Source organism: Rhodopseudomonas sp. BR0M22, from assembly GCF_010907035.1.
In the GTDB taxonomy this organism is placed as follows: domain Bacteria; phylum Pseudomonadota; class Alphaproteobacteria; order Rhizobiales; family Xanthobacteraceae; genus Rhodopseudomonas.
In genome coordinates this window covers 57091-100620 of sequence record NZ_QUMK01000007.1, presented here as the reverse complement: position 1 = coordinate 100620, position 43530 = coordinate 57091, and the positions used below count along the sequence as shown (strand labels likewise).

Genomic DNA, 43530 nt, shown 5'->3' with positions numbered 1-43530 from the left:
GCCATCGACATCGGGCGTCTGGAAATCGTCGCCTCCCAGGGAACGCGACCGCAACACGTTTGCGGGAGACGAGATCTTCCAGTACCAGCCTCGTCCCGGCCGGTCGAACGGTGGTCCATCGGCATTTCCAGCGATCATTAGTCGTCCATCTTTGCCGACTTGGAGCGTCGATGCGAGAAAGGCGATCTGCGCATCCAGCCTTTGATCGACCTGTCCTTGGACGAAACGGTGCAGAACGAAGGCTATCAGAATCGTCGCGATGATCAGCGCGGCGGCAATAAAGGCTCCGGCTGCGACCAGAAGACGCCGGCTCAGCGAGGCCGTCGCGCCTGCCATCACACGCCTGCGGTGAGTTTGTAGCCGCGGCCGCGCTCGGTCTCGATCATCGATTTTCCGATTTTCTTGCGTAGCCGCGCAACGATCACTTCGATTGAATTCGAGTCCGTTCCGACATCGCCTTCGTACACTTTCTCCGACAACAGACTGCGTTCGACCACGTTCTCCTTGCGCATCATCAAGCATTCCAGCACACGCCACTCCAGCGCAGTGAGCTTGAGCGGCAGCCCGCCCAGTTCGAATTGTCCGGTCGGCGCCTCGAATGTCAGTGGCCCGCAGGAAATCCGGGACGCCGCGTGTCCCGCCGAGCGGCGCACCAGCGCGCGCAGCCGCATTACGAGTTCTTCGACTCGGAACGGCTTGGTGAGATAGTCGTCTGCCCCGGCCTTGAAGCCGTCGACCTTGTCGGTCCAGCCGTCGCGTGCGGTGAGGATCAGCACCGGGAAATGCCGTTCCTGCTTGCGCCACCGCTGCAGGACCTCCACCCCGGGAACTTTGGGTAATCCGAGATCGAGTACTGCGGCGTCGTAGGATTCCGTTTCGCCGAGGTGCTGGCCGTCCTCACCCGTCACCGCGTGATCGACGGCAAAGTTCTGCTCGCGCAACGCGCGAGTGAGTTCTTTCGCCAGCATGCGATCGTCTTCGACAAGCAGGATCTTCATTTACGGCCTCGTAGCGGACCTACGTCGTTCAGATTAACCCAAACTGAACGAAACGGTTCAGGCTGGATTGGGCCGGCCCCGCTAACGTCGCGCCATCCTCACTGACGAGAGATGGACCATGAATGACACTGATACACACGATCCGAACTCCTCGCTGCCGGTACGTCGCTTCGCGCGTCATCGCAGCTTTCTCGGCGGCATCGCGCTGGCGGTTCTCGTCGTAGGGGCAGCGGCAGGCGCGGGGGGCGTGAAGCTCGCGCAGAACTGGCAACCGCAAAGCGTGATGCTGCTGCCGCCAACCGCCATCGATCAGATGCAGGCCGATCAACCCGTGGCGGTCAAGGGTAGCGTTGCGGAGATCTACGGTAACAAGTTTATTCTCGACGATGGACGCGGCCGCGCGCTGGTCGATCTCGGGCCGCGAGGCGAGGACGCCAACCCGGTGACGAAGGGCGAGACTGTGACCGTGCAGGGAATCTTCGATCGCGGTGTCGTGCGTGCCCAAATTGTCGCGCATGCGGATGGCCGCAACGAGGCCTTCGGTCCTCCGGGACCGCCGCCTCCGCCGCCCGGCCGAGCAGCTCCGCCGCCGCCTCCCGGCGCTCCGCCGCCGCGTGCGGAAGCGTGCCCGCCACCTCCGCCGCCGCCCGGAGAAAGGCCGCCTTACGCTGGTGGTCCGCCGCCGCGAGCGATGTGAGCTGACGACGGATTCGGCCGGCGCAACCAACACCCACGTTAGTCTCTCATCGGCTTCGGCGATGTGCGACTGACGTGCTGCTTTTCTGCACTCGGGCTGTCGCCACCGTCACTGCCGTCGGGGCAAAGCTGAGCAGTTTGCCGCCGTAAACGAAAACTGCCCGGCTGGGAGGCCGGGCAGTTCTCTTACGATTGATCGCGATGAGCTCAGTTGCCGCCGCCGAACCGGCGGGACCACCAGCCGACACGACGCGGGGCGGTCGGGGCGGGCTCTTGCGCCGGCTCCGCGGCTACTTGCGGCGAGGGGGGTACAGCCGGGCTCTCGACCGCAGGCTCGGACGCCATCGGTCGGTCGGTCTGAGCGGACGGCGCGTGCTCTGTCGCGGCAGCCGGCTCCACCGTCGTCTCCGACGCTGCGGCGGGGGTGCCGAAGCTCACCTTTTCGCGCACCGTGGAGCGCCGACGCGCGGCCTTCTTGGCTGCCGTGTCGTCTTCGTCCGAATGGTCGGCACCGTCTGACGCCGCAACCGGGGCGGCCGGCGGCTCAGAGTGCGCAACCTGCTGCGGCTGTTCAGTTTCGACAGCCGGTTCGAAGCTGGGCTGCACCGAAGGGCTGCCGCCGTCGATGTCGGCTACAGCCTCGGCGACCTCGGGCTCGTCGGTCGGCGCCAGCTCGTCGCTGATCGATTCGACCAGGCCATTCTCAGCTTCCGAACCTTCCTGACCGCCGCGACGGCGACGGCCTCCGCGTCGACCGCGACGGCGCGGACGGCGTTCGCCGTTCTCGCCCTGCTCGGCGCGGGCTTCGCCCTCGTTGTCGTCGTCACCGGCCTCGTCGCCCTCATCAGCTTCGCCGACCTGTTCGACGCCTTCGGCCGCGAACGGCTGTTCGCCGTCTTCCGCCGACGCGCCGAGTTCGGCGGTCTCGCGCGGTTCACCCGAACGCCGACGCCGACGCCGACGGCGGCGCTTGCGGCCTTCGCTCTCGGTATCGCCGGCTTCGCCGGCCTGATCCTCGGTGAGGCCGACAGTCTCCTCGGTCTCGATTTCCGCCTCGAAGTCGTAACCGTCCTCGTCGTCGGGCTCTTCGATCGGCGCCGGGGAGGCCGCGACCTGCGCTGCGAGCAGGGCCTTGGCGGTTTCCAGCGTGTGGATCTGTTCGCCGCGGTCGATCACGAACGACTGCTGACCGCTGACCGTGGGATCGGCCATCACCGACAGCGACACCTTGAAGCCGGTCTCGAGGTCGCGCAGGTGACCGCGCTTGTGGTTGAGCACATACAGCGCCACGTCGGTGCGGGTCCGCACGATCAGATTGTGCGTCGCGCCCTTCATCAGCACTTCTTCGAGGCCGCGCAGCAGCTGCAGCGCCACCGAAGACACCGAGCGGACGTGGCCCGAGCCGCCGCAATGCGGGCAGGGCTCGGTCGAGCTTTCCAGCACGCTGGCGCGGATGCGCTGGCGCGACATCTCAAGCAGGCCGAAATGCGAGATGCGGCCGACCTGGATGCGGGCGCGATCCTGCCGCAGGCAGTCGCTGAGCTTACGCTCGACCGCGCGGTTGTTGCGCTTCTCGTCCATGTCGATGAAGTCGATGACGATCAGGCCGGCGAGGTCGCGCAGCCGGAGCTGCCGGGCGACTTCCTCGGCGGCCTCCATGTTGGTCTTGAGCGCGGTGTCCTCGATGTGGTGCTCGCGGGTCGAGCGTCCGGAGTTGACGTCGATCGAGACCAGCGCTTCGGTCTGGTTGATGACGATGTAGCCGCCGGAGCGAAGCTGCACGGTCGGCGAGAACATCGCGTCGAGCTGGCTCTCGACGCCCATCCGCGAGAACAGCGGCTGGCCGTCGCGATACAGCTTCACCGCGCGGACCTGCGACGGCATCAGCATGTGCATGAAGTCGCGGGCCTCGCGATAGCCGGCTTCGCCGGCCACCAGCACCTCGTCGATCTCCTTGTTGTAGAGGTCGCGCAGCGAGCGCTTGATCAGCGAGCCTTCCTCGTAGACCAGCTTCGGCGCCTGCGAATTCAGCGTGACGTCGCGCACCGTCTCCCACATCCGGATCAGGTATTCGAAGTCGCGCTTGATCTCGGGCTTGGTCCGCGAGGCGCCGGCGGTGCGCAGGATCACGCCCATGCCTTCCGGCACGTCGAGGTCCTGCACCACTTCCTTCAGCCGCGAGCGGTCCTGCGCCGAGGTGATCTTGCGGCTGATGCCGCCGCCGCGGGCGGTGTTCGGCATCAGCACGGCGTAGCGGCCGGCCAGCGACAGGTAGGTGGTGAGCGCCGCGCCCTTGTTGCCGCGCTCTTCCTTGACCACCTGCACCAGCATCACCTGGCGGCGCTTGATGACTTCCTGGATTTTGTATTGCCGGCGCGGACGGAAGGCGCGTTCCGGCACTTCCTCGAGCACGTCGTCACCGCCGACGGACTCGACGACGTCCTCTTCGGCTTCCTCGTCGTCTTCTTCCTCGTCGTCCTCGGCTTCGGCGTCAGCCTCATGCTCGGCTTCAACGTGATCGTCGTGCGCCTCGTGGAGGTCTTCCGCCTCGTGATGTTCGTCGATCGGGAACGGCGCGTCCTCGGGGTAGCTGGCGCCGTCTTCGTCGTGGTCGTCGTCGTGCGCATCGGTTTCGTCGTGCGACGCTGCGATCTGCGCAGCTTCGACCGGCGCGTGAGCTTCGGGAGCCGCGGGCTGCTCAGCCGCGACTGGCTCGGCCGCAGCATTCACCTCAGGCTCGGACGGAGCAGGGGCTTCGGACGGCGCGGCTTCAGCCTGGATATGGTCGTGACCGGCGGCTGCGTGATCGGCGGCCGCGTGATCGGCGTCGTGCTGCTCGGCGGTCTCACCCTCCGGCAGCTCGTGCATCAGCGGCTCGTCGTGTGCGCCGGCTTCGGTGGCTCCGACCTCGTGCGTCTCGGCGTCCTGTGCTGACAGGTGAGGCTCGGCCTCATGGGCCTCCGACTGTTCGGCAATCGGATGCGGCTGCTCGGCGACGTCGGCCGCAGCTTCAACGATCTCGCTCTGCACCCGCTCGCCGTTGTTGCGGCGGCGATGGCTGCGATGCCGCGACCGGCGGCGGCTGGAGCGCTGCTCGCTTTCCTCTTCGGCTTCCCGGTGGGCGCGTTCGTCGGCTTCGATCAAGGCCTGCCGGTCGGCGACCGGAATTTGATAATAGTCGGGATGGATTTCGCTGAACGCGAGGAAGCCGTGACGATTGCCGCCGTATTCGATGAATGCGGCCTGCAGCGAGGGTTCGACCCGGGTGACTTTCGCGAGATAGATGTTGCCGCGGAGTTGTTTGCGCTGGGCGGTTTCGAAATCAAACTCTTCGACGCGGTTGCCACGGACCACGACCACCCGGGTCTCTTCCGGGTGGGTGGCGTCGATCAGCATCTTGTTGGCCATTTTTGAACTCATGTCGGCGAAGCGCGCGCGAAACGGCTCGCGCACGCAGCGCGGCCGGCAGACGCGACGGTCCACCTGATTCGGGGGTGAGGGGAAGGCCGAAACGCGTCGCGGTGTGCCGTGCCGGTTGGAGACCCGAGGCGACGCGCAAAGCGAAGCGAGAGCTTCGCCGCGGCGCGGCCTTTGCGTGGGTCGGTTTCGGCATCGCAGTCTGGCGCATTAAGCGTCGGCCCGTCTGAACAGGTGGCGGCTCGATCGGCCGCCGTGTCGTCTCGCTGATGGGCCGGCTCCGCGCCGAGGCGCTAAGCCGGAGTGAGGCATTCAGCCGGTGAGCCGAATGTGGTCGGTCATGAAGTGTTGAACCGTCCCTGGTACGAGAGAAGGCCCGGGGACGGACGCCGTTCGGGCTGGGCCGGCACTCCTTGACCTGCCGCGCAATGCGCTGGCTCGGAGGGGCCGGCAAAACGCAAAATCCGCCGGATTGGGTTCGGGGGACTTGGCGCTGCACCGAGTGGCTGAACGCGACACAACCGGTAGTATAGACCGTCAGCAGTAAATACATACGTGGATTGGGTGTCGGTTGCAAGGCAAGCGTCGCGGCCCGGCAACACTCCGCAGGTTTCATCCCGAGGTCATTTAAGCTCCAATTAACCGTGCGGTTCTATTGCGGTACAACGACTTCCGGGAGGAGTGGGATTCGTTTGGCACGCCGCGCAAATCATTTTGTTTTGTTCAATGCGCTTGTCGCGTGCGCTGCAGCATCTCTGTGTCTGACGCCGGCGGCGGCCAATCCAGCCATCGCCGAGCCTGCGGCGAGTGCAGCGGTGACGACGCCGGCCAGTTTCCCGACCGCATCCGACGCCCGTGTCGCCGGTGACGACAAGCAGACCCGCTTGATCGTCGATCTGGACGAGAAGGTGCCGCTGCGTGCGTTCGCGCTGGCCGATCCCTATCGGGTGGTGATCGATCTGCCGCAGATCAATTTCCGGCTTCCGAAAGGGACCGGTGAAGATGGGCGCGGCTTGATCAAGGCATTCCGCTATGGGCTGGTGATGCCAGGCGGGTCCCGGATCGTGCTCGACCTGACCGGGCCGGCGAAGATTGCCAAGACCGAAATGCTCGATCCCGCCAATGGTCAGCCCGCGCGCCTCGTGATCGACCTCGAATCGATCGACCGGGCCGCTTTCATGCAGGCTTTGCGGACAGCCGACAGTGTCGCCGAGCTGCGGCCGACCGTGGCGGGCGCCGAGACCACCGCGAGCGTGCCGCGCAGCGCGCCGATGCCCAAGGTGGAGCGCGACGACCCGCGGCCGGTGGGGGTGATCGATCCTGGTCATGGCGGGATCGACAATGGCACCCAATCGGCCGATGGCATTGCCGAGAAGAGCATCGTGCTGGACTTCGCCGTCGCGCTGCGCGACCGGCTCACGCAGCAAGGCAAATTCCGGGTGGTGCTGACCCGCGACGACGACACGTTCATTCCGCTCAACGACCGGGTGAAGATCGCCCGTGAACAGTCGGCTTCGCTGTTCGTATCGATCCACGCCGACGCGCTGCCGCGGCGCGAGGGCGACGCCCAAGGGGCGACGATTTACACCTTGTCGGACAAGGCGTCCGACGCCGAAGCGCAGCGGTTGGCTGATGCCGAAAACAAGGCCGACGCGATCGGCGGCGTCAATCTCACCGAAGAGCCGACCGACGTCGCCGACATTCTGATCGACCTCGCCCAGCGCGAGACCAAGACGTTCGCCAATCGATTCGCCCAGCAACTGATGAAGGACATGAAAACCGCGACTCGGATGCACAAACGTCCGTTGAAGTCGGCCGGATTCCGGGTGCTGAAGGCGCCCGACGTTCCGTCGGTGCTGATCGAGCTCGGTTACGTGTCCAACAAGGCCGATCTACTGCACCTGATGTCCGAGCAATGGCGCAGCAAAACCGTCGGGGCGGTCGCCCAGGCGATCGATTCGTTTTTGAGCAAGCGGCTGGTTTCGGCCGGCTCGCCCGGATAATCTCGGGATTTCCGGTACGGTGGCGGGGCGCAACGGGCCCTAGTTTGGCCACAGCGTAAGTTCTATAAGACGTTCTGCGCGGTTCGCGAGGTCGATTGCAATTGGGCCTCGCCCGGTCGCGTGTACCGTCCGGGTTGCGAACGACGGCATTCTCGGTCAAGGGACATCCGCCGCGAGGCGCGGCCCTGGATGAAACGGAACTCTCTGATGCGCTTGCTGCTGCGTTTCTTCGGCTTCCTGTTCGCGGCCGGAACGATCGTGTTCCTGGTCGGCGTCGCGGCTGTCGCCGGACTGATCTGGCATTTCTCCAAAGATCTGCCGGACTACTCGCAGCTTCAGGATTACGAACCGCCGGTGATGACCCGGGTTCATGCGTCCGACGGCTCGCTGCTCGCCGAATACGCCAAGGAGCGCCGGCTGTATCTGCCGATCCAGGCGGTCCCGAAACTCGTGATCAACGCGTTTCTCGCTGCCGAAGACAAGAATTTCTACGAGCACGGCGGTATCGACTATCAGGGCATGGGGCGTGCCGCGCTGCTGTATGCCCAGAACATCGGCACCAACCGCCGGCCGCAGGGCGCCTCGACCATCACCCAGCAGGTTGCCAAGAACTTCCTTCTGACCAACGAGGTGTCGTTCACCCGTAAGATCAAGGAAGCGCTGCTGGCGATGCGGATCGAGCGCGCCTATTCGAAGGACAAGATCCTCGAACTGTATCTCAATGAAATCTATCTCGGCCTCGGCGCCTATGGCATCGCCGCCGCCTCGCTGGTGTATTTCGACAAGTCGGTCAACGAACTCACCGTTTCGGAGGCTGCCTATCTGGCGGCGCTGCCGAAGGCGCCGTCGTCGCTGCACCCGGTGAAGAACCACGACCGCGCGGTCGAGCGCCGCAACTACGTGATCGACCGCCTGCTTGAGAACGGCTGGATCAGTCAAGCCGACGCCGATAAGGCGCGCAAGTCGCCGCTCACCGTCACCAATCGCGGCAACCTCGCCCACACCTTCGCTGGCGAGTATTTCGCCGAGGAAGTCCGCCGCGACATCTTCGAGCGCTACGGCGAGAAGAAGCTGTACGAGGGAGGGCTGTCGGTCCGCACGACGCTCGATCCCAAGCTTCAAGTCGAGGCGCGAAAGACCATGGTGGCGGGCCTCGTCCGCTACGACGAGGCGCGCGGCTGGCGCGGGCCGGTCCACAAGCTGGATATCTCCGGCGACTGGGGCGTCAAGCTCGCCGACGTCAAAGCGCTGGCCGACATCACGCCGTGGCGGATGGCGGTGGTGCTGGAGACGTCCGACCAGTCGGCGCGGATCGGCTTGCAGCCCGGCCGAGAACTCGGCGGCGCGATCTCGAAGCAACGCGAGACCGGTCTGGTCACGCTCGAGGGCGTGAAATGGGCCAAGCCGACCAGCGGCCCGTCTCGCGGCAAGACCCCGCGAACGGTCTCGGACGTGCTGTCGCCCGGCGACGTCGTCTATGTCGATCCGCTGCTCGACAAGGACGGCAAAGCGATCGAAGGTCAGTACCGGCTGCGGCAGATCCCCGAAGTGTCGGGCGCGATGGTGGCGATGGACCCGTGGACCGGCCGCGTGCTGGCGATGGTCGGCGGCTTCTCGTTCGACCAGAGCCAGTTCAACCGTGCCACCCAGGCCTATCGGCAGCCGGGCTCGTCGTTCAAGCCGCTGGTGTATTCGGCCGCGATGGATAATGGCTACACCCCGTCCACGGTGGTGATCGACGCCCCGATCGAGATCGATCAGGGGCAGGGCGTCGGAGTGTGGCGGCCGGAGAACTATTCCACAGGCAAGTATTACGGCCCGACAACGCTGCGCAACGCGCTGCAGCGCTCGCTCAACACCGTGACGGTGCGGCTCGCACAGGACATCGGCATGCCGCTGATCGGCGAATACGCCAAGCGGTTCGGCGTCTATGACGACCTGCCGAACTATCTGTCGTATGCGCTCGGTGCCGGCGAGACCACGGTGATGCGGATGGTCACTGCCTATTCGATGTTCGCCAATGGCGGACGGCGGGTGAAGGCGACGCTGATCGACCGGATTCAGGACCGCTACGGCCACACCATCTTCAAGCACGATCAGCGCGAGTGCCGCGGCTGCGAGGCGCCGGAAGGATGGCACAACCAGCCCGAACCGCAGCTCGTCGACCGCCGCGAGCAGGTGCTCGATCCGATGACCGCCTATCAGATCACATCGATGATGGAAGGCGTGGTGCAAGCCGGCACCGCCACGGTTGTGCGCGAGGTCGGCAAGCCGATCGCCGGCAAGACCGGCACCACCAACGACGAGAAGGACGCCTGGTTCATCGGCTTCTCGCCGGACCTCGTGGTCGGCGTGTATTTCGGCTACGACAAGCCGCGCAACCTCGGCCGCGGTGCCACTGGCGGTCATCTCGCTGCGCCGGTCGCCAAGGACTTCTTCAAGCTCGCGCTCGCCGACAAGCCTGCCGTTCCGTTCCGCGTGCCGGCCGGCATCAAGCTGATCCGGGTCGATGCCAAGAGCGGCATGCGGGCCGGGCCGGGCGACGGCCGCACCATTCTCGAAGCGTTCAAGCCGGGCACCGCGCCGCCGGACAATTACTCGGTGATCGGTGTCGCCGATGCCGATGGCCGACAGCAACAGCAGCAGGCGGCGCCGCCGCCGGACGATCGCGGCTTCTTCCGGCCGGGCACCGGCGGACTTTATTGATCCGGCCCTTATTGATCCGGTCTGGATTGGTTCGGCTTCGATCCCAACGGGCGATTGCGCTTTGCCGCGTCGCCCGTTAAATCGCGTCTCAGCATTCGCGGCATCGCCGCTTCCGAAGAGATCCCATGCGCGCAGAAATCGAACGCCTTGTCGAAGAGATCAAGCAGTCAGTCGGGCTGCTGAGGAGGCATCTTTGACGTCGATCAGTCGACCGTCCGCCTCGCGGAGCTGAACAAGCTCGCCGAGGATCCCGACCTCTGGAACGATCCGCAGAAGGCCCAGAAGCTGATGCAGGAGCGGACCTCGCTTGAGGATTCGCTCACCGGCATCGGCAAGGTCGAACGTGAGCTGACCGACAATATCGAGATGATCGAACTCGGCGAAGCCGAGGGCGACGAAGGCATCGTCAAGGAAGCCGAGGACGCGCTCAAGGCGCTGAAGAAGGAAGTGGCGCGCCGCGAGCTGGAAGCGCTGCTGTCCGGCGAGGCCGATCGTTTCGACACCTATCTCGAAGTCCACGCCGGCGCCGGCGGCACCGAGAGCCAGGATTGGGCCTCGATGCTGCTGCGGATGTACGTCCGCTGGGCGGAGAAGCACGGCTTCAAGATCGAGTATCTCGAAGAGTCCGAGGGCGAAGAGGCGGGGATCAAATCGGCGACGATTCAGATCTCCGGCCACAACGCCTATGGCTGGCTGAAGACCGAGGCCGGCGTGCATCGCCTGGTGCGGATCTCGCCGTTCGATTCCAACGCCCGCCGGCACACCTCGTTCTCGTCGGTGCAGATTTTCCCCGTGATCGACAATTCGATCAAGATTGACATCGCCGAGTCCGACGTTCGTGTCGACACGATGCGGTCGGGCGGCGCCGGCGGTCAGCACGTCAACAAGACCGAATCCGCGGTGCGCCTGACGCACATCCCGACCGGCGTCGCGGTGGTCTGTCAGGCCGGCCGGTCGCAGCACAAGAACCGCGCCCAGGCATGGGACATGCTGCGCGCGCGGCTGTACGAGATCGAGCTGAAGAAGCGCGAAGAGCAGGCCGCAGCCGACCAGGCCGCCAAGACCGACATCGGCTGGGGCCACCAGATCCGCTCCTATGTGCTGCAGCCGTATCAGATGGTGAAGGACCTGCGCACCGGGGTGCAGACCTCCGACACCGCCGGCGTGCTCGACGGCGACCTCGACGAGTTCATGGCCGCCACCCTGGCCCAGCGCGCCTTCGGCGGCGGGCCGGGCGCGATCGAGGACGTCGACTGAGCCGCGATGGCGCATCCGCCCCGAACCCGTGTCGCCTTCCTCGGCCTCGGCAAGATGGGCCACGGCATGGCCGGGCGGCTGCTCGATGCGGGCTTCGACGTTGCCGTGTGGAATCGCAGCAAGGCCAAGGCGGACGATCTGATCGGCCGCGGCGCTCGGTGGGCAGATAGTCCCGCCGAAGCCGCGCGCGAGACCCGTGCCATCCTGACGATGGTCGCCGACGCCGCCGCCTCGCAGGCGGTGTGGCTCGGTCCCGAGGGCGCGGCATCGACCGCCCCAGCGGATGCGCTGGCGATCGAATGTTCGACGGTGTCGCATCAACATGCCCTCGACATGGCCGCCGCGCTACGCGCGCGAGATCTCGTCTACATTGATTGTCCGGTCACCGGGCTGCCCGATGCCGCTGCGCGCGGCGAGCTGACGCTGCTGATCGGCGCCGAGCCGAACGACCTCGATCAGGCGCGGCCGTTCCTCGCGCCGCTGAGCCAGACGATCCGCCATTTCGGCCCGGTGGGCACTGGCACCGTCTACAAGCTGATCAACAATCTGATGGGCGCGATCCAGATTGCCGGCATCGCCGAAGGCCTTGCGATCGCCGAGCACGCCGGCCTCGACATGACGCTGGTACGCGAAGCGATCCTCAGTAGCGTCGTTGCGAGTCCGCAGGTGCTCCGCCACGCGCCCCGGATGATCGCGCGCGATTTCGCCAACGCGACCTTTACGGCTGCGCTCCGGCACAAGGATGCGGTGTATGCGCTGAATCTCGGCGAAGCGCTCCTGCCGCATCTCCCGCTCAGCCGTGCTGCGGTCGAGATCTACGCCAAAGCTGCAGCCGCCATCCCCGCCGAGGATGAGGGGCGGCTGATCGAGTTGTTGTCGGATCAGTCTCGAGTTTGAGAATCGTGATTCTCTAAAGCGCGTCGTTCGCTCAGTGCGGCTCGACCGATTTGCGGTTGCGCGGGTTGGTTGTGTCGACGCTGGCCGATGTCGGGCTGCTGAACCTGGCGGAGGAGCGGCCCGCGTTCCTCGTATGCGTCGATCGACCTTCCGATATAATCAGCGTCTTCTATCTCTAGGACATTGGCGCATTTGCTGCGGCGCGGACTCGCGTCTGGCGGACGTTTGGCATCGGAGAACACAATGGACATCGGCATCATCGGATTGGGCGCCATGGGGCGCGGCATGGCGCGGAATCTCGCAGCCGCCGGGCATCGGGTGAAAGCGTGGAATCGCTCGGGCGGCACGATCGATGGGGTGACCATGGTCGACACCCCGGTCGACGCGCTGCAGGGCGACGTCGCGCTGACGATGTTGTCGGACGATGCTGTGATCCGTTCGGTGCTGCTCGACAGCGGCGCTCTGAGCAAGGCGAACAAGAGCCTCGTTCATGTCGTGACATCTACCATCTCGGTGGCGTTCGCGCGGGAACTGGTCGACGTCCACGCCAACGCCGGCATTCGCTACGTGTCCGCGCCGGTGCTCGGCCGGCCGGACGTCGCCGCTGCCGGCCAGTTGAACATCCTGGCCGGCGGGCCGGTCGACGCAGTGGAAGCGGTGCGGCCGGTGCTCGAAGTGATCGGCGGCAAGATCTGGGACATGGGGACCGAGGCGCTGACCGCGAACGCCGCCAAGGTCGCCTGCAACATGATGATCACCATGGCGATCGAGGCGATGGCCGAAGGCGTGGTGCTCACCGAGGCCAACGGGCTGCCGCGCGAGCGCTTCTTCGAACTTATTCTCGGCACGCTGTTCGGCAGCCGATCCTATCAGGTGTATTCGGCGATCATCGCAGAGGGCAAGTACCAGCCTGGTTTCAAGGCGGTGCTCGGCCTCAAGGATCTCCGCCTCGCCACTGAGGCTGCCGAACAGGCCGGCCGAGAGCTGCCGATGCTCAGCGCCGTTCACCGCCAGATGGCGGAAACCGTCGCTTCGGGGCAGGGCGAACGCGACTGGGCGGCGATGGCGGAGTACACCATCCGCGGCGGAAAATAGCGGGCCGCGGCGCGTTCCGATGCGTCTTCGCCTATCCGGAGGCGGCCAAGCCTGACGCAGACCCGACCGATCCTGTTGCGGCTGGCAGAAGCCTACGGACGCTTCGGTGAGACGAACGAGGATGATCGTTACGCGATCATGCGCTGGCTGTTCTGGGACAATCCCAGGCTGTCCGGCTACATGGCGGTGTACTGCTATCTGCGCGCATTCACTCCAGCGCCCGACGAGGATGTGCTTGGATTCCTGCGCAAGCGCATCGACGATTGCCTCAGTGTCGCCGAATGACATTTCGAGACGAACGCTTTGGCCAGCTGGGTCTCGCCATCGGTCGCCGATATCGCTGACAAGTTGCGGCTGTTCGCCGGCGCGGACTAGTTGCTGCGGCTGACGATGTCTCCATAAGCGTCTGAAGATGTGATCCGCGCGACGGACGCTCGGAATTCGGGTGGCGGGGCAACGCCGCGCGGCTGATGACTGACGCAGCGAGGTGCGCTCATGACGTCAGCCATTCATCCGATTCATCCGCGAGACTGGGCTCTCTTGATCGCGCTGTCGATCCTGTGGGGAGCATCGTTCTTCTGCGTCGGTGTCGCCCTGAAGGAGCTGCCGCCGTTCACCATCGTTTTTCTTCGTGCGGCGATCGCTGCGCTGGTGCTGCTCTTGATTGTCTGGCTCCGCGGGATTCCGATGCCACGCGGGGGCGCCGGATGGCTGCCCTTCGTCGGAATGGCCTGTCTCAACTACGTCGTTCCGTTTTCCTGCCTCGCGACCGGGCAGACCTTCATCTCGACCGGCCTTGCGTCGGTGCTCAACGCGACGACGCCATTGTTCACCGTTGTCGTCATGGCGGCCGCCGGAGAGGAGCGGCTGACAGCCCGGCGTGTCGTCGGAGTCGTGGTCGGCGTGACCGGAGTTGCCGTCCTGCGCGGAGTGGATCTGCGGCAAGCCGAGACGGGGATCGGCGTGGCGCTGTGTCTGTGCGCGGCTTTGTCGTATGGCCTGTCGGCGCTGCTGGCGCGACGACGCCTGAACGGCTTCGCTCCGCTCACCACGGCGACGGCGCAGATGGTCGTGGCGACCGTCGTCACCGGCGTCGTCGCTGCGTCGGTGGATCAGCCGTGGCGCCTGTCCGTTCCAAGTGCTTCTGCGATTTGGGCCGTGGTAGGACTTGGCACGCTCTCGACCGCGCTCGGCTACGTGCTGTTCTTCCGCATCATTGCGCGGTCGGGTTCGACCAACGTCATGCTGGTGACGTTGTTGATCCCGGTCACGGCCATTCTGCTCGGGACGGTCGTGCTGCACGAACACATCGGCATGCGCGAACTGATCGGCGCCGGCGTAATTGCCAGCGCGCTTCTTATTATCGACGGCCGAGCCGTCACCTGGTTTGAAAGTCGCCGTTGGCGGGGCGAGCGGCTCTAAGCCGCCCCCGCAAGCTTCACGCCCGCCCGCAGAAACTTCTGCGGGTCGACCGCTTCGCCGTCGATGCGGGTCTCGTAGTGCAGATGCGGACCGGTGGAGCGTCCGGTCGAGCCGATCTCGCCGACGACTTGGCCGATGCTGATATGCTGACCGACTTTGGCGATGATTTTCGACATATGGCCGTAGCGGGTCGACAGGCCGTTGCCGTGGTCGATCTCGACCATCTGGCCGTAGCCGCCCGCCCATCCGGCGCTGACCACTTTTCCCGCCGCAGTGGCGCGGACCGGATCGCCGGTCGAGCCGCGGAAGTCGAGGCCGGTGTGCATGGCCGGGCGGCCGAGGAACGGGTCGGTGCGCACGCCGAACCCCGACGACAGTTCGACCTCGCCGACCACCGGCTTGCGATAGGGCACCAGTGTCAGGACGCGGGTGAGCCGATCGACCTGAGCTGCGCTCAAGCTGATGCGATAGAGCTGGCGGTCGAAGCTCGACGCATTGCTGGACGGCGCTCGCACCGGCACGAACGGACCGCCGACGCCGCCGCCGCGGGGCGCCGCGGCTTCGAGCGAACGGGTGTTGAGGCCGAGGCTGCTGAGCGCGTCGCGCATCCGTCGGGCGCGGGATTCGTAGCTGTCTTCAACGGCGCCGAGAGCGGCGACCTGTTGCTTCTCGACCTGGTCGAGCGAATTCTGCAGCCGCGTCAGCACCGTTTCGACGCCTTGCGCCTTGGCATATTGCGTCGGTGGCCGTTCCGCTGCCGCCGGCGTAGTGCGGGACTGCAGCCGTGCCTCGCGGTCCGGAGGAGCGACGAAGATCACCGTGTCGTTGATCGGCGACGGCTTCGGCCGAGCGGTCGTCGCCTCACTGTCGAACGACGGAGTGCGGGTCGGCTTGATGCTGCCGGTGATCGCGACGTCGGGCAGGGCGCCGAGCGCACCGGCGCGGGATTCGAGTAGCGACTGCCGCCGCATGATCTGCTCGAGCTTCTTGTCGAACTGTTCCTGATCGAGCAACTGCCGGCTGGTGGTGCGGTCCACCTTGGCGCGCAGCTCGGCGATCCGATCCTCGTAGGCGTATTGCATCTCGGCCTGGCGCGCGATCAGTCGGGTCAGCACGTCGTCGCGGAAGGTGAAATAGGTGGCTGTGACTCCGGTCCAACCGCCGAGCAGCACAATTGTGCCGACCGCGATCCAGAACAGCACAGGACCGATCCGAACCTGCCGACCGGCATGGGCGATGGTGTAGCTACGCGCGTCCGGTGCCGGCCGTTGCACCGGCCGCGGCGGGCGAGCCGGGCGTGGTACGGCCGGGCGGGCTTGATCGTGGGCGTGAGGGTGAAGCGCTGCGGATGGATGGCCGGAACGGTAAGACATCGGAACTCCCGCGCCGATCGGAAACTCGCTACTGTTCCGCTCAAGGCGCGGGCCGATTTGACCCCTGCATGGTTAATTTTCAGAAAATGCGAACTAATTCGATCGCGCTGCGGTGAGAACCTGATCAGCGTGGCCGTCGACCTTGACGTTGCGCCAGACGTGGAGAATGCGTCCGTCTGGACCGACCAGAACCGTGGAGCGAATGATCCCTTCGAACTTGCGGCCGTACAACGATTTTTCACCCCAGGCGCCGTAGGCTTCGAGCATCGCGTGAGTCGGATCCGACAGCAGTGGCGTCGCGAGCTGATGCTTGTCGCGGAACGAGTCCTGGGCTTTCACCGAATCCGCCGAGACCCCGAGTATTGCGGTTCCGCAGGCCTCGAAGTCGGGCGCGAGCCGGGTGAAGTCGATGGCCTCACGGGTGCACCCCGGCGTGTTGGCCCGCGGGTAGAAGAACAGCACCAGCTTGCGGCCGGCAAAGTCGCCGAGCGAGACCGAGCCGCCGCCGTCGCGCGGCAGCGTGAAGTCCGGGGCCTTGCCGCCTTCGATCAAAGGGCTCGACTTGGCGGAGCCGGCGGTCTTTGCAGCCGCCTTGGCCGCAGGCTTGGAGGTTTTCTTGGCGGCGGAGGCTACGGCTTTCGGCTTCGCCGGTGTCTTCGCCTTCTTGGGGGATTTCTCGGGCGTTTGCTTGGACATGCGCCTTCCTTTCGTCGTTTTCGAAAGGTCAACATCGATCATCGCCAAGCGCGATGCGACCACGCCGCTGCTGGGCAAGTCCGTCGACCTCGGGGTATGGTCGCAGGGATTCGGCGTGCCGACCATCCCCGTTTGTTCAATGGGCCCATCGGGCCGGCGGCGAGTAGAGGTTCATACGAGGACGGGCTGCAAGGCCGCCACAGGAGCGCATGCTTTGCGCGACGGTGCGGGCACCTTCCTCCACAACTAGGCTCCCGACGGGCGCGTGCAACGAGAGGCAATGGCGAAACATCCGACGCCGAACCAGTCCGACCCGCACGCCGGCCACGATTCATCTGACCCGCATTGGCACGATGGTCATTGGGACCACGCGCATGAAGAAGACGGCCGTCATCGTGCTCGCCAATTGCTGAAGCGGCGTGGTCTCGGTTTGCATCGCGTCAACGAATGGTCCCGCCGCCACACCGTCGGCGGTCCGTGGTTGAAGCGCGTCGCCGTCACGCTCGCCGTGGTCGGCATGGTGCTGGCCGCCGGATTTGCCGGGCTTTGGCTGCGGCTCGGTGCCGGCCCGATCAATCTCGACATGGTGACGCCGTGGCTGGCTGACGCCATCGAACAGAACATCGGCAGCGGCAATACGGTCGAAATCGGCGGTACGCAAATCGAGCGCGCCGGCCGGATCCGTATCGCTGTACGGATTCGCGATATCGTAGTCCGCGACCACGACCATGCCGTCATCGCCTCGGCGCCGAAGGCGGAAGTTCGGCTGTCCGGCTGGGCGCTGCTGATGGGCAAGCTGCGGGCCGAGAGCCTGAGATTGGTCGGGGCCGAACTGGCGATCCGGATCGATCCCGAGGGCCAGGTCACGGTATCGGCTGGATCCACCGAGAAGCCGATCGCGACCGGAGTCGCGAGGGCGGGCAGGCCTGTCGAGTTCAAACTGCCGAGCCAGACGGCGCCGCCGGACGCGCCCGCCGCTGCGCCGGATGCCGCGACGCCGGCGCCGACCGCGCCGGCAGGAGACAACTCCGACGCGATGAAAGGTGTGCTGGCCGGACTGTCCTGGCTCGACAGCCTCAGCATGACCGGGCTCGACGGCCAGAACCTCAACGAGATCGGTCTGAAGAACGGCAACCTGGTTGTGGACGACCAGCAGCGCGGCAATCGCTGGTCGTTCGAGAATATCTCCCTCAGTCTGCGGCGGCCGAGCGGCGGCGGTGTCGCGCTCAGCGTCGGCGAGGAGGGCGCCAAGCCTTGGTCGCTCCGGGTCCAGGTCGGTCCCGCCCGTGACGGCGTGCGCTCGGTCGAGCTGCATGCCAATCAGGTGCCGACCCGGACGGTGCTGCTCGCGCTGCGGCTCAAGAATTTGACCTACAGTGCCGACTTTCCCCTGACCGGCGATCTGAAAGGCGAAATCGGCCGCGACGGCGTGCCGACCTATTTCCGCGGCAAGCTGACAGCCGGTGCCGGCACCTTGGTCGATCTGGAAACGCCGGACTACCCGATGGCGATCGACCAGATCGAAACGACTTTCGAATGGGACGCCAACCGCCGCGTGCTGGTTGCGCCGTTCAAGGTGCTCGCCGGCGCTAACCGTGTCACGCTGCTGACGACGCTGGAGCCACCAAACGGCAGCGTCAACGATTGGCGGCTCGGTCTGTCAGGTGGGACGATCGTACTGCCGGGTGCGCAGAACGAGGCGCCGCTGATCTTCAACCGGATCGCTGTCCGAGTGCGCTTCGACAGCGCCAATCGCCGGGTGCTGCTGACACAAGCCGACGTCAGCAACGGCGAGATCGGCGTCGCCGGTTCCGGCAGCATCGATTACTCCGGCGAGCCGCGGCTGACGCTCGGGCTGGCCGGCACGCCGATGTCGGTTTCGGCGCTGAAGCGGATGTGGCCGGTGCTGATCGTGCCCGAGCTGCGCGAGTGGGTGAACGATCGCATCCTCGCCGGCTCGATCCAGACCATCGACATCGCCGTCAACTCGCCATTGAAGAACCTGTCGCGAAGCGGCCCGCCGATTCCGGACGAAGGGCTCTTGGTCAATATTCTCGGCAGCGGCGCGGCGATCCATCCGGTGGACGGCATGCCTGTCGTGAAGGACGCGGACATGCGTGTTCGAGTGACCGGCCGCACCGCGACGGTGACGATCAATCAGGCCAATGCCGATACCGATAGCGGCCGAAAGATCGCATTGTCGGACATTCTGTTCGAGGTGCCGGATCTGGCGCCGAAGCCGGCGCCGGCGAGGATCAAGTTCAAGCTCGATGGCCCGGTCCCGGCGGTCGCCGAGGTGCTGGCCTCGGGCCGGCTCAGCGATGCGGCGGCTCTGCCGATCGATCCCAACGGCAGCAAAGGTACGGTGTCGGCGCAGGTGATGCTCGGCATGCCGATCCAGCGCGTGCTGACCAAGCAGGACACCAACTATTCGATCACGGCCGATCTCAACGGCTTTGCCGGCGACAAGCTGGCGATGGGGCAGAAGCTCGAATCCACCACGTTGAAGGTCACCGCCAACAATCAGGGCTATCAGGTCAAAGGCGACGTCAAGATCAACGGACAGCCGGCGTCGCTGGACTATCGCAAGCCGGTCGACGGCGACGCCGACCTCAAGCTGCAGGCGACGCTCGACGACGCCAGCCGCGCCCGGCTCGGGTTCGATCTCGGCAGCGGCGTCAGCGGTCCGCTCGGGGTGAAACTGACCGGGAAGATCGGCGACAACGAGCAGGACGCGAAATTCGCCATCGATGCCGATCTCACTGCGGTCAAGCTCGACAATCTGTTGCCGGGCTGGACCAAATCGGCCGGCAAACCCGGCCGCGCCGCTTTCAACGTGGTACGCAAGCCGCAATCGACCCGGCTCGAAGACCTCACCATCGAGGGGGGCGGCACGCTCATCAAGGGCGCCCTCGAGGTCGACGGCGACGGCGACCTGATCAATGCCAACTTCCCGGTCTACTCGCCTTCCGAAGGCGACAAGGCCATGCTCAAGGCGGACCGTGGCAACGACGGCGTGCTGAAAGCGGTGATGCGCGGCGACGTGTTCGACGGCCGCGGCTTCATCAAATCGGCGCTCTCCGGCAGCTCGAGCGATACCAAGGGCAAGAGCATCGATTTCGATCTCGACCTGAAGCTCGGCGCGGTCGCCGGCTTCTACGGCGAGGCGCTGCGCAGCGTCGACGTGAAGGCGACGCGTCGCAATGGTGTGTTCCGCAGCTTCTCGATGAGCGGCAAGCTCGGCCGTGACACCCCGATCACCGCCGATCTGCGTGGCCGCAATCAGGGGCGCGAGGTGATCTATCTGGAAACCAACGACGCCGGCGCGTTCTTCCGCTTCACCGACAGCTACGCCAAGATGTATGGCGGCCAGCTCTCGCTCGCGGTCGAGCCGCCGGGCGGCGAGCCGCGCGAGAAGGAAGGCCTGATCAACGTGCGCGACTTCACCGTCAAGGGTGAAGCGGCGCTCGATCGGGTCGCCGCCGGCGCGCCGGGGGGGCCGCCGCAAGGGCTGGGGTTCTCGCGTCTGCGCGCCGAATTCAGCCGCCAGAACGGCACGCTCACCATCCGAGACGGCGTCGTGAAGGGGCCGACCATCGGCGCCACGATCGAGGGCTCGATCGACTACGGCGCCAATCAGGTGCGGATGAGCGGCACCTTCGTGCCGATGTACGGGCTCAACAACATGTTTGGGCAGATCCCGATCGTCGGCCTGTTCCTCGGCGGCGGCAGCAACGAGGGCCTGATCGGCGTTACCTATGAGGTGGTGGGCACGCCGGGCAAGCCAGTGCTGCGGGTCAACCCGATCTCGGCGATGGCACCGGGCGTGCTGCGCAAGATCTTCGAATTCAACACCGGCCGGCAAAATAACGGCGCCGATTTCCCGGCGCCGCCCAACTAATCAGATAACCACCTATCCCCGTCATTGTCAGCCAACAGGTTCGGCCTCCGGCCGACCCGATAACAGGCTCCGCGAGCGAAGAAATCCAGCTCCGTGTGCCGAGCTGGATTGCTTCGTCGGCTTCGCCTTTTCGCAATGACGAGGTGTGGCGTTACTTGCCGCGCAGCCACGGCACCATGCGGCCGAGTGTTGCGTCGTGGCGGAGGTACTGGTGCCACAGCGCGCCGATGACGTGGATCAGCACAACGATCGCGGTCAAAAGGAACAGCGGTTCGTGCGCCGCATGCAAGGCGCCGGCGATCGCGTCGTTCTTGGCGAGCGGCGGAATGCCGAGCAGGTCGACGCCGCGACCCGAGAACAGCGTCATGCCGAGGCCGGTGATCGGGACCGCGAGCAGCAGCAGGTACAAGAGGCCGTGGCTGATCCGGGCGAGTACCTCGGTAGCGCGCGGCGAGGGCACGAGGTCGGGCGCGCCGTGGATCTTTATCCACAGGATGCGAACAACCGAGAGGCCCAGCACGAGGGTGCCGATCGCCTTGTGCCAGTTGTACAGCGTGCCACGCAGCGGATCGGTCTTCTCCAGCTCGTGTGCGTATTGCATCGAGGCGAACAGGCCGATCACGGCGAAGAAAATCAGCCAGTGAATGAGGACAGCGAGCGCGCCGTATTGGGCGGGCCGTTTGTCTGCGGAATCGAGGGTGGTGGTCGTCATGATGTCTCCGAAGCAAGATCACGGCACGTCGAGGCCCGCGGCGCGAGCAACCCACCGGATGATGATGCCCGGCAGGGCGGCGGCAGCGATGATCGAGCGCAATTGCTCGTACACATTTTGCTGATCGCGAGGGGGCGGGGGCCGCTAATGGCCCGGTCTATGCCACGCAGGGATTGCGAAGTCATGACCGATAGCTGCGATTGCAACGCAGCCGCGCGGGCTTATTGTTGCTCCCGCAGCGCCGGGACGACCAGGAACGGGATCATGCCGAGCACGACGCTCACCAGCGCGAAGCCCAGTACCGGATTGTAGCTCTGGGTCAGGTCGTGCAGCAGACCGCCAAACCATGAGCCGAATGCCGAGCCGAGGCCGCTGCCGATCGAGATCGTGCCGTAGATCGTGCCGACGCGCTTGCCGCGGAAGATGCTCATCGCGGTAGCGGTAATCAGCGGGCCGCGCGAGCCGATCATCGAGCCGAAGCAGATCACGAATCCGCCGAGCAGCAGCGGGTTCGGATACCATTGCAGCAGCCACAGCAGCACGAGGCCGGTGATCGAAACCGCGTAGGAGAACAGGATCGACGGGCGCCGTCCGATCACGCCGTCGAGCCAGCTGACGCCGAGCATGCCGACCACCAGGACGACGCCGGAGAAGCCCCAGGCAGTCGCGGCCTGCAGCGGGGAGAACCCGGCATCGACCAGATAGGCGACCACCTGCGCCGAAATCGAATACATCCCGATCGCGGTGAAGAAGAAGGTCGCGAACAGGGCCCAGAACGCGTGGTGGCGCATCGCGCTGGCGAGCGTCCAATAGTCGTCCACCGCATCATTGGACGGCCGCTGCGCATGCGCGTCGGCGCCGGCGGCAAACCGCCGCCACGGCAGCAGCGACAGCGGAATCAGCAGGATCAGCATCGCGCCGCCGAGGACCAGATACGCCTCGCGCCAGCCGACCCGCTCGATCAGCACCTGCGCGATCGGCAGCATCACCAGCACGCCGGCCCCGATCGCCGAATACACCACCGCCATTGCGCTCGGCAGCTTGGCGCCGAACCAGCGGCCGAGCAGGATCGAGTTCGGCACGTTGCCGGTGAAGGCGATGCCGAGACCAACGCACAGCCCGACCGTGAGCTGCAACTGCCATAGCCGCTCGGCATAGGCGGCGATCAGCAGCGCGCCGCCGAGCAGCGTCATGCCGAGGGTATAGACCACGCGCGGACCGGAGCGGTCGAACAGCCGGCCCACCAGCGGTGAGGCGAGGCCGGTGCACAGCGCTGTCAGTGAATAGATCGACACCACCTCGGCACGGTCCCAGCCGAACGAGGCCGAGATCGGCAGCAGGAACACGGTGAAGCTCTCACCGAGTCCGCGGCCGAGCAGCGACAGCACGAAGCACAGGCCGAGAATGAACAGGCCGGTGCGCGAGGCACGGTGATCCAAGGACGATCCTTCCCGAACGAAACCACGTTTTTTGGTATCGAACGCGGTTTTGCCGGAAAGGAGCAGAGCCAGCTAGCGAATGGGGCTATGCAAGCCGCAGAAGCACATGCTTCTTCTTGCCCATCGACAGCTTGATCACGCCGTCCGACGACAGGTCGTTGGCTGTCAGGGTCATCTTCTCGTCGGTCACCGGCGCGTCGTTGACCTTGAGGCCGCCGGCCTTGATCTGGCGGCGGGCTTCCCCGTTGGAGGCAACCAAGCCGGTCTTCTCGGCAAACGCCACCAGCACGCCGATCCCCGCATCGAGCTCGCCGCGGCTGATCTCGACGCTCGGCAGGTCCTGCGCGGTGCCGCCCTGTTCGAAGGTGGTGCGCGCGGTGGCTTCCGCCTTGTCGGCCGCGTCGCGACCGTGCATCAGCGCGGTCGCCTCGGTGGCCAGGATCTTCTTGGCGTCGTTGATTTCGGCGCCCTGCAGCTTCGACAGCCGCTCGATCTCGTCCATCGGCAGCAGCGTGAACAGCTTCAGGAAGCGGCCGACGTCGGCGTCCTCGGTGTTGCGCCAGTACTGCCAGTAATCATACGGCGCCAGCATGTCGCCGTTGAGCCAGACGGCACCGGCGGCGGTCTTGCCCATCTTGGCGCCCGACGCGGTGGTGAGCAGCGGGCAGGTCAGCGCGTGAAGCTGATGCGTGCCCATGCGGCGGCCGAGGTCGACACCGTTGACGATGTTGCCCCACTGATCCGAGCCGCCCATCTGCAGATTGCACTTGTAGCGGCGCGCCAGCTCGACGAAGTCGTAGGACTGCAGGATCATGTAGTTGAATTCGATGAACGACAGTTCCTGCTCGCGGTCGAGCCGCAGCTTCACCGAGTCCATCGTCAGCATGCGGTTGATCGAGAAGTGGCGGCCGACGTCGCGCAGCATCTCGATGTAGTTCAGCTTGGTCAGCCACTCGGCGTTGTCGGCCATCACCGCGTCGCTGTGCCCGTCGCCGAAGGTGATGAACTTCGAGAACGTGCCCTTGATCGACTCCTTGTTGGCGTCGATCTGCTCGTAGGTGAGGATCTTGCGGGTCTCGTCGCGGCCCGACGGATCGCCGACGCGCGTGGTGCCGCCGCCCATCAGCGCAATCGGCTTGTTGCCGGTCGCCTGCAGCCAATGCAGCATCATGATCGACAGCAGATGGCCGACGTGCAGCGACGCCGCGGTGCAATCGTAACCGACATACGCGACCACTTCGCCCTTCGCCGCGAGCGCATCGAGCGAGTCGGGGTCGGAAATCTGATGAATGAATCCCCGGCTTTGGAGAACATTCATAAAATCAGACTTAAAAGCGGTCATCTGTATCGGTCTCTGATCACGGTTATTTCACGTATCGCGCAGATCGCGCGCGACGACGCCCAGGAAAGTCTTTCGGGCGCGTTACCCTGTGGCATTATAAGAACTAGGTGTTTGACACAAGTTGGACCTTCTGCAGCGGGCGGAAAGGCGCGTTGCCATGATGATGACGGCGATCGGACTGATGAGCGGCACCTCGCTCGATGGCGTCGATGTCGCGCTGATCAAGACCGATGGACGGCGCGTCGCCGCGCTGGGGCCGTCGGGCTACCGGCCTTACACCGAGACCGAACGCGGCCTGCTGCGCCACGCGCTTGCGGAAGCGGTGGAGCTGGACCGGCGTGATGCTCGTCCCGGCGTGCTCGCCGAAGCGGAGCGGGCTGTGACGATCGCGCATGCTGAAGCGGTCGCCGCCTTCATCGCTCAGCACCGTCTGTCTGCCGAAGCCATCGATGTCGCCGGCTTTCACGGCCAGACCGTGCTGCACCGGCCGGAGGCGAAGCTGACGGTCCAAATCGGCGATGCCGCGGCGCTCGCCAGGGCCATTCGGATTCCGGTTGTGTACGATTTCCGTGCTGCCGACGTTGCGTCGGGCGGCCAGGGGGCGCCGTTCGTGCCCGTGTATCACCGTGCTCTGGCGCAGTCGCTCAGCCGCGACGGTGCGGTCGCCGTGGTGAATATCGGCGGCGTCTCCAACATCACCTATATCGACGGCAGCGACACTCTGATCGCCTGCGACACCGGGCCCGGCAACGCGCTGCTCGATGATTTCGTGTTCCGCACCCAGGGCAAGCCGTTCGACTGCGAGGGGCGGCTGTCGGCGCAAGGAACGGTCGATCAGGCGTGGGTGGGAGATGCGCTGCAGCACCCATTCTTCGTCAAGCCGCCGCCGAAGTCGCTCGACCGCAACGATTTCGCCGGGCTTGCGCTGCGCGACTGGTCGGCTGAAGACGGTGCGGCGACGCTGACGGCGTTCACCGCCCGCGCGATCGCGGCTGTTGTCCCGCTGCTGCCAAAGCCGCCCGCGAGCTGGGTCGTCACCGGCGGCGGCGCGCGCAACCTGACGATGATGCGGTTGCTCCGCGAGGTGCTCGCGCCGGCCAGCGTCGAAAGCGCCGACGCACTGGGGTGGTCGGCCGACGCGATGGAGGCGCAGGCGTTCGGCTTCCTCGCCGCGCGCGGTCTGAAGGGCCTGCCGCTCAGCTATCCGGCGACCACCGGTGTCGCGTTCCCGATGACCGGCGGGCTGCTGGCGCGGCCGTAGCCGCCCGCGTCAGCGGACGTTGGCGAGCCGCATGTCCAGATAGGACGTGATCGTCTCCATCAGCGGCTCCATCCGGTCTTCGAAGAAGTGGTTGGCGCCGGGGATGGTCTGCTGGTCGATCACGATGCCCTTCTGGGTCTTGAGCTTCTCGACCAGGGTGTTGACGTCCTTGGCCGGCGCCACGATGTCCTTCTCGCCATGGACGATCAGGCCGGACGACGGGCAGGGCGCCAGGAACGAGAAGTCGTAGCGGTTCGGTTCCGGCGCGATCGAGATGAAGCCTTCGACCTCGGGACGGCGCATCAGAAGCTGCATGCCGATCCAGGCGCCGAACGAGAATCCCGCGACCCAGCAGGCGCGGGCTTCGGGATTGATGGTCTGGGCCCAGTCGAGCGCCGAGGCAGCATCGGCCAGCTCGCCGGTGCCGTGGTCGAACGAACCCTGGCTGCGGCCGACGCCGCGGAAATTGAACCGCAGCACCGAGAATCCGCGGGCGACGAAGGCGTAATACACCTGATAGACGATCGGGTGATTCATGTTGCCGCGGAACTGCGGATGCGGGTGCAGCACCATCGCGATCGGCGCGTTCTTCTGCTTGGCGGGGTGGTAGCGGCCTTCGAGACGGCCCGCCGGACCGGTGAAAATAACTTCGGGCATCAGCGATCCTTGCGCGACATGATGGGAATGGGCCTGCCGCGCCGTGCGCGGGCGGGTCCTGCCAGCAACGGCCGCCGGCTGCCGCGAAGCGGATCGGGCAGGCGGCCGGAGGAAACGGGGAGCTGCGTTCTAGCATGGAGCGCAGGTCCAAATGCAAGCATATTGAACAGGGTGAGCCGATGACCGGCGATCGGACGATAATTGAGAGGAACGACGCGCGGTGACGCCCAATCGAGTGTACCTGGACTGGAATGCGACCACGCCGCTGCGGCCGGAGGCGAAGGCGGCGATGACGTCGGCGCTCGATCTGGTCGGCAATCCGTCCTCGATCCACGCCGAAGGCCGTGCCGCGCGCGGACTGCTCGAACATGCCAGGGCCCAGCTCGCCGAGGCCGTCGGGGCCGCGCCGCGCGATATCGTCTTCACGTCAGGGGGCACCGAGTCCGATGCGCTGGCGCTGACGCCGGGACTCCGGATCGGCTCGGAACCCGTTGAAAGGTTGTTGATTTCGGCGATCGAGCACGCCGCGGTGCTGAGCGGCGGCCAGTTCCCGGCAGGGCGTATCGACACCATCCGGGTCACGGCGGAAGCTGTGGTCGACCTCGATCACCTCCGCTCCATGCTGGCCGGCGGATCGCCTGCGCTGGTGTCGGTGATGCTCGCCAACAATGAAACCGGCGCGCTTCAGCCGATTCGTGAAGTCGCTGAGATCGTGCATGAAGCGGGCGGCGTGCTGCACGTCGATGCGATCCAGGCGTTCGGCAAGATTCCGTTCGGAATCAAGGAACTCGGCGCCGATCTTGTGTCGTTGTCTGCACACAAGATCGGAGGCCCGAAGGGCGTCGGCGCGCTGGTCCTGAGCCCGAAGCTGGTCGGGCCCGAGCCGCTGCTGCGCGGCGGCGGCCAGGAGCTGGGGCGGCGGGCCGGCACCGAGAACTTGATCGGTATCGCCGGCTTCTGCGCCGCGGCGGCGGCCGCCATTCCGGCGATGGCGGACGACATGGCCCGGATCGAAGGATTGCGGACACGGCTCGAGGCGGGGTTGCGACATATCGCCGGGGACGACGGGGTGATCCTGTCGGCCGGCGTGCCGCGGCTGCCGAACACCACACTGTTCGCCGTCCCTGGATTGCGGGCCGAAACCGCCGTGATCGGCTTCGATCTCGCCGGAATCGCGGTGTCGTCGGGGTCGGCCTGTTCGTCCGGCAAGGTGCAGCCGTCGCATGTGCTGGAAGCGATGGGCTTCGGTCCGGAACTTGCAAGATCGGCCATCAGGATCAGCCTTGGCTGGTCGAGTAGCGAATCCGACATTGATTGTTGTCTGGAGGCTTGGAGAAAGCTCGCCGGCAACATAGCTAGAAGGGATCGTGAAACAGTGCTTGAACGGTTCTAAGAGGGTTTCATCCCGTGACGGATCGTGTAAGCATGTCTTTCGCAGATCCACCGCGGTCCTTGAAACCGTGAGCGGAGGTTTGAATGGCTGCCGTCCAAGAGACCGTCGATCGGGTTCGCCAGATCGACGTCGATCAATATCGCTATGGATTCGAAACTCTGATCGAATCCGAGAAGGCTCCCAAGGGGCTTTCCGAAGACATCGTCCGCTTCATTTCGGCCAAGAAGAACGAGCCGGATTGGATGCTGCAGTGGCGGCTTGAAGCCTATCGCCGCTGGCTGACGATGGTCGAGCCGACCTGGGCACGTGTCGATTATCCGAAGATCGATTTCCAGGATCTCTACTACTACGCCGCGCCGAAGCCGAAGAAGACCGTCGGCTCGCTCGACGAGATCGATCCTGAGATCCTGAAGACCTACGAGAAGCTCGGCATCCCACTGCGGGAAGTCGCGATCCTCGAAGGCGTCGAGCCGCGCCCGGGCGAGCCGGACACGCCGAGCCGCAAGATCGCGGTCGACGCGGTGTTCGACTCGGTGTCGGTGGCGACCACCTTCCAGGCCGAGCTGAAGAAGGCCGGCGTGATCTTCATGCCGATCTCGGAGGCGATCAAGCATCACCCCGAACTGGTGCAGAAGTATCTCGGCAGCGTGGTGCCGACCTCGGACAATTTCTACGCCACGCTGAATTCGGCGGTGTTCTCCGACGGCTCGTTCGTTTACGTGCCGCCGGGCGTGCGCTGCCCGATGGAGCTGTCGACCTATTTCCGCATCAACGAGCGCAACACCGGCCAGTTCGAGCGCACGCTGATCATCGCCGACAAGGGCTCCTACGTTTCCTATCTCGAAGGCTGCACCGCTCCGCAGCGCGACGAGAACCAGCTCCACGCCGCGGTGGTCGAACTTGTGGCGATGGACGACGCCGAGATCAAATACTCGACGGTGCAGAACTGGTATCCGGGTAACTCGGAAGGTAAGGGCGGCATCTATAATTTCGTCACCAAGCGTGGCGACTGCCGCGGCGCCAATTCCAAGATCTCCTGGACCCAGGTCGAGACCGGTTCGGCGATCACCTGGAAGTATCCGAGCTGCATCCTGCGCGGCGACAATTCGCGCGGCGAGTTCTACTCGATCGCGATCTCGAACGGCTATCAGCAGGTCGATAGCGGCACCAAGATGATCCATCTCGGCAAGAACACGTCCAGCCGGATCATCTCCAAGGGCATTGCTGCCGGCAAGTCGCAGAACACCTATCGCGGCCTCGTCACGGCGCACCGCAAGGCCACCGGCGCGCGCAACTTCACCGCGTGCGACTCGCTGCTGATCGGCGATCAGTGCGGCGCGCACACCGTGCCGTACATCGAAGCCAAGAACGCCTCGGCGCTGTTCGAGCACGAAGCCACGACGTCGAAGATCTCCGAGGACGTGCTGTTTTATTGCATCCAGCGCGGCCTCAGCCAGGAGGAGGCGGTCGGCCTCGTGGTCAACGGCTTCGTCAAGGACGTGCTGCAGCAATTGCCGATGGAATTCGCGGTCGAAGCGCAGAAGCTGATTTCGATCAGCCTCGAAGGCTCGGTCGGGTAAAGCCTGAAAGCTTCACGAGGCGGCCGCGCCGCAGCCGCTTCGCAGGATCCGCAACGAGAACATCATATCAACTCATCCTTCGAGACGCGCGCCGCCGTCGATCCTCAGGATGAGAGCCAAACAGGAAGGTCGTTATGGCTGCATTGCTCGAAGTGAAGGACCTCCAGGTCAGCGTCGCGGATCGCGAGATTCTGCACGGGCTGACGCTCACCGTGAACGAAGGTGAAGTGCACGCGATCATGGGGCCGAACGGCTCCGGCAAGTCGACGCTGTCCCACGTCATCGCCGGCAAGCCGGGCTATGAGGTGACGGGCGGTCAGATCCTGTTCAAGGGTGAGGATCTCTTGGAGATGGAGCCGAACGAGCGCGCCGCCAAGGGCGTGTTCCTGGCTTTCCAGTATCCGGTCGAGATCCCCGGTGTCGCCACCATGAACTTCCTGCGCACCGCGCTGAATGCGCAGCGCAAGGCGCGCGGCGAGGACGAATTGTCGACGCCGGATTTCCTCAAGCGGGTGCGTGAAGTCTCCGGCTCGCTCGGCATTCCGCAGGAGATGCTGAAGCGCGGCGTCAATGTCGGTTTCTCCGGCGGCGAGAAGAAGCGCAACGAGGTGCTGCAGATGGCGCTGTTCCAGCCCAGCCTGTGCATTCTCGACGAGATGGATTCCGGCCTCGACATCGATGCGCTGCGGATTGCCTCGGAAGGCGTCAACGCGCTGCGCGCGCCGAACCGCTCGATGGTCGTCATCACCCACTATCAGCGGCTGCTCGACTACATCGTGCCCGACGTCGTTCATGTGATGTCGAAGGGCAAGGTGGTGCGCAGCGGCGGCAAGGAGCTGGCGCTCGAACTCGAAGCCAACGGCTACGCGCAATATCAGGAAGCCGCGGCCTGAGCGCCGCCGATCGGGACACGGTCATGAACATCGCAGTGGCGAAACCCGACAAGCCCGACACCGCCAGCGACAATTTCGCTGCAGTCAGCGCCCGCGTGCCGGGTGCGGGCAAGGTCGCCGACACCCGCCGTCAGGCGCTCGACACGTTTCAGCGTATCGGGCTGCCTCACCGGCGGATCGAAGACTGGAAGTACACCGACCTGCGCGCTCTGATGCGCGAGGTGCTGCCGCTCGCGGCGGCGCCCGAGGCGACCGCGCTGGCGCGGGCTGAGACAGCCGCCAAGCTGCACGCGATCGACGGCGTTCGCCGTCTCGTGCTCGTCGACGGTGTGCTGGCCCCCGATCTGTCGGACCTTGCAGGTCTCGAAGCGGGGCTGTCGATCCGTAGCCTGAGCGAGGCGCTGCAGGCTGGCGACGACCGCGTGCTGTCGCTCGACACCGCCGATCCGATGGTGGCGCTCAACACCGCGCTGATGACCGACGGCGTCGTTATCGAGGTGGCCGATGGCACCACGCTGGCCCGGCCGCTGCATATCCTGCACATCACCTCCGGCGGTGCGCCGGCCGCGATGTTCACTCGGTCGCGGATCGCGCTCGGCAACGCCGCGGTGGCGACGGTGGTCGAGAGCTACGTGGCGGGCGAGGGCGCCTCGGCCTATCAGGTCCACGACTCGGCTGTGATCTCGGTCGGTGACCATGCGCGCCTCGACTATGTGCGCATCGTCGAGGACGCCCCCGAGGCGTTCAACATCACTTCGGCGGCGGTCTCGGTCGGCGCGCATGCGCATTTCAACGCGTTCGGCATCACCACCGGCGGGCTGGTCAGCCGCTATCAGGCGGTGGTGACGGTGGCCGGCTCGCATTCGGAGGTGCAGACTAACGGCGTCAATCTGCTCAACGGCAAGCAGCACGCCGACACCACGCTGGTGATGAACCACGACGTGCCGCATTGCGCCAGCCGCGAAGGGTTTCGTGCGGTCGTCGATGATCGCGGACATTCAGTTTTCCAGGGCCGGATCAACGTCCGTCAGCCGGCGCAGCAGACCGACGCCAAGATGATGACCCGGGCTCTGCTGCTGTCCGACGAAGCCGAGGTCGACAACAAGCCCGAGCTCGAAATCTTCGCCGACGACGTCACCTGCGGCCACGGCGCCGCAGTCGGCGCGCTCGACGATTCCTTGCTGTTCTATCTGCGTGCCCGCGGCCTGCCGCAGAAGGAAGCCGAGGCGATGCTGATCCAGGCGTTCGTCGGCGAGGCGATCGAGGCGATCGCCGATGATAATTTGCGTGAGCTGGTGACCGCGGCTGCGGTGCGCTGGCTGGAGGCGAGGCAATGAGTACGCATCCGGCCGTCAGCAACGGCAGCTACGACGTTGCCCGCGTCCGCGAGGACTTTCCAGCGTTGTCGCTGGAGGTCTATGGCAAGAAGCTGGTGTATCTCGACAACGCCGCCTCGGCGCAGAAGCCGCGTCAGGTGCTGACGCGGATGACCCAGGCTTACGAGAGCGAATACGCCAACGTGCATCGCGGGCTGCATTATCTCGCGAACGCCGCGACCGAAGCCTATGAGGGCGGTCGCACCCGCGTGCAGCATCTGCTCAACGCCAAGCGGCCTGAAGAAATCATCTTCACCCGCAACGCCACCGAGGCGGTCAATCTGGTCGCATCGTCGTGGGGCGCGCCGAACATCGGCGAGGGCGACGAGATCGTGCTCTCGATCATGGAGCACCATTCCAACATCGTGCCGTGGCACTTCCTGCGCGAGCGCCAGGGCGCCGTGCTGAAGTGGGCGCCGGTCGACGACGACGGCAACTTCCTGCTCGACGAGTTCGAGAAGCTGCTGACCGCCAAGACCAAGCTGGTCGCGATCACCCAGATGTCGAACGCGCTCGGCACCGTCGTTCCGGTCAAAGAGGTGGTGAAGATCGCCCATGCCCGCGGCATTCCGGTGCTGGTCGACGGCAGTCAGGCCGCCGTCCACATGACCATCGATGTCCAGGACATCGACTGCGACTTCTATGTGATGACCGGTCACAAGATCTACGGGCCGACCGGGATCGGCGCGCTGTACGGGAAGTACGACATTCTCGCCAACATGCGCCCGTATTGCGGTGGCGGAGAGATGATCCGCGAGGTCGCGCAGGACTGGGTGACCTATGGCGATCCGCCGCACCGATTCGAAGCCGGCACGCCGGCGATCGTCGAGGCGGTCGGGCTCGGAGCGGCGATCGACTACGTCAATTCGATCGGCAAGGAGCGGATCGCCGCTCACGAACACGATCTTTTGACCTACGCCGAAGAGCGGCTGCGCGAGATCAATTCGCTGCGGATTATCGGCGCCGCCAAGGACAAGGGACCGGTGATTTCCTTCGAAATGAAGGGCGCTCACCCGCATGATATCGCGACGGTGATCGATCGGCAGGGGATTGCGGTCCGCGCCGGCACCCATTGCGTGATGCCGCTGCTGGAGCGGTTCCAAGTCACTGCGACGTGCCGTGCGTCGTTCGGCATGTATAATACCCGTGAGGAAGTGGACCAACTCGTCAGTGCGCTGATCAAGGCGCGGGATCTGTTCGCATGACCGATACGATCGAAGCCAAAGCCAATATGCAGACCGTCTCGGCGCTGCCGCCGGAGGAGACCGAGCGGCTCGGCACCGAGATCGTCGGCGCGCTGAAGACGGTGTTCGACCCGGAAATTCCGGCCGACATTTACGAGCTCGGGCTGATCTACAAGGTCGAAATCAAGGACGACCGCACCGTCGATCTCGACATGACGCTGACGACGCCGAACTGTCCGGCGGCCGCCGAGCTGCCGACCATGGTCGAGAACGCGGTCGCCTCGGTGCCCGGCGTCGGCGTGGTCAACGTCAACATCGTCTGGGAGCCGCCGTGGACGCCGGAGCGGATGAGCGACGAAGCCCGGCTTGTGCTGAATATGTGGTGAGGGCGGATTGGCTCTGCGTTTGAACGGCGTGATCGAAACGGCGCTGTATGTCGACGACCTCGATCGTGCCCGAAGTTTCTACCAGGACGTTCTGCTGCTGAGTCCGATGACGAGCGATCAGCGGTTTTGTGCTTACGACGTGGGTGGTCGCAGCGTGCTGCTGCTGTTCAAGCGGGGCAGTACTCTGGAAACGGTCAATCTGCCGGGCGGCACGATCCCGCCGCATGACGGCAACGGACCGATCCACATTGGGCTGTCGGTCGACCGCGACCAGCTCGGCGAATGGGAAGCGCGCCTGACGGAGCATGGCGTAGCGATCGAAGGTCGCACGGAGTGGCCGCGAGGCGGGTCGAGTATCTACTTCCGTGATCCAGATCGTCACCTGCTGGAACTTGTGACACCGGGTGTCTGGCCGATCCATTAGGCAGCAAACGGTGGGGAACTGGTAACATCTTTCGAAGTGGCGGTTGCGTAACTATCTGATGGTTCGGCTGGTCGCCGATGTAGCGGCGAACGTATCCGGGCAGGCCCGGCAACAGGAGTGGGAAACACCATGGCTACGGCACGTCCTCGGCCTCAAGTGATGCGGCTCACCGATGCCGCGGCCATTCGCGTGAAGGAACTGATGGGCCGCGCCGACAGCGAGATTCTCGGTCTGCGCGTCGGCATCAAGAACGGCGGCTGTGCCGGGCAGTCCTACACGGTCGAGTACGCCCACGACATCAAGCCGAACGACGAGGTGATCGAGGACAAGGGCGTCAAGATCATGGTCGATCCGAAGGCGGTGCTGTTCCTGCTCGGCACCGAGATGGACTACAAGGCCGACAGGATGCAGGCGCAGTTCGTGTTCAACAACCCGAACCAGATTTCCGCCTGCGGCTGCGGCGAGTCGGTCGAGCTGAAGCCGGCGACGATCGACGGCTGAGCCGGGTCTGTCGCTTCACAGAACGACATTGCGTTTTCCGGTCGGCGGAATGCGAGATCCGTCGATTGGGTAAACGGTGTTCAATTGCCGTAATCCATTAAACGGGAATTAAGAGGTCGTCGCCGATTACCTCTCCTGCAAAGCATTTGCAGGGGAGATCGCATGAAACGCCGTGACTTTTTGTTCGGGGCTGCGGCCGTCGGTCTAGGTGGCCCATTGCTCGCGAAGGCAGCGATTTCGCCGCTGCATGCGCAACCGGCAGCGCCCAAGGGAGCCAAGATCGCCAAGGTCGCGATCTTCCCGGCGATCGGCTTCTCCCGGGTCGGCAATGCCGAGGAATGGTTTCTGGCGCCGGAAGTGCCGGGACTGCTCGACGAGCCCGAGGGCGGCTTCAAGGACAAGCAGGGCCGCATCAAGAAGCAGGTTCAGCGGTTCCGGCTGTACGGCTACGACGATCAAGGGCGGGTGGTCCGCGAGCTGGACGGTGCCGATGGTGTCAGCTGGAGCGTCCACGTCGCCAACACCAAGGCCGCCTGGTACGGCTTCGTCAATGCGATGGATCGTGGCGATACCGCGCCCGGCGTGCCCGGCCCCCAGCGCAATGCTTTCATCCCGGCCGACAAGCGCGAAGCGATGCTGTGCATCGATGGCGGCAAGCTGGAGATCTCCGGCGCCTCGACCAACCCCAACGGGGCCGACGACAAGTTTCGGATGAAGGGGCGGTTCTGGCAGACGCTCGACGTCTCGCTCGGCCATCTGCGCACCGACGACAAGGGGCGCCTTTTGGTGTTCGCCGCCGACGGAGTCTCGCGCACCGCGTTGCCGCAGAATCCGGTGCGCGACTTCACCAACAACGACGGCTGGCACGACGATTGGGCCGACGGCTGGGTCAAGGCGACCGTCACCGTCGACGGCCGGAAGCTGGACTGCGATCCGGCCTGGGTGGTGTGCTGCGGACCGAAATTCGCGCCGCAGCTCGAGCCGATCGTGACGTTGTACGACGCCGCGCGCGAGGCGATGGTTGCGCTCGGCCAGATGCAGAGCCCGGCCGACAAGGTCTCGTTCCGCCGCGACGTGCTGCCGATTCTCCGGCGTGCCGGCGCGATGCAGTGGGTGGCGACGGCGTCGTTCCTCGGGGCGGCCTGGAACGACATCGGCGATTTGTCCAACCCGGCGACGATCGAGACGCTGGCCAAGCCTGGGGCCGACGCCAAGGCCGAGCGCAAGAAGGTGTTCGACGCGTTCCGCAAGCCGGACGGCAGTGATCAGCGCGGCTACGCGATTCCGATCATGCTGGGCGACGGCGTCAACTATCAGGACAGCCCGCACGCCTGGCTGGCGTTGACCCACACCCAGTATCGCGTGCTCGAACTATGGGCCGACGGCAAGTTCGAGGCCGACTACTCTGATAAGAGCGCGGACTCGGTTCGCACGCTCGACGATCTGCCGATCGAACTGCGCCCCGAGGCGATGACGCGCGCTGCGCTCGACGCCTGCTCGGGCGGTGCCTTCCATCCCGGTGTCGAAATCACCTGGCCGATCCGCCACAAGGAGCTGTATCGCGGTCCGAACGAGACCAAGCTGCCGTTCCGCCTCGCGTTGTCGAATCGCAAGAGCCTGGCCCAGGACGTCGGATTTCAGCTCAATCCGGTCAATGTGTTTGCCGGCAATCCCGACAAGCCGGAGCAGGGCAAGCCGATCGGTCCGCAAGCGCCGGGCGACCTGACGCGCTGGATGGGTGTGCCGTGGCAAGGCGATGCGTTCAGCTGCCAGGCGGTGCTCACCGCCAGCGGCTTCCCGACTCCTGTGTGGTGGCCGGCGCTACTGCCGGTCGATGTGCTGCCCGAGGCGTTCTATCAGCAGATGATGCGGAACGACCTGACCGAGGAGGAGCGGCTGCGGTTCTATCACACGCGGGTGCCGTGGGCGCGCGGCGCGGCCGGTATCGGCCTGCACGTCGAGGCCGGCTACACCGATGGTCTGCGCCGGATGATCGAGCTGTGGACCCAGATGGGGGTCGTCGTTCGGCGCCCCGGTCCGAAGGGACTGCCCGGCGTGCCTGACCAACTCTATGTCGAAGTCCAGCGCGGTTCGATGGACATTGCGGCGCCGACGCTGCCGCGCTGATCTCGATGGGCCGGATTGCCGTGATCGGCACAGGGGTGGCGGCGCTTGCCGCCGCCCGCAGTGTGATGCTGGCTGGGCGACGGCCGCTCTTGATCGCTCCGGATCGCGACGTGATCAGCCGCGGCGAAACCTTGTCGCCGTCGGCCGCGGCCTTGCTCGATCAGCTGGATTGGGCCGACCTGCTGAACGCTGAAACAGCGCTGCCGAGCGAGGGGCGGTTCTCGGTCTGGGGCGACGCGACCTTGCGGCGTGCCGCGCAAGGCGAGGGCGGTTGGCACATCGACCGTGCCAGCTTCGAGCGTCGGATGCGGGCCAAGCTACACAGCGATTCGATCGAGTCCCATCCGATCATCGTCACCATGTTGGTGCACCACTGCGACGGAGTGGTCCTCGAACTCGGCGATGGCCGTGTCGTGTTCGCCGATGCGGCCATCGATTGCAGCGGTCGCGCGGCGGTTTCGTCGGGCACGACCGCAGGGCGCCGCCGTACCGACCGTCTTGTTGCGGTGTGGCGAGTGCTCGACCTGCCGGACGATACCGAGCCCGCCATGGCAGCTCTGATCGAAGCCGTCGCGCTCGGCTGGTGGTACATGTCCCCGTTGCCGGGCCGCCGGATGATGCTCGGCTTGTTCACCGATACGGATCTGCTTCCACCCGGCGCCGCGCAGGACGGCACGAACTGGACGGGCCTCGCAGCGTCCACCATCGCGATCGCGCCGCGACTGCACAGCCTGGGTCTCGATGTCACGGCTGCACTTCAGCCGCCCCAGGTCGCGCCTGCCGCGACCGTCACGGCCAGCAGACTGATCGAGGGGCGCATCCTGCGCGCCGGCGATGCCGCCGCGGCGCTCGATCCGCTCGGTGCCAATGGTCTCGCCACTGCGCTGTGGAGCGGGATAGCGGCCGCCGAGGCCGCGCTGACGCTGACCAATGGCGAGCGTGAGCGCGCCGATGCCTACGAACGCGATTACTTGCAAGGAATCGCGCAGCACCTCGTCACCCAACAGGCGATGTACGCCGCCGAGCCGCGCTTTTCCGATGCGCCGTTCTGGCAGCGCCGTCGTACTGCCCCATCGTCCCACCCTCAAAAGGAGATTCTGCCATGAAGGGCTCTACGCGCACGTTGTTCGCTGCCGCCGTCCTCGCCGTTGCCATGCCGTCGCTGGCGTTCGCCGAATCCAGCGCGGTGAAGATCATCGCGCCGACCGACAAGACGATCACGCCGAGCGGCACCTGGAGCATCGGCGCGCGTGCCGGCGATTTCGTTTTCATCGGCGGCATGCGTGGCACCGACCGCGTCACCGGCAAGATGGTGGACGGCGAAGAGGCGCGGGTCCGGCAGATGTTCGACAATATGCTGGCGGCCGCCGAAGCGGCCGGTGCGACCAAGCATGATGCGGTGCGGCTGACCGTGTTCGTGACCGACGTCGCCAAGTATCGGCCGGTGGTCAACAAGGTGCAGAAGGACATCTGGGGCGACGGCCCGTATCCGCCGCGCACCGTGCTGCAGGTGCCGGCGCTCGACCAGGGCGACATTGCCGAGATCGACGGCACGTTCTACGCGCCGGCGAAAAAGTAAGCGCATCCGGCGCGTTCACGGCTATGCTGGTCGGCGGCGCGCCAGGCGCGCCGCCAGATCCGTCAGCGCTGCGAGCCGCCATGGACCGTGAATTTCTCGCCGACCTGTTCGCGCCGTTCGGCCCGGTGACGATCCGCCGAATGTTCTCCGGCTTCGGCATCTCGGCGGACGGCGTCACCTTCGCGCTGGTGATCCGCGACGCGATCTATCTGCGCACGGACGATGCGACGATCGCAAGGTTCGAGGGCGAAGGCTCGCAACCGTTCTCTTATACGACCCGCGAGCGGACCGTGACGGTCGCCTCGTATTGGCGGTTGCCGGAACGGCTGCTCGACGAGCCCGACGAACTGGCTGAATGGTCCCGCGCCGCGCTGGCCGCAGCCGAGCGCGCCGCGCTGGCCAAGCTGCGGAAGCCGAAGAGGCGCGCGGCGACATCTTCCGCCAAGAGCACGGTGCTCGAGAAAAAGAAGACCAAGACGGCCAAGACGAAAGCGAAGACCACCACGGCCGCGCCCACCGGGACAGCGAGGCGATCTGTCAGCCGAGCCGCCGACAGCAAAAGGCTGGGAGCTCCTGGTGCATCGAAGCGCATGCCGCAGAAGTAAGCGGCGGTTAGCTCCGCGGTGATGTCGCCAACAGCCCGTCGTGAAAGGGCTTGCTCCGGGCAGCTACATCTTTTTGGATCATTCTTACCTCGAATGCACGCCGCGATCGGCCCGATGGCTGCGGTGAATTAGTTCCGGACAGTTCTGTGGCCTCGCCCGCACAGGCGGGCAGCACTTGCCTTCACGGCGGGCAGGAATCCGGCATGCGCCGGGGCAATCACCGCTGTTCAAGCCCTCTCCGCGTCTGGCACGAACCGTGCAAGTGGAGGGGGGGATACGAAGTGTACTTCCCATTTGCGGAGGGTGGAGTTGCCGCCCGAGGTGGCATTTGCGACCGCACCATCACGCACGAACCGATATGCCGTTCATCGGCATCGAGACCAGCGACTGAGGGCGCGTGGCAGTTCCTCGCGCCAGAAACTGACTGAGCAGACGCGTGGATTACGCGCCGGCTCGGATACCAGGTGCTTCCATTGCAACGGAACGGAGCCTTGCCGGCACGAGAGCGCCAGCGGGACAGAGGGGCACCGCGCCCACATTGCGTGTTCGCGGCGAAAGACCGAGGGAAAGCAGATGGCGAAAACCGAACTACGACTTGACGATCATGCGATCGAGCCGATCCCGGCTGCTGATCGGGATTCGACCGGCGCTCAACAGATGTGGATCTGGGCGGGCGCCAACATCGCTCCGATTAACTGGGCGCTCGGTGCGCTCGGAATTATCCTCAAGCTCGGCATCTGGGACGTCATTGGCGTCATTGTGCTCGGCAATCTCGTCGGGTGCGCGCTGTTCGCCTTGTTCACGGTGATGGGGCACAAGACGGGTGTCAATCAAATGGTCCTCAGCCGCGCCGCGTTCGGCCGGCGCGGGGCTTATCTGCCGGCAGCGCTGGTTTTTCTGATGACGCTTGGCTGGATCGGAGTGAACACCTACTTCCCGGTGAAGATCTCGATGGGCATCCTCGGCCAGTTCGGCGTTCCGGACACCGCGGCTCCGAACCTCATCGTGATGACGATCATCATGGCGCTGCAGATCGGAATCGGCACTTACGGCTTCTACGCCATTCGGACCTTCGAGAAGTACACCGTTCCGGCGACTGTGGTGATCATGGTCGTGATCAGTGTCGCTGCGTGGACGCAGCCAGGAGTGGTGAATTGGAACCTCGCGAGCCCGCTGGCTCCGGGCGAGCGCTACGCGATGATGACGTTGCTGACGGCCGCCATCGGGGTCGGCTGGGGCATCTCCTGGGTCACCTGGGCGTCGGACTATTCGCGCTTCGTGCGAACCACCGAATCGTCGACCGCTGTCTTCTGGTACAGCTTCGCCGGCATGTATCTGCCGGTGGTCTGGCTCGGCATTCTCGGTGCGACGATCTCCAGCGTCACCAATGATGCCGATCCCGCCAAGATGGTGAGCGCGGTGTTCGGTGGCCCGATGGCGGTCCTTGTGCTCGCCCTCGTGCTGCACGGGCCGATCGCCACTAACATTCTCAACGTCTATTCCGCATCGCTCGCTCTGCTCAGCATGGGGCTACGGGTGCCGCGTATCGTGCTCGCCTTGATCGTCGGTGGGGCGGGCTATCTCGTCACGTTCTACTTCGTGTTTGCGCCGAACTTCGCTCAGGCCTTCGACCACTGGATGATCGGCCTGATCATGTGGTTGAGCCCGTTCGCCGGAGTCGTCCTGGCCGATTTCTACATCCGGCGCAAAGGCGTGGTGGACGTTGCCGAACTCTACAAATCGCCGACGACCAGCGTCTATGGTGACGTGAACTGGCCCGGCATCGCGTCGTTTTTCGTGGGCCTGATCGCCGGCTGGCTGTTCCAGAACGGGTTACTGCCCGCTTTCAAGGGACCGATCGCGGTCCACCTGCTCGGCGGCGCGGACCTCAGTTGGCTTGTCGGCACGCTGGTCGCCGGTGGTCTCTACCTCGTGCTCAGCCGCAAGCCGGCGGTCGCCGCGGCCGCGGCCACGCCGGCCTAGCGCTGGGAAAGTATAGGGAGCGTCATCGTCGGCGCTATCCGACGATGACAGCTCTCGATGCACAGGAATCGACCGCCAGACTCGGAGGTTGGTTACGCAACCTTCGCGGAGTCGACATTGCAGAATTCCGGATCGGTCTCGCAGATCACGCGGTTGCGGCCGTTGCGCTTGGCGGCGTAGAGGCACGCGTCGGCGCGTTCGATCAGCGCTTCGGCGTTGTCGCCCGGCTTCAGTGTCGATGCCCCGACCGACAGCGTCACCCGGCCGAGGTTTTCGCCGGTCGACTTCTTCTTCAGCTCCTTCGACATCACCAGCCGGCGGATATTGTCGGCCACGATGATCGCCTGCCGCAGCGGCGTATTCGGTAGCACCACCGCGAACTCTTCGCCGCCGTAGCGTGCCGTGAAGTCCTGTCCCTTGATGCTCTGCTTCAACGTCGTCCCGACCAGTCGCAGCACTTGGTCGCCGGTGAGATGACCGTAGGTGTCGTTGAACGACTTGAAGTGATCGATATCGATCATCAGCAGCGACAACGGTTGACTGCCGGCAGTCGCGCTGCGGATCGCCTCTGCGACGGCGCGGTCGAAATGCTTGCGGTTGCCGAGGCCGGTCAGCGGATCGGTCAGGCTCTCGGCGCGGATCGCTTCCAGGCTGACCTGAAGGTTGGCGATCTCCTGCTTGGAATGCGACAGCCGCTCTTCCAGCGCAGTATTGGTCCGCTGCATCTCGCGGGTCGCCGACACCAGTCGCTCGACGATCGCCTTGATCTGGTCGTTGTCCGTAGCGGTCGACAGCTTGTCGCTTTCGCCGCGGAGATTTTCGCCGAAGCTGGCTGTGCTGCCGAGCGTCTCGGCGAGCAACACCATGATGTCGTCGACCTCGCTGGCGACCCGTTCGCCGATCCGGTCGATCCGGTCGGTCGTCTGCCCTTGCGACAAGTAATCGTCGTAGAGTTGGTCGAGATCGGCGTCGCTGAGGCGACCGCGCTGTGTCAGCGTGTCGTTGATCGCCTTGTTCAGCGCCGGATTATGGCCGGTTGCGTAGATGTACCAGATCTCGTAGTTGCGCGGAGCCGCGCTTTGTCGGAGCGCCTTGATCTGGGAGAGAGCGACCTCGGCATAGGCCATGGTGCGGTTGTGGTCGTCCTGCTTAGCGGCCACCAGCCACCCTCCGATCCGGCGTTTCTCAACGCATCGCCCTGAAACGGCGTGAACCTAAGGTCGGTGGGTGAAGGCGTGGTTAAACGCCTTCAGGTTCCAAGCGCAGGTCAGCCCCGCGCGCGCACGGGGCGCAACAAGAACGCCGGCAGGTGCGAGTGATCGCCAGCTTCAGACGACGTGTCGCGGGCCGGCGGCGCCGAGCCGAACGAGGCGTGGGTGGCCGGTGCAGCAGGGGGGGCGCTCCGCGGTTCGCGCCGCGGCTTGCGTTCGCGCGGTTCGCGGTTCTCGCGGCGCGGCTCACGATGGCGGCCTTCAGGCGCGGCGCGGCGCGAACGTGCCGGACGTTCGGTCTCGGGCTCGGCAGTGAGTTCGGCGTCCACCGCAGAGTCGGCCTCGGCGCGCGGGATCGCCTGACCGATCAGTTTTTCGACCGCAGCCATCGATTTCTGATCCGACGGCGCGACGATGGTCATCGCGGTGCCGGTGCGGCCGGCGCGGCCGGTGCGACCGATGCGGTGAACGTAGTCGTCCGGATGATGCGGGACGTCGAAGTTGAAGACGTGGCTCACTTCCGGAATATCGAGGCCGCGGGCGGCGACGTCGGAAGCGACCAGGATCGGCAGGTCGCCTTTGCGGAACGCCTCAAGGGCGGCCGTCCGGGCGGTCTGGTCCATGTCGCCGTGCAGTGCGCCGACGCTGAAGCCGTGACGCTGCAACGACTTCGCCAGGAGAGCGACCTCGCGCTTGCGGTTACAGAAGATAATCGCGTTCTTCAGATCGGTGGCGGCCCGGATCAGCCGGCGCAGCGTCTCGCGCTTCTCGTGCGGCTCGCGGCCGCACGGCACCTGTGACTGCGTCACGGTGACGGCGGTGGAGGCCGGCTTGCTGACCTCGACCTTTTCAGGATTGTGCAGGAAGGTTTCGGTGATGCGCCGAATTTCGGTCGGCATCGTCGCGGTGAAGAACAGGGTCTGCCGGGTGAAGGGGACCAGCTTGCAGATCCGCTCGATGTCCGGGATGAAGCCCATGTCGAGCATCCGGTCGGCTTCGTCGATGATCAGCATCTCGACGCCGGTGAGCAGCAGGCCGCCGCGTTCGGTGTGGTCGAGCAGGCGGCCCGGAGTGGCGATCAGCACATCGACGCCGCGGGTCAGTTTGAGATCCTGATCGCCGAACGATACGCCGCCGATCAGAAGCGCCACGTTCAGTTTCTGGCCGGCGCCGTATTTGTCGAATTGTTCTTTGACCTGGGCGGCGAGCTCGCGGGTCGGTTCGAGGATCAGCGTTCGCGGCATCCGCGCCCGGGCGCGGCCCTTTTCCAGCATCGTCAGCATCGGCAGCACGAACGCGGCGGTCTTGCCGGTGCCGGTCTGGGCGATGCCGAGGACGTCCTTGCGGGCGAGGACGTGGGGGATCGCCTGCTGTTGAATGGGAGTGGGCGAAACGTAACCGGCGGCGGCGACGGCGGCTTGGACCTTCTCGGAAAGTCCCAGATTGGAAAAAGACATCGAGCCTCTGTTGTCGGGGCGCGGCCTGGTCCTAACGCCTTCGGCCGGAACTCGGGGGCACGCCACTAAATCGAACCGCCGCATGGATTCTTCGAAAATCACTGTCCAGCTCAACCCCGGAGCGGCTAGCAATCGTGCACGGGGAAGTCGGATCGCGGACAGGCGGCTCAATCGGGTATTGCTCGTCGCAATACAGGGCCGCATCACGGGCGGAACATAGGCCGGAATCGGCCAAAGTCAATGCGCTGGCGCATGAAACGGCTGAAATAGCTTAATGTTTCTGCGGGTCGGGGCTGCGGCCGGGGCGGCTCCGGCGCAGCGTTTCGATCGGCGATTCCCCGAATGTTTCCCGGTAATCCTGGGCAAAACGGCTGGAATTGGCGAACCCGCAGCGGAGCGCGACCCCGATCAGCGTGGTGGCTGCGCCGGTCTCCAGCAGCATCTTGGCGTGATTGAGCTTGGCACGTTTGGCGTAGGCCGCCGGCGTGTAGCCGCGCGATTTCAGAAAGGCCCGCGTCAGGGTGGATGTGCTCACGCCGGCGGTCTTTGCCATCTGTTCGACGTCGACGCGGGATTCGGCAGCGCTATCGGCAAGATGCTCGGCGTCGAGGATGATCTTCGGAACGGCTTTGGTCGCGGGGCTGGTCAGCAGGTCACTGAAATTGTGCTGGCTGCAGTACAGCAGTGACACGACGCAGGCTTGCTCCAGCCGGGTGAGGGCGGCTCTCGGCCACACCGAGAACTCCGGATCGAGCGTGCCGGCCAGCAGCATCAGCAATTCTCGCAGACCTGAAAAGTGCGGGGTGTCGGTCGCAACGTTCGGCTCGAAGACGAGGTGGCCACGAGGTACGAAGCCCAGCAGCGAAGCGAGTACGCGCTTCAGCATGGCCGGTGGAACGCGCAACACCAACTCTTCGTAGTCGGCGCTGAAGTCGAGCAGAGCCGGTCGCCCGGGCGAG

The 43530-nt window shown here is 65.3% G+C and carries 34 protein-coding genes and 1 pseudogene (1 of these 35 only partly in view); 22 read left to right on the top strand and 13 right to left on the bottom strand.

What is annotated here, in order from left to right; translation table 11 throughout:
* From DY468_RS03845 to DY468_RS03830, 4 genes and pseudogenes are all read right to left on the bottom strand, one after another.
* Positions 1-336 (bottom strand): annotated as a pseudogene (locus DY468_RS03845) (sensor histidine kinase); the annotation flags it as partial.
* Positions 336-998 carry a response regulator transcription factor gene (locus DY468_RS03840; protein ID WP_164602543.1) on the bottom strand — a complete coding sequence of 221 codons (663 nt, stop codon included), beginning with the start codon at positions 996-998 and terminating at the stop codon, positions 336-338. The pseudogene DY468_RS03845 and the gene DY468_RS03840, both read right to left, overlap by 1 nt.
* A 28-nt stretch (positions 999-1026) precedes the next feature.
* Positions 1027-1515 (bottom strand): hypothetical protein, encoded by a 489-nt coding sequence (locus tag DY468_RS03835; RefSeq protein ID WP_164602541.1) that lies wholly within the window; start codon positions 1513-1515, stop codon positions 1027-1029.
* Positions 1516-1901: 386 nt separating this feature from the next.
* The gene (locus DY468_RS03830; protein WP_164602539.1) at positions 1902-5102 is read right to left on the bottom strand and encodes an Rne/Rng family ribonuclease; all 3201 of its coding nucleotides are present in this window, start codon (positions 5100-5102) and stop codon (positions 1902-1904) included.
* A 701-nt stretch (positions 5103-5803) separates the two neighbouring features.
* Here DY468_RS03830 and DY468_RS03825 point away from each other — a divergent pair.
* From DY468_RS03825 to DY468_RS03795, 7 genes are all read left to right on the top strand, one after another.
* Complete coding sequence (locus tag DY468_RS03825; RefSeq protein WP_164602537.1) at positions 5804-7114, top strand: N-acetylmuramoyl-L-alanine amidase; 1311 nt, start codon at positions 5804-5806, stop codon at positions 7112-7114.
* Positions 7115-7321: 207 nt separating this feature from the next.
* Complete coding sequence (locus tag DY468_RS03820) at positions 7322-9820, top strand: penicillin-binding protein 1A (protein WP_164602535.1); 2499 nt, start codon at positions 7322-7324, stop codon at positions 9818-9820.
* A gap of 125 nt (positions 9821-9945) precedes the next feature.
* Positions 9946-11077 (top strand): peptide chain release factor 2 gene (gene prfB, locus DY468_RS03815; protein WP_164602533.1). Its coding sequence is split into 2 segments (ribosomal slippage): positions 9946-10014 and positions 10016-11077, totalling 1131 coding nucleotides; the frame shifts between segments, so codons are not numbered across the junction.
* 6 nt (positions 11078-11083) lie between these two features.
* Positions 11084-11974 carry an NAD(P)-dependent oxidoreductase gene (locus DY468_RS03810; protein WP_164602531.1) on the top strand — a complete coding sequence of 297 codons (891 nt, stop codon included), beginning with the start codon at positions 11084-11086 and terminating at the stop codon, positions 11972-11974.
* Positions 11975-12217: 243 nt separating this feature from the next.
* Positions 12218-13069 carry an NAD(P)-dependent oxidoreductase gene (locus tag DY468_RS03805; RefSeq protein ID WP_164602529.1) on the top strand — a complete coding sequence of 284 codons (852 nt, stop codon included), beginning with the start codon at positions 12218-12220 and terminating at the stop codon, positions 13067-13069.
* 75 nt (positions 13070-13144) lie between these two features.
* Complete coding sequence (locus DY468_RS03800; protein WP_164602527.1) at positions 13145-13354, top strand: hypothetical protein; 210 nt, start codon at positions 13145-13147, stop codon at positions 13352-13354.
* 210 nt (positions 13355-13564) lie between these two features.
* Complete coding sequence (locus DY468_RS03795) at positions 13565-14491, top strand: DMT family transporter (protein WP_164602525.1); 927 nt, start codon at positions 13565-13567, stop codon at positions 14489-14491.
* Here DY468_RS03795 and DY468_RS03790 read toward each other — a convergent pair.
* Positions 14488-15864 carry a M23 family metallopeptidase gene (locus tag DY468_RS03790; protein ID WP_164602523.1) on the bottom strand — a complete coding sequence of 459 codons (1377 nt, stop codon included), beginning with the start codon at positions 15862-15864 and terminating at the stop codon, positions 14488-14490. The two genes, DY468_RS03795 and DY468_RS03790, sit on opposite strands and share 4 nt — an antisense overlap.
* Positions 15865-15957: 93 nt before the next feature.
* Entirely contained in the window at positions 15958-16560 is a 603-nt protein-coding gene (locus DY468_RS03785; protein ID WP_164602521.1) for a peroxiredoxin, read from the bottom strand.
* Between the two features lie 280 nt (positions 16561-16840).
* Between DY468_RS03785 and DY468_RS03780 the strand changes: the two genes are divergently transcribed.
* Complete coding sequence (locus tag DY468_RS03780; RefSeq protein ID WP_502706207.1) at positions 16841-20461, top strand: YhdP family protein; 3621 nt, start codon at positions 16841-16843, stop codon at positions 20459-20461.
* Positions 20462-20612: 151 nt separating this feature from the next.
* Here DY468_RS03780 and DY468_RS03775 read toward each other — a convergent pair whose 3' ends face one another.
* The 3 genes from DY468_RS03775 to tyrS form a co-directional block, all read right to left on the bottom strand.
* A complete protein-coding gene (locus DY468_RS03775) occupies positions 20613-21173 on the bottom strand; it encodes a cytochrome b (RefSeq protein ID WP_164602519.1) in 561 nt (186 codons plus the stop codon).
* A 221-nt stretch (positions 21174-21394) separates the two neighbouring features.
* Entirely contained in the window at positions 21395-22612 is a 1218-nt protein-coding gene (locus DY468_RS03770) for an MFS transporter (protein WP_164602517.1), read from the bottom strand.
* Between the two features lie 85 nt (positions 22613-22697).
* The gene (gene tyrS, locus DY468_RS03765; protein WP_164602515.1) at positions 22698-23954 is read right to left on the bottom strand and encodes a tyrosine--tRNA ligase; all 1257 of its coding nucleotides are present in this window, start codon (positions 23952-23954) and stop codon (positions 22698-22700) included.
* A 157-nt stretch (positions 23955-24111) separates the two neighbouring features.
* Between tyrS and DY468_RS03760 the strand changes: the two genes are divergently transcribed.
* Complete coding sequence (locus tag DY468_RS03760) at positions 24112-25215, top strand: anhydro-N-acetylmuramic acid kinase (protein WP_164602513.1); 1104 nt, start codon at positions 24112-24114, stop codon at positions 25213-25215.
* A 9-nt stretch (positions 25216-25224) separates the two neighbouring features.
* On the opposite strand, the gene DY468_RS03755 is transcribed toward DY468_RS03760, so the two are convergent.
* The gene (locus tag DY468_RS03755; RefSeq protein ID WP_011158012.1) at positions 25225-25872 is read right to left on the bottom strand and encodes an alpha/beta hydrolase; all 648 of its coding nucleotides are present in this window, start codon (positions 25870-25872) and stop codon (positions 25225-25227) included.
* Positions 25873-26092: 220 nt separating this feature from the next.
* Here DY468_RS03755 and DY468_RS03750 point away from each other — a divergent pair, with 220 nt between their 5' ends.
* The 13 genes from DY468_RS03750 to DY468_RS03690 all read left to right on the top strand — a co-directional run bounded on the left by DY468_RS03750 (position 26093) and on the right by DY468_RS03690 (position 39903).
* Positions 26093-27265 (top strand): cysteine desulfurase family protein, encoded by a 1173-nt coding sequence (locus tag DY468_RS03750; RefSeq protein WP_164602511.1) that lies wholly within the window; start codon positions 26093-26095, stop codon positions 27263-27265.
* Positions 27266-27348: 83 nt separating this feature from the next.
* On the top strand, positions 27349-28845 hold the full coding sequence (gene sufB / locus DY468_RS03745) for a Fe-S cluster assembly protein SufB (RefSeq protein WP_164602509.1): 1497 nt from the start codon (positions 27349-27351) through the stop codon (positions 28843-28845).
* 134 nt (positions 28846-28979) lie between these two features.
* Positions 28980-29738 (top strand): Fe-S cluster assembly ATPase SufC, encoded by a 759-nt coding sequence (gene sufC / locus DY468_RS03740; RefSeq protein ID WP_164602508.1) that lies wholly within the window; start codon positions 28980-28982, stop codon positions 29736-29738.
* Positions 29739-29761: 23 nt separating this feature from the next.
* The gene (gene sufD / locus DY468_RS03735) at positions 29762-31075 is read left to right on the top strand and encodes a Fe-S cluster assembly protein SufD (RefSeq protein WP_164602506.1); all 1314 of its coding nucleotides are present in this window, start codon (positions 29762-29764) and stop codon (positions 31073-31075) included.
* On the top strand, positions 31072-32319 hold the full coding sequence (locus DY468_RS03730; protein ID WP_164602504.1) for a cysteine desulfurase: 1248 nt from the start codon (positions 31072-31074) through the stop codon (positions 32317-32319). Before sufD ends, DY468_RS03730 begins: the two co-directional genes overlap by 4 nt.
* Positions 32316-32684: an SUF system Fe-S cluster assembly protein gene (locus tag DY468_RS03725; protein ID WP_054163221.1), complete on the top strand. Its 369-nt coding sequence runs from the start codon at positions 32316-32318 to the stop codon at positions 32682-32684. Before DY468_RS03730 ends, DY468_RS03725 begins: the two co-directional genes overlap by 4 nt.
* 7 nt (positions 32685-32691) lie before the next feature.
* Positions 32692-33108: a VOC family protein gene (locus DY468_RS03720; RefSeq protein ID WP_164602502.1), complete on the top strand. Its 417-nt coding sequence runs from the start codon at positions 32692-32694 to the stop codon at positions 33106-33108.
* Between the two features lie 129 nt (positions 33109-33237).
* Positions 33238-33609, top strand: a complete 372-nt coding sequence (gene sufA / locus DY468_RS03715) for a Fe-S cluster assembly scaffold SufA (protein WP_164602500.1) — start codon at positions 33238-33240, stop codon at positions 33607-33609.
* Between the two features lie 162 nt (positions 33610-33771).
* On the top strand, positions 33772-35736 hold the full coding sequence (goxA, locus tag DY468_RS03710) for a CTQ-dependent glycine oxidase GoxA (RefSeq protein ID WP_164602498.1): 1965 nt from the start codon (positions 33772-33774) through the stop codon (positions 35734-35736).
* Between the two features lie 5 nt (positions 35737-35741).
* Positions 35742-36842, top strand: a complete 1101-nt coding sequence (locus tag DY468_RS03705; RefSeq protein ID WP_164602497.1) for an NAD(P)/FAD-dependent oxidoreductase — start codon at positions 35742-35744, stop codon at positions 36840-36842.
* Positions 36839-37315, top strand: a complete 477-nt coding sequence (locus DY468_RS03700; RefSeq protein WP_164602495.1) for a RidA family protein — start codon at positions 36839-36841, stop codon at positions 37313-37315. Before DY468_RS03705 ends, DY468_RS03700 begins: the two co-directional genes overlap by 4 nt.
* A gap of 80 nt (positions 37316-37395) precedes the next feature.
* Positions 37396-37920 carry a TfoX/Sxy family protein gene (locus tag DY468_RS03695; protein ID WP_164602493.1) on the top strand — a complete coding sequence of 175 codons (525 nt, stop codon included), beginning with the start codon at positions 37396-37398 and terminating at the stop codon, positions 37918-37920.
* Positions 37921-38229: 309 nt separating this feature from the next.
* A complete protein-coding gene (locus DY468_RS03690) occupies positions 38230-39903 on the top strand; it encodes a purine-cytosine permease family protein (RefSeq protein WP_246700872.1) in 1674 nt (557 codons plus the stop codon).
* Between the two features lie 92 nt (positions 39904-39995).
* Here the strand turns inward: DY468_RS03690 and DY468_RS03685 are convergent, their stop codons facing one another.
* The 3 genes from DY468_RS03685 to DY468_RS03675 form a co-directional block, all read right to left on the bottom strand.
* Positions 39996-41030 carry a GGDEF domain-containing protein gene (locus tag DY468_RS03685; protein WP_205511897.1) on the bottom strand — a complete coding sequence of 345 codons (1035 nt, stop codon included), beginning with the start codon at positions 41028-41030 and terminating at the stop codon, positions 39996-39998.
* A 140-nt stretch (positions 41031-41170) separates the two neighbouring features.
* The gene (locus tag DY468_RS03680) at positions 41171-42571 is read right to left on the bottom strand and encodes a DEAD/DEAH box helicase (protein WP_164602489.1); all 1401 of its coding nucleotides are present in this window, start codon (positions 42569-42571) and stop codon (positions 41171-41173) included.
* Positions 42572-42842: 271 nt separating this feature from the next.
* A protein-coding gene (locus DY468_RS03675; RefSeq protein WP_164602487.1) for a helix-turn-helix transcriptional regulator crosses the window boundary here: on the bottom strand, positions 42843-43530 show its 3' portion. It continues 317 nt past the right edge of the window; only the last 688 of its 1005 coding nucleotides appear in the window; the start codon falls outside the window, past its right edge; the stop codon is at positions 42843-42845.

Bases quoted from the DNA above. Each gene is read 5' to 3' on its own strand.
- DY468_RS03790 (WP_164602523.1), bottom strand. From the start codon at position 15,864: ATGTCTTACCGTTCCGGCCATCCATCCGCAGCGCTTCACCCTCACGCC.
- DY468_RS03685 (WP_205511897.1), bottom strand. From the start codon at position 41,030: ATGGCCTATGCCGAGGTCGCTCTCTCCCAGATCAAGGCGCTCCGACAA.
- DY468_RS03775 (WP_164602519.1), bottom strand. From the start codon at position 21,173: ATGACGACCACCACCCTCGATTCCGCAGACAAACGGCCCGCCCAATAC.
- DY468_RS03805 (WP_164602529.1), top strand. From the start codon at position 12,218: ATGGACATCGGCATCATCGGATTGGGCGCCATGGGGCGCGGCATGGCG.
- DY468_RS03780 (WP_502706207.1), top strand. From the start codon at position 16,841: ATGGCGAAACATCCGACGCCGAACCAGTCCGACCCGCACGCCGGCCAC.
- DY468_RS03730 (WP_164602504.1), top strand. From the start codon at position 31,072: ATGAGTACGCATCCGGCCGTCAGCAACGGCAGCTACGACGTTGCCCGC.
- DY468_RS03760 (WP_164602513.1), top strand. From the start codon at position 24,112: ATGATGATGACGGCGATCGGACTGATGAGCGGCACCTCGCTCGATGGC.
- DY468_RS03705 (WP_164602497.1), top strand. From the start codon at position 35,742: ATGGGCCGGATTGCCGTGATCGGCACAGGGGTGGCGGCGCTTGCCGCC.
- DY468_RS03810 (WP_164602531.1), top strand. From the start codon at position 11,084: ATGGCGCATCCGCCCCGAACCCGTGTCGCCTTCCTCGGCCTCGGCAAG.
- DY468_RS03795 (WP_164602525.1), top strand. From the start codon at position 13,565: ATGACGTCAGCCATTCATCCGATTCATCCGCGAGACTGGGCTCTCTTG.
- DY468_RS03680 (WP_164602489.1), bottom strand. From the start codon at position 42,571: ATGTCTTTTTCCAATCTGGGACTTTCCGAGAAGGTCCAAGCCGCCGTC.
- DY468_RS03785 (WP_164602521.1), bottom strand. From the start codon at position 16,560: ATGTCCAAGCAAACGCCCGAGAAATCCCCCAAGAAGGCGAAGACACCG.
- DY468_RS03725 (WP_054163221.1), top strand. From the start codon at position 32,316: ATGACCGATACGATCGAAGCCAAAGCCAATATGCAGACCGTCTCGGCG.
- sufD (WP_164602506.1), top strand. From the start codon at position 29,762: ATGAACATCGCAGTGGCGAAACCCGACAAGCCCGACACCGCCAGCGAC.
- sufC (WP_164602508.1), top strand. From the start codon at position 28,980: ATGGCTGCATTGCTCGAAGTGAAGGACCTCCAGGTCAGCGTCGCGGAT.
- sufA (WP_164602500.1), top strand. From the start codon at position 33,238: ATGGCTACGGCACGTCCTCGGCCTCAAGTGATGCGGCTCACCGATGCC.
- goxA (WP_164602498.1), top strand. From the start codon at position 33,772: ATGAAACGCCGTGACTTTTTGTTCGGGGCTGCGGCCGTCGGTCTAGGT.
- DY468_RS03840 (WP_164602543.1), bottom strand. From the start codon at position 998: ATGAAGATCCTGCTTGTCGAAGACGATCGCATGCTGGCGAAAGAACTC.
- sufB (WP_164602509.1), top strand. From the start codon at position 27,349: ATGGCTGCCGTCCAAGAGACCGTCGATCGGGTTCGCCAGATCGACGTC.
- DY468_RS03755 (WP_011158012.1), bottom strand. From the start codon at position 25,872: ATGCCCGAAGTTATTTTCACCGGTCCGGCGGGCCGTCTCGAAGGCCGC.
- DY468_RS03820 (WP_164602535.1), top strand. From the start codon at position 7,322: ATGCGCTTGCTGCTGCGTTTCTTCGGCTTCCTGTTCGCGGCCGGAACG.
- DY468_RS03700 (WP_164602495.1), top strand. From the start codon at position 36,839: ATGAAGGGCTCTACGCGCACGTTGTTCGCTGCCGCCGTCCTCGCCGTT.
- DY468_RS03830 (WP_164602539.1), bottom strand. From the start codon at position 5,102: ATGGCCAACAAGATGCTGATCGACGCCACCCACCCGGAAGAGACCCGG.
- tyrS (WP_164602515.1), bottom strand. From the start codon at position 23,954: ATGACCGCTTTTAAGTCTGATTTTATGAATGTTCTCCAAAGCCGGGGA.
- DY468_RS03835 (WP_164602541.1), bottom strand. From the start codon at position 1,515: ATGCGCGACAATTTGGGCACGCACGACACCGCGATCGAAGATTCCCTG.
- DY468_RS03695 (WP_164602493.1), top strand. From the start codon at position 37,396: ATGGACCGTGAATTTCTCGCCGACCTGTTCGCGCCGTTCGGCCCGGTG.